This is a genomic window from Sphingopyxis sp. 22461 (assembly GCF_052044915.1).
In the GTDB taxonomy this organism is placed as follows: domain Bacteria; phylum Pseudomonadota; class Alphaproteobacteria; order Sphingomonadales; family Sphingomonadaceae; genus Sphingopyxis.
In genome coordinates this window covers 113,506-168,143 of record NZ_JBQENY010000008.1, presented here as the reverse complement: position 1 = coordinate 168,143, position 54,638 = coordinate 113,506, and the positions used below count along the sequence as shown (strand labels likewise).

Annotated in this window: 54 protein-coding genes (2 of these 54 only partly in view); 23 read left to right on the top strand and 31 right to left on the bottom strand. The window is 66.0% G+C overall.

Going from position 1 to position 54,638, the window contains the following annotated elements; all coding sequences use genetic code 11:
• Positions 1-289 carry the 3' portion of an isocitrate lyase/PEP mutase family protein gene (locus tag ACTJI5_RS14860; protein ID WP_440860859.1) on the top strand. It extends 470 nt beyond the left edge of the window, so only the last 289 of its 759 coding nucleotides appear in the window; its start codon lies off the left edge, out of view; it ends in the stop codon at positions 287-289.
• A gap of 7 nt (positions 290-296) precedes the next feature.
• Here the strand turns inward: ACTJI5_RS14860 and ACTJI5_RS14855 are convergent, their stop codons facing one another.
• From ACTJI5_RS14855 to ACTJI5_RS14840, 4 genes are all read right to left on the bottom strand, one after another.
• Positions 297-1,853: a tetratricopeptide repeat protein gene (locus tag ACTJI5_RS14855; RefSeq protein WP_440860858.1), complete on the bottom strand. Its 1,557-nt coding sequence runs from the start codon at positions 1,851-1,853 to the stop codon at positions 297-299.
• 71 nt (positions 1,854-1,924) lie between these two features.
• The gene (locus ACTJI5_RS14850; protein WP_440860857.1) at positions 1,925-4,093 is read right to left on the bottom strand and encodes a primosomal protein N'; all 2,169 of its coding nucleotides are present in this window, start codon (positions 4,091-4,093) and stop codon (positions 1,925-1,927) included.
• A gap of 148 nt (positions 4,094-4,241) precedes the next feature.
• A complete protein-coding gene (locus tag ACTJI5_RS14845; protein WP_440860930.1) occupies positions 4,242-5,327 on the bottom strand; it encodes a PepSY-associated TM helix domain-containing protein in 1,086 nt (361 codons plus the stop codon).
• Between the two features lie 2 nt (positions 5,328-5,329).
• A complete protein-coding gene (locus tag ACTJI5_RS14840) occupies positions 5,330-7,576 on the bottom strand; it encodes a TonB-dependent receptor (RefSeq protein ID WP_440860856.1) in 2,247 nt (748 codons plus the stop codon).
• Positions 7,577-7,719: 143 nt separating this feature from the next.
• On the opposite strand from ACTJI5_RS14840, the gene ACTJI5_RS14835 reads away from it, so the two are divergent.
• Positions 7,720-10,032 carry a patatin-like protein gene (locus ACTJI5_RS14835; protein WP_440860855.1) on the top strand — a complete coding sequence of 771 codons (2,313 nt, stop codon included), beginning with the start codon at positions 7,720-7,722 and terminating at the stop codon, positions 10,030-10,032.
• A gap of 103 nt (positions 10,033-10,135) precedes the next feature.
• On the opposite strand, the gene dnaJ is transcribed toward ACTJI5_RS14835, so the two are convergent.
• Both dnaJ and dnaK read right to left on the bottom strand, forming a co-directional pair.
• Complete coding sequence (dnaJ, locus tag ACTJI5_RS14830; RefSeq protein WP_440860854.1) at positions 10,136-11,263, bottom strand: molecular chaperone DnaJ; 1,128 nt, start codon at positions 11,261-11,263, stop codon at positions 10,136-10,138.
• A 116-nt stretch (positions 11,264-11,379) separates the two neighbouring features.
• Complete coding sequence (gene dnaK, locus ACTJI5_RS14825) at positions 11,380-13,287, bottom strand: molecular chaperone DnaK (RefSeq protein ID WP_058537720.1); 1,908 nt, start codon at positions 13,285-13,287, stop codon at positions 11,380-11,382.
• Between the two features lie 154 nt (positions 13,288-13,441).
• Here dnaK and ACTJI5_RS14820 point away from each other — a divergent pair, with 154 nt between their 5' ends.
• The 3 genes from ACTJI5_RS14820 to ACTJI5_RS14810 are packed head-to-tail and all read left to right on the top strand — an operon-like array spanning position 13,442 to position 15,879.
• A complete protein-coding gene (locus ACTJI5_RS14820) occupies positions 13,442-13,984 on the top strand; it encodes a copper chaperone PCu(A)C (protein ID WP_440860853.1) in 543 nt (180 codons plus the stop codon).
• Positions 13,985-13,990: 6 nt separating this feature from the next.
• Positions 13,991-14,467, top strand: coding sequence for a vgr related protein (locus ACTJI5_RS14815; protein ID WP_440860852.1), 477 nt, complete (start codon positions 13,991-13,993; stop codon positions 14,465-14,467).
• A 56-nt stretch (positions 14,468-14,523) separates the two neighbouring features.
• On the top strand, positions 14,524-15,879 hold the full coding sequence (locus ACTJI5_RS14810; RefSeq protein WP_440860851.1) for a DNA recombination protein RmuC: 1,356 nt from the start codon (positions 14,524-14,526) through the stop codon (positions 15,877-15,879).
• Between the two features lie 108 nt (positions 15,880-15,987).
• On the opposite strand, the gene ACTJI5_RS14805 is transcribed toward ACTJI5_RS14810, so the two are convergent.
• From ACTJI5_RS14805 to ACTJI5_RS14770, 8 genes are all read right to left on the bottom strand, one after another.
• A complete protein-coding gene (locus ACTJI5_RS14805; protein ID WP_440860850.1) occupies positions 15,988-16,698 on the bottom strand; it encodes an META domain-containing protein in 711 nt (236 codons plus the stop codon).
• Between the two features lie 52 nt (positions 16,699-16,750).
• Complete coding sequence (locus ACTJI5_RS14800) at positions 16,751-17,560, bottom strand: TrmH family RNA methyltransferase (protein WP_440860849.1); 810 nt, start codon at positions 17,558-17,560, stop codon at positions 16,751-16,753.
• 4 nt (positions 17,561-17,564) lie between these two features.
• Positions 17,565-17,843 (bottom strand): HPr family phosphocarrier protein, encoded by a 279-nt coding sequence (locus tag ACTJI5_RS14795; RefSeq protein WP_058537727.1) that lies wholly within the window; start codon positions 17,841-17,843, stop codon positions 17,565-17,567.
• On the bottom strand, positions 17,840-18,268 hold the full coding sequence (locus ACTJI5_RS14790; RefSeq protein WP_037513594.1) for a PTS sugar transporter subunit IIA: 429 nt from the start codon (positions 18,266-18,268) through the stop codon (positions 17,840-17,842). Before ACTJI5_RS14790 ends, ACTJI5_RS14795 begins: the two co-directional genes overlap by 4 nt.
• A gap of 275 nt (positions 18,269-18,543) precedes the next feature.
• Positions 18,544-19,482 (bottom strand): RNase adapter RapZ, encoded by a 939-nt coding sequence (gene rapZ, locus ACTJI5_RS14785; protein WP_058537728.1) that lies wholly within the window; start codon positions 19,480-19,482, stop codon positions 18,544-18,546.
• A 10-nt stretch (positions 19,483-19,492) separates the two neighbouring features.
• Positions 19,493-19,939: an HPr kinase/phosphorylase gene (locus ACTJI5_RS14780; protein WP_058537729.1), complete on the bottom strand. Its 447-nt coding sequence runs from the start codon at positions 19,937-19,939 to the stop codon at positions 19,493-19,495.
• Between the two features lie 23 nt (positions 19,940-19,962).
• Positions 19,963-21,585, bottom strand: coding sequence for an ATP-binding protein (locus ACTJI5_RS14775; RefSeq protein WP_440860848.1), 1,623 nt, complete (start codon positions 21,583-21,585; stop codon positions 19,963-19,965).
• Positions 21,575-22,285, bottom strand: coding sequence for a response regulator transcription factor (locus ACTJI5_RS14770; RefSeq protein ID WP_058537730.1), 711 nt, complete (start codon positions 22,283-22,285; stop codon positions 21,575-21,577). Before ACTJI5_RS14770 ends, ACTJI5_RS14775 begins: the two co-directional genes overlap by 11 nt.
• 280 nt (positions 22,286-22,565) lie before the next feature.
• On the opposite strand from ACTJI5_RS14770, the gene ACTJI5_RS14765 reads away from it, so the two are divergent.
• Positions 22,566-24,167, top strand: coding sequence for a phosphoenolpyruvate carboxykinase (locus ACTJI5_RS14765; protein ID WP_440860847.1), 1,602 nt, complete (start codon positions 22,566-22,568; stop codon positions 24,165-24,167).
• 49 nt (positions 24,168-24,216) lie between these two features.
• Complete coding sequence (locus ACTJI5_RS14760) at positions 24,217-24,666, top strand: hypothetical protein (protein ID WP_439513296.1); 450 nt, start codon at positions 24,217-24,219, stop codon at positions 24,664-24,666.
• On the opposite strand, the gene ACTJI5_RS14755 is transcribed toward ACTJI5_RS14760, so the two are convergent.
• From ACTJI5_RS14755 to ACTJI5_RS14745, 3 genes are all read right to left on the bottom strand, one after another.
• Complete coding sequence (locus tag ACTJI5_RS14755; RefSeq protein WP_440860846.1) at positions 24,663-25,604, bottom strand: DUF2268 domain-containing putative Zn-dependent protease; 942 nt, start codon at positions 25,602-25,604, stop codon at positions 24,663-24,665. The two genes, ACTJI5_RS14760 and ACTJI5_RS14755, sit on opposite strands and share 4 nt — an antisense overlap.
• Complete coding sequence (locus ACTJI5_RS14750; protein WP_440860845.1) at positions 25,601-27,445, bottom strand: DUF885 domain-containing protein; 1,845 nt, start codon at positions 27,443-27,445, stop codon at positions 25,601-25,603. The genes ACTJI5_RS14755 and ACTJI5_RS14750 overlap by 4 nt, the downstream gene beginning before the upstream one ends.
• A 124-nt stretch (positions 27,446-27,569) precedes the next feature.
• Positions 27,570-27,968 carry a DUF3597 domain-containing protein gene (locus ACTJI5_RS14745; protein ID WP_039577117.1) on the bottom strand — a complete coding sequence of 133 codons (399 nt, stop codon included), beginning with the start codon at positions 27,966-27,968 and terminating at the stop codon, positions 27,570-27,572.
• 179 nt (positions 27,969-28,147) lie between these two features.
• On the opposite strand from ACTJI5_RS14745, the gene ACTJI5_RS14740 reads away from it, so the two are divergent.
• Positions 28,148-28,741, top strand: a complete 594-nt coding sequence (locus ACTJI5_RS14740) for a DUF937 domain-containing protein (protein WP_440860844.1) — start codon at positions 28,148-28,150, stop codon at positions 28,739-28,741.
• Positions 28,742-28,832: 91 nt separating this feature from the next.
• Here the strand turns inward: ACTJI5_RS14740 and ACTJI5_RS14735 are convergent, their stop codons facing one another.
• The 3 genes from ACTJI5_RS14735 to rplU form a co-directional block, all read right to left on the bottom strand.
• Positions 28,833-29,429: a GNAT family N-acetyltransferase gene (locus ACTJI5_RS14735; RefSeq protein WP_440860843.1), complete on the bottom strand. Its 597-nt coding sequence runs from the start codon at positions 29,427-29,429 to the stop codon at positions 28,833-28,835.
• A gap of 240 nt (positions 29,430-29,669) precedes the next feature.
• A complete protein-coding gene (gene rpmA, locus ACTJI5_RS14730; RefSeq protein ID WP_037513604.1) occupies positions 29,670-29,939 on the bottom strand; it encodes a 50S ribosomal protein L27 in 270 nt (89 codons plus the stop codon).
• Between the two features lie 52 nt (positions 29,940-29,991).
• Positions 29,992-30,480, bottom strand: a complete 489-nt coding sequence (gene rplU, locus ACTJI5_RS14725; RefSeq protein ID WP_058537736.1) for a 50S ribosomal protein L21 — start codon at positions 30,478-30,480, stop codon at positions 29,992-29,994.
• Positions 30,481-30,708: 228 nt separating this feature from the next.
• Between rplU and ACTJI5_RS14720 the strand changes: the two genes are divergently transcribed.
• A complete protein-coding gene (locus tag ACTJI5_RS14720; protein WP_310257199.1) occupies positions 30,709-31,218 on the top strand; it encodes a hypothetical protein in 510 nt (169 codons plus the stop codon).
• A 151-nt stretch (positions 31,219-31,369) separates the two neighbouring features.
• On the opposite strand, the gene pspF is transcribed toward ACTJI5_RS14720, so the two are convergent.
• On the bottom strand, positions 31,370-32,401 hold the full coding sequence (pspF, locus tag ACTJI5_RS14715) for a phage shock protein operon transcriptional activator (RefSeq protein ID WP_440860842.1): 1,032 nt from the start codon (positions 32,399-32,401) through the stop codon (positions 31,370-31,372).
• Positions 32,402-32,579: 178 nt separating this feature from the next.
• Here pspF and ACTJI5_RS14710 point away from each other — a divergent pair, with 178 nt between their 5' ends.
• The 10 genes from ACTJI5_RS14710 (at position 32,580) to ACTJI5_RS14665 (ending at position 36,253) form a co-directional block, all read left to right on the top strand.
• Positions 32,580-32,750 (top strand): hypothetical protein, encoded by a 171-nt coding sequence (locus ACTJI5_RS14710; RefSeq protein ID WP_440860841.1) that lies wholly within the window; start codon positions 32,580-32,582, stop codon positions 32,748-32,750.
• A gap of 110 nt (positions 32,751-32,860) precedes the next feature.
• The gene (gene pspA, locus ACTJI5_RS14705; protein WP_056367987.1) at positions 32,861-33,526 is read left to right on the top strand and encodes a phage shock protein PspA; all 666 of its coding nucleotides are present in this window, start codon (positions 32,861-32,863) and stop codon (positions 33,524-33,526) included.
• Positions 33,527-33,538: 12 nt separating this feature from the next.
• The gene (pspB, locus tag ACTJI5_RS14700) at positions 33,539-33,814 is read left to right on the top strand and encodes an envelope stress response membrane protein PspB (protein ID WP_056367989.1); all 276 of its coding nucleotides are present in this window, start codon (positions 33,539-33,541) and stop codon (positions 33,812-33,814) included.
• A 1-nt stretch (position 33,815) separates the two neighbouring features.
• Positions 33,816-34,196 carry an envelope stress response membrane protein PspC gene (pspC, locus tag ACTJI5_RS14695; protein ID WP_056367992.1) on the top strand — a complete coding sequence of 127 codons (381 nt, stop codon included), beginning with the start codon at positions 33,816-33,818 and terminating at the stop codon, positions 34,194-34,196.
• Between the two features lie 39 nt (positions 34,197-34,235).
• Positions 34,236-34,535, top strand: coding sequence for a hypothetical protein (locus ACTJI5_RS14690; RefSeq protein ID WP_056367994.1), 300 nt, complete (start codon positions 34,236-34,238; stop codon positions 34,533-34,535).
• Positions 34,536-34,549: 14 nt separating this feature from the next.
• Entirely contained in the window at positions 34,550-34,867 is a 318-nt protein-coding gene (locus ACTJI5_RS14685) for a hypothetical protein (RefSeq protein WP_056367996.1), read from the top strand.
• A 12-nt stretch (positions 34,868-34,879) separates the two neighbouring features.
• Positions 34,880-35,143 (top strand): hypothetical protein, encoded by a 264-nt coding sequence (locus tag ACTJI5_RS14680; protein WP_037513613.1) that lies wholly within the window; start codon positions 34,880-34,882, stop codon positions 35,141-35,143.
• Positions 35,144-35,172: 29 nt separating this feature from the next.
• Entirely contained in the window at positions 35,173-35,436 is a 264-nt protein-coding gene (locus tag ACTJI5_RS14675; RefSeq protein ID WP_440860840.1) for a hypothetical protein, read from the top strand.
• A gap of 23 nt (positions 35,437-35,459) precedes the next feature.
• Entirely contained in the window at positions 35,460-35,708 is a 249-nt protein-coding gene (locus ACTJI5_RS14670; RefSeq protein WP_058537743.1) for a hypothetical protein, read from the top strand.
• A 134-nt stretch (positions 35,709-35,842) separates the two neighbouring features.
• A complete protein-coding gene (locus tag ACTJI5_RS14665) occupies positions 35,843-36,253 on the top strand; it encodes a SufE family protein (protein WP_440860839.1) in 411 nt (136 codons plus the stop codon).
• Between the two features lie 99 nt (positions 36,254-36,352).
• On the opposite strand, the gene ACTJI5_RS14660 is transcribed toward ACTJI5_RS14665, so the two are convergent.
• The 6 genes from ACTJI5_RS14660 to ACTJI5_RS14635 form a co-directional block, all read right to left on the bottom strand.
• Positions 36,353-39,553: a TonB-dependent receptor gene (locus tag ACTJI5_RS14660; RefSeq protein WP_440860838.1), complete on the bottom strand. Its 3,201-nt coding sequence runs from the start codon at positions 39,551-39,553 to the stop codon at positions 36,353-36,355.
• Positions 39,554-39,823: 270 nt separating this feature from the next.
• Positions 39,824-41,095 (bottom strand): ATP-dependent Clp protease ATP-binding subunit ClpX, encoded by a 1,272-nt coding sequence (gene clpX, locus ACTJI5_RS14655; RefSeq protein WP_310257214.1) that lies wholly within the window; start codon positions 41,093-41,095, stop codon positions 39,824-39,826.
• 169 nt (positions 41,096-41,264) lie between these two features.
• The gene (locus ACTJI5_RS14650; protein WP_058537746.1) at positions 41,265-41,915 is read right to left on the bottom strand and encodes an ATP-dependent Clp protease proteolytic subunit; all 651 of its coding nucleotides are present in this window, start codon (positions 41,913-41,915) and stop codon (positions 41,265-41,267) included.
• Between the two features lie 154 nt (positions 41,916-42,069).
• The gene (gene fdxA / locus ACTJI5_RS14645) at positions 42,070-42,408 is read right to left on the bottom strand and encodes a ferredoxin FdxA (protein ID WP_058537747.1); all 339 of its coding nucleotides are present in this window, start codon (positions 42,406-42,408) and stop codon (positions 42,070-42,072) included.
• Positions 42,409-42,523: 115 nt separating this feature from the next.
• On the bottom strand, positions 42,524-42,883 hold the full coding sequence (locus ACTJI5_RS14640; RefSeq protein WP_058537748.1) for an RNA-binding S4 domain-containing protein: 360 nt from the start codon (positions 42,881-42,883) through the stop codon (positions 42,524-42,526).
• Positions 42,883-45,666: a helicase-related protein gene (locus ACTJI5_RS14635; RefSeq protein WP_440860837.1), complete on the bottom strand. Its 2,784-nt coding sequence runs from the start codon at positions 45,664-45,666 to the stop codon at positions 42,883-42,885. Before ACTJI5_RS14635 ends, ACTJI5_RS14640 begins: the two co-directional genes overlap by 1 nt.
• 301 nt (positions 45,667-45,967) lie before the next feature.
• On the opposite strand from ACTJI5_RS14635, the gene ACTJI5_RS14630 reads away from it, so the two are divergent.
• Genes ACTJI5_RS14630 through ACTJI5_RS14615 form a run of 4 tightly spaced genes read left to right on the top strand, consistent with a single transcriptional unit; the run spans position 45,968 to position 51,346 of the window.
• A complete protein-coding gene (locus ACTJI5_RS14630; RefSeq protein ID WP_440860836.1) occupies positions 45,968-47,485 on the top strand; it encodes a M23 family metallopeptidase in 1,518 nt (505 codons plus the stop codon).
• A gap of 60 nt (positions 47,486-47,545) precedes the next feature.
• On the top strand, positions 47,546-48,544 hold the full coding sequence (gene hemB, locus ACTJI5_RS14625; RefSeq protein ID WP_440860835.1) for a porphobilinogen synthase: 999 nt from the start codon (positions 47,546-47,548) through the stop codon (positions 48,542-48,544).
• Positions 48,519-50,801 (top strand): spermidine synthase, encoded by a 2,283-nt coding sequence (locus ACTJI5_RS14620; RefSeq protein WP_440860929.1) that lies wholly within the window; start codon positions 48,519-48,521, stop codon positions 50,799-50,801. Before hemB ends, ACTJI5_RS14620 begins: the two co-directional genes overlap by 26 nt.
• Positions 50,798-51,346 carry a gamma carbonic anhydrase family protein gene (locus tag ACTJI5_RS14615; RefSeq protein WP_137891826.1) on the top strand — a complete coding sequence of 183 codons (549 nt, stop codon included), beginning with the start codon at positions 50,798-50,800 and terminating at the stop codon, positions 51,344-51,346. Before ACTJI5_RS14620 ends, ACTJI5_RS14615 begins: the two co-directional genes overlap by 4 nt.
• A gap of 146 nt (positions 51,347-51,492) precedes the next feature.
• Here the strand turns inward: ACTJI5_RS14615 and ACTJI5_RS14610 are convergent, their stop codons facing one another.
• From ACTJI5_RS14610 to ACTJI5_RS14595, 4 genes are all read right to left on the bottom strand, one after another.
• Positions 51,493-52,071, bottom strand: coding sequence for a urate hydroxylase PuuD (locus ACTJI5_RS14610; RefSeq protein ID WP_310257226.1), 579 nt, complete (start codon positions 52,069-52,071; stop codon positions 51,493-51,495).
• Between the two features lie 81 nt (positions 52,072-52,152).
• Positions 52,153-52,824 carry an inner membrane-spanning protein YciB gene (locus ACTJI5_RS14605; protein ID WP_082639535.1) on the bottom strand — a complete coding sequence of 224 codons (672 nt, stop codon included), beginning with the start codon at positions 52,822-52,824 and terminating at the stop codon, positions 52,153-52,155.
• Entirely contained in the window at positions 52,821-53,747 is a 927-nt protein-coding gene (gene ftsY / locus ACTJI5_RS14600; RefSeq protein ID WP_058537753.1) for a signal recognition particle-docking protein FtsY, read from the bottom strand. The genes ACTJI5_RS14605 and ftsY overlap by 4 nt, the downstream gene beginning before the upstream one ends.
• Positions 53,744-54,638, bottom strand: the 3' portion of a protein-coding gene (locus ACTJI5_RS14595; RefSeq protein ID WP_440860834.1) for a MiaB/RimO family radical SAM methylthiotransferase. 419 nt of this gene lie beyond the right edge of the window; only the last 895 of its 1,314 coding nucleotides appear in the window; the start codon falls outside the window, past its right edge; it ends in the stop codon at positions 53,744-53,746. The genes ftsY and ACTJI5_RS14595 overlap by 4 nt, the downstream gene beginning before the upstream one ends.

The following is a 54,638-nucleotide window of genomic DNA, read 5'->3' as shown; positions in this document are numbered from 1 at the left end:
CGACGCGCTCGTCGCGGCGACGCTCGAACGCGCGCGCGCCTATGCCGATGCGGGCGCGGGGTCGCTGTTCGTGCCGTTCCTGCTCGATCCCAAATGCATCGGTGCGATCTGCGACGCCTCGCCGCTGCCGGTGAACATCCTGCGCGGCAAGGGCGGCCCGACGCACAAGGAGCTTGCCGCGCTCGGCGTCGCGCGGATCAGCCACGGGCACCAGCCGTGGGCCGCGGCGATGGCATGGCTGGCGGCGCAGGCTGCCCAAGTGCTGGGCGGCGCCGAACCCGACTATTGAAGAAAGGCTAGTCGTCGTCGGCGTCGTCGGCGACGGCTTCCTTGCCGGTGCCTGCCGCGCCCGCGCGGCGGGCCTTCATCGCCTCCAGCCGCGCGAGCATCGCTTCGCCCCGGCCATTGTCGTGCGGATCGAAGGCCACCGTCCGCGCCAGCCGCAACGCGGGTTCGAACTCACCCTGATTCGCGAGCGCAATGGCATAGGCGACCCGCATCTCGATATTTTCCGGCGTGAGGACAAAGGCGCGCTCGAGCGCCTGGATCGCCATCTCGCTCGGCCGTTTGCCTTCGGCCAGAAAGCTGTCGAAATAGGCGTAGAGCGGCACCGCGTCGTCGGGATCGGTGCGGTTGGCGAGCTGGATCGGTTTGCGTGCCGCGCGCCATGCGGCGGCGTCATCCTCGCCCTTTTCGCGCAGTTGATACAGCTTCAGCCGGCCGAGCAGGACATTGGCGCGGACATGGTCGGGCCTGGCCGCCAGCACCTTGTCCAGCGCGGCCTGCATCGCCGCAAGGTCGCGCTTGTCGCTGTCGATGTCCCATTCGGCGGCCGCAAGCTCGAACTGGACGTCGGCATTGGCGGGCTGCTCGGCCGCCAGTTTGCGCAGCGTATCGCGCGCTTTGGTCAGCCGCGCCGCGTCGCCACGCGCATTCAGCCGTTCGAGCCGCGCCATGACCACGGCATCCTCGTCCGCCGACAGTGGCGCGATCCTGATGTTGGTCGAGACGAGAACGGCCTCGCGCGTGGTGCGGTAGCTGAGCCTGCTCTCGATATAGCGGTTCAGATCTTTGTCGAGCAGCGCAAGGTCGCCAAAGGCGTCGGTCGCCGCCTGTCTGGGGTCGGTGCCGGCATTGATCGCATTGGTATAGACGTTGATCTGGTCCCCCCGCGCGGCGCTGTGGAACAGCATGTGGGTGAGCACCCAGGCGCGGCCGTAATAGACATCCATCTGCCCGCTGTTCCGCATCGCGCGGGGTTGTTCGAACAACAGTCTTTCGGCGGGAATTTTCGGCATCGCCAGCAGGCCATAGGCGCGGCGATAGACCGGATGGCCGATCATCGCGCGGCCCTGCTTGTCGAAGTCGACCGTCGAATAATATTCCGCGAACCCTTCGATCAGCCAGGCAGGAAACGCCGCGCGGAGGTGGCGCTTCATGAAATGGTGGCTATATTCGTGGAACAGCACTTGCTGCGAGGCCGATGTGCCGGTGACGTTGCTGCCGCCGTTCTGGCGAAAGGACATGGCGAAGCTGCCGTCGCGGTCCTGCCGATAATAGCCCGCGATCGACGCGCTCCGCGATCCGGTTGCCAGTTCGGCGACGTCGGGCGCCGCGGCGACCAGATAGATCGGCAGCTTGCTTTCCTCACCGGGCGTTTCGACCTTGAAGAGCAGGCGCAGCGTGGTGTCGAAACGCTGCAAATTCTGCGCGAATTCGCGGAGCGATTTCTCGTTGCTCTCGCTGTAGATGATGAAACTGTCGGTGTCGGCGCGCAGCCATTTGGCCTCGGCCGCGCCCGCCATTCCGACCGCCGCGATCCCGGCCAGCAGGCCCAAGCCGATTCTCTTCATTCTGCGCCCCCGCGTCGAAACCCCTGGGGGATGCTGCCAGTGCGCCCGGCTACAGTAAAGCCCTGTTGCGGCTAGACAAAGCTATAGGGGTCGATATCGATCGCGAGGCGCGCTTTTGCCGGCCAGTCGACGCTGTTCACCCAGTCGCGGATCGTGCCCTGCAGGTCGAAGCTGCGCGGCGCGTGGAGCAGCAGGCGGAAGCGGTGGCGTCCGCGCAGCATCGCGAGCGGGGCGGGGGCGGGGCCATAGACGGCGAGGCCGTCGGCGACGGGTGCTTTCTGGCCCAGCCGCTGCGCGACGCCGCGCGCGACCTCGATGTCCTCCGACGAGATGACGAGCGCGGCGAAGCGGCCATAGGGCGGTGCGCCCGCGAATTTGCGCGCCGCGGCCTCGGCCGAATAGAAGCCGTCGCGGTCGTTGGCGACGAGCGCGGCCATCACCGGCGCGTCGGGAACGCGCGTCTGGATCAGCACCTCGCCGGGCTTGACCCCGCGCCCCGCGCGCCCCGCGACCTGCGCGATCTGCTGGAACGTGCGTTCGGAGGCGCGGAGGTCGCCGCCGTCGAGGCCGAGGTCGGCATCGACGACGCCGACGAGAGTGAGGTTGGGGAAATGATAGCCCTTGGTGACGAGCTGGGTGCCGATGATGATGTCGACCAGCCCGCCCTCGACATTGTCGACGAACTCGGCGGCCTTCGCGGGCGACCACAAAGTATCCGACGTGACGATGGCGGTTCTTGCTTCGGGAAAGCGCAGCGCGACCTCGTCGGCGACGCGTTCGACCCCGGGACCGCACGCGACAAGGCTGTCCTCATCCTCGCATTCGGGGCAGAGCCGCGGCGGCGGCATGACATGACCGCAATGGTGGCACGCGAGACGGTGGACGAGGCGGTGCTCGACCATCCACGCGGTGCAGTTCGGGCACTGGATGCGGTGGCCGCACGTCCGGCACAAGGTCAGCGGGGCGAAGCCGCGGCGGTTCAAAAAGAGCAGACTCTGCTCGCCCTTCTGGAGCCGGTCGGCGAGTGCGTCGACGAGCGGCGGGGCGAGCCAGCGGCCGCGGTCGGGCGGATCCTGCCGCATGTCGATCGCGGCGAGGTCGGGCAAGGTCGCGCCGCCGAAGCGCGCGGGAAGCTGAATATGGCGGTAACGTCCCGCCTCGACCATCGCGAGGCTCTCGAGCGCGGGGGTCGCGCTCGCGAGGATGACGGGAAGCCCCTCGAAATGCCCGCGCATCACCGCGACGTCGCGCGCGTGATAATGGACGCCATCCTCCTGCTTGAAGCTCGTTTCGTGCGCCTCATCGACGACGATGACGCCGAGATTGGCGTAGGGGAGGAAGAGCGCCGAGCGCGCGCCGATGACGATGCGGGCGTCGCCCGACGCGATCGCGTGCCAGGCGCGGCGGCGTTCGGCCGAGCGCAGCCCGCTGTGCCAGGCGACGGGTTCGCAGCCGAAGCGCGCGGTGAAGCGCGTGAGCATCGGTTCGGTGAGCGCGATTTCGGGGAGCAGTACCAGCGCCTGCTTGCCGGCATCGATCGCGGCGGCGATCGCTTCCATATAGACTTCGGTCTTGCCCGATCCGGTGACGCCGTCGAGCAGCAACGTGTCGAATTTCGCGGCATGCACCGCGTCTCTCAGCTGCGCGGCGGCGGCGGTCTGTTCTTCGGAGAGGTCGGGCGGGGCGAAGCCGCTGTCGGGTTCGGGGTAGGGCTGGTCGGCCGAGACGGTCACGGCTTCGAGCGCCCCCGTGTTCACGAGCCCGCGGATCACCGCGTCGCTGACCTCGGCGAGCGCGGCGAGTTCGCGCACCATGCCCTGCCGGTCGCCGATCGCCTCGAGCGCGACGATGCGCTGCGGGGTCATCCGTGCGGGCAGTTCGCCCGTCGCGCGATATTCGACGATCGGGCGGCGCGCATCGGCGAAGGCGACCCCGGGGAGCACCATGCGCAGCACCGCGCCGGGCGGCGCGAGATAATAGTCGCTCGTCCATTCGACGAGGCGGCGGAGCGGCGCGGGCACCGGCGGGACGGGCACGACTTCGTAGAGATTGCGCAGGCGATTGTCGCCGACCGCCTCGGGCGCGCCGAAGCTGGCATCCTCCCACACCACGCCGCCGAGCCGCCGCGGGCCGAGCGGCGCGATCACGACGCTGCCGAGCGGCGCCTCGTTTTCGCGCGGGACGCGATAGTCGAGCGGGCCGAGGGCGGCGGTGAGGAGGAGGACGCGGGCGCGGGTCATGGGCTGCGCAGGATATAGGGCGGCGGGTAAAATAGGAAAGCGCGGGGAGCGGTGCTCCTCATTCTTTCGTCATGCCGGACTTGATCCGGCATCCATTCCTGCGTCCTCGACATGGACCCCCGGATCAAGTCGGGGGTGACGACGAAGGTCAGGTGGGGGCGAACGCCGCCTTCTTCACCCGGCGCTTCGCCGGCTTCGGCCGCTTGAACCAGAAGGTCCACACCGCAAGGCTGCCGAGCATCGTCAGCGAAAGACCCGAGATCGTCAGTATGATGCGCCACGCCCAGCCGCCGACCTTCGACGCGTGGATCGGGAAGGCCATGTTGAACGCCTGCGCGCCGCCCGGCATCGCGAGCGCATCGCGGGCGCCGAGCAACTCGCCGTTCGCCGCGTCGAACCACAGGGTCGAGCGGCCGTTGGGCAGCCATTCGGCCTGCTGGCGCATCCGCAGCATGATCGGGTCGCCCTCTTTGCGCGGCAGGCTGAGGATGCGGAATTCGGCGTCGGGGAAGCGGCGCCGCGCCTCGGTCAGCATCGCGGTGTAATCGGGCTGTCCGGCGAGCGGGCCACCCTTGTATTTCGGCGGCTCGATCGCCTTCGCCGCCTCGGCGGGCGAACCGAAGGGGGCGATCATCACCATCGCGAAGGGGCGGAAGATCATCATTGTGCCCGTGACGATCGAGATCAGCAGCAGCGGCGCGGCGATGATGCCGAGATCGCGGTGATGCATCACGATCGACGGGCGGCTCATCCGCTTCGGCCACAGGCGGAGCTGGAAGGTCTTGCGCGTGCGCCACCACAGGATCACGCCGCTGATCACGAAGAAGAGCCCGCACAGCCCCGCGATCCCGATCACCCATTCGCCATTGTCGCCCGCGAAGAGATGGTGGTGGAAATCGAAGATCCAGAGCTCGGGCCGCTCCCACTGGCTCGCCCAGCGCGTCACGATATCGCCCGACTGGCTCGCATAGGCGCCGGCATCCTTGCCGAAGCGGAGCTGGTGGAGCCCGAAACGTTCGTCGGCATAGATGATGCCCTGCGCGCCCGGCATCGCCATCAGCTTTTCGGTGGTCGCGGCGACCGTCGTCAGGTCGCCGCGCAGCGGATCGCCGGTGCCGGGAAATCCGATCCACAGATGCTCATAGAGCAGGATCGTGCCCGACAGGCCGAGCAGCGCGAGCACAAGGCCGATCAGGCCCCCCGTCCAGCGGTGCAGCGTGTCGAGCAGCTTCATCATCAGAAACGATAGTCCCAGCCGAGGGTGAAAGTGCGCCCGCGACCCGCGAAATAGGACAGCTGGTCGCTCGGCAGACGCGTGTCGCTCGAATAGTCGATATATTGCTTGTTGAAGAGATTCTGCGCCGACAGGCTGATCCCGCCAAAGCCCGTCTGGTAACGGACATAGGCGTCGGTCAGCGTGTAGCCGCCAAAATCATTGTCGCGCAGCTTGAGCGGGCTGCCCCGCGCATCGTCGGCGGCGCGCGCCTTGCCGTCGAAGCGGCGCTTCAGATAGACCTGCGTCTGGATGCGCGCCGAGAAGGGGCCGCTGTTATAGCTTGCCGCGAGGTTGACGCGGTCGGGCGAGATGTTGACCCCGTCGAGGTCGCTGTCGACCTTGCCGTCGGGCACCGCATCGCTGTCGAAGCGGCCGATCAGATGCGCATAGCCGATATTGAGCTTGAGCCCGTCGATCGGCGTCTGGACGCCGAGGTTGACTTCGAGCCCCTGGATTTCGACGCGCAGGCGCTGGACGTCGAAGTTGCGGTCGGCGCCGGTAACGAGGAGCTGGCCCTTGTCGCTCGACGACCAGAAATAGGCGGCGCTGGCATCGACCGGGCCGCGCTTCACTTCGAAGCCGATCTCGCGATTGTTCGACACGACGGGCGAGATATCGAGGAAATTGTCGATATCGATGCCCGTGCGGTTCACCGCGCGGGTGATGCGGCCGATGTCGGGAACGGTGAAGCCCTCGGCATAGCTTGCATAGGCGCGGATGCCGTCCCACGGTTCGACGATCACGCCGCCGTTGATCAGCAGGTCTTCGAACTTCGGCTTGCCGCCGGCAACGGCGACGCCGCCATAGCTTGCGAGGCCGCACGGCACCGGCTGCGTGGCGGGCGGCGCGGGGCAGGCGACGAAGGTGGTCGACGCGAGCGTGCGATAATCGTCGATCTTGATCTTCACATTTTCCCAGCGGACCCCGCCTGCGAGGCGCACAACGCCGTCGAACAGTTTCAGGTTCGCCTGTCCGAAGGGGGCAAGGCTGCGGAAATCGCTCGGCGGCACCCAGCGGCGGCCAGTCGCGATCAGCGCCTGTTCGGTCTTGTCGACCAGCGCGTCGAACCCGATCGTCAGTGTCAGATCCTCGAAGCCGGGGACCGCGCGTTCGTAGCTGAACTTGGCGCCGAGCTTGCGGCTGCGGTTCTGCGACTGGTCGAACAGCGTGCCGACGGGGGCGATCGCCGGATCCTGGAAAGTCGCCTGCGTCACGATTTCGCCGCCGAAGGTGTCGCGGCTGCGGTTGAAGAAGATCTGGCTGACAAAATTGCCGCCGCCAAGGTCGGTGTCGGTCAGCGACAGCGCGACGCTTTCGGTGCGGCTTTGCGCCGACTTGCCCGGCGGGTTGCCGCGCACCGCGCTGGTCGGGATGCCGAGCGTGCGGTTGCCGGCGACCGCGACATAGTCGCCGTCGCCCTTCAGCTCGAAGCGGCTGGCGATCAGGTCGAGGCGTGCGCTCGGCGACAATTCATAACCCAAACGCGCGAAGAAATTCGTCGCCTTGCTGTCCTGCGTTTCGCCCTGCGTCAGGTTGAGCCCGATCGGGCGCCCCTTGGCGTCCGAAAACACGCCGCGGATTTCATAAGTCGCGCCGACGCTCGCGTCGAACCGGCCCGCCTTATACTGGACGAGGCCGCCGGCCTTGCCGCCCATCCCGGCCTTCGAAAAATCATTGTCGGCGGTGCCCTGCAGCAGGAAGCGGCCCGAAAGACCCTCGTCCTTCGGCGCGCCAACGGTGACCTGGTTGACGATGCCGCCGGTGCCGCCGATGCCCTGCAGCGCATTCGACCCGAAGATCAGCTCGACGCGGTCGACGAAGAAGCCGTCGATCGTGAAGCCGTCGCGGCTGCCGTCGCGCATCGGGGTCGATTGCGGAATGCCGTTGATCGCATAGAGCGGCGAGCGCCCGCGCAGCGATTCGCCCGAGCCCGAAAGCTTCTGCCGCGTCGGCGAGAAGCTGGGGGTCAGGTTCGCGACCGCGTCGGTGACCGACCCCGAAATCGCGAGCTGCTGGTCGAGCGCATCCTTGCCGATGATATCGATGGTGAGCGGCAGCGCGTTCGGCGGCAGGATCGTGCGCGCCGCGGTGACGACGATCGTCTCGCCCGCCGCGCTGTCCGCATCGACGGGGGCAATGTCCTGCGCGAAGGCGGGCGACGAAAGCGCGGTGGTGAGCAGCGCGGCGGCGGCAATTTTGCGAATCATTATCAACTCCTGTTGGCAGGGCCGCTAATGAGAGCGATTCGCATAGGCAAGGAAAAATCCGCCCGATCGATGCTGTTTTGCTACTTTGTCCCGCCGCGTGGAAAATTCGCCACAGTGCCGAAAAGCGCGCTATCAGCTTGCCAATGCGGGAAAAGGAACTGCGCTTCGCCCTAATTTGCTACGGCGGCATCAGCCTCGCCGTCTATATGCACGGCATCACGAAAGAGGTCTGGCGGCTCGCCGCGGCGTCGCGTGCCTTTCACGACGGCGCGTCGCTGAGCGGGGCGGGCAAAGTCTATGGCGAGCTGCTCGCGGAGATCGCGGCGCGCAGCAATGTGCGGCTGCGCGTGCTCGCCGACATCGTCGCGGGGGCGAGCGCGGGGGGCATCAACGGCATCTTCCTCGCGCGCGCGCTGGCGACGGGGCAGTCGCTCGACCCGCTCACCGACCTGTGGCTCGACGGCGCCGATGTCGACCGGCTGATCGACCCCGATGCACGCCCGCTGTCGGCGGCGACCAAATTCTGGGCGGTGCCGATCGCCGGCTGGATGATGAAGAAGCGCGGCAACGCCATCGACCGCACCGTCGGCGCCGGCGCGCAGGACGAGGTGCGCGTCAAGCTGTCGCGCTTCGTCCGTGCGCGCTGGTTCGAACCGCCCTTCGGCGGCGAGACCTTCACCAATCTGCTGCTCGATGCGTTCGACGCGATGGATGCGGGGCCGCGCGGACCGGTGCTGGTGCCGGGCGGGCAACCGGTCGACCTGTTCGTCTCGGTCACCGATTTTGCGGGGCACAGCGTTCCGCTCGCGCTCAACAGCCCGCCGCGCGTCACCGAGGACGAACATCGGTTGATGCTGCATTTTCGCAAGGACAGCCAGTTCGGCAAGCGGCTCGACGATGTGCCGGGGCTGGCCGCGGCGGCGCGCGCGACGGCGAGTTTTCCCGGTGCCTTTCCGCCCTTCACCTTGCGCGAACTCGACCGGGTGCTCGAAAAGCGCAAGATCGCGTGGCCGGGGCGCGAGGCTTTTATCCATGCGCAGCTTCCGGCGGGCGGCGAAGGCGATCCCGCCGACCGCGTGCTGATCGACGGCTCTGTGCTCGCGAATGCGCCCTTCCGGCCCGCGATCGCGGCGCTCAAACAGCGCCCGGCGCGGCGCGAGATCGATCGCCGTTTCGTCTATATCGACCCCAAGCCCGATTATCGCTCGATCAGCTTCGGCAAGCCGGGCGAACAGGTGGCGGGCGAGGCCGCCCGGCTTCCCGGCTTTATGGCCACCATATTGGGGGCGCTGTCCGAAATTCCGCGCGAACAGCCGATCCGCGAGAATGTCGAGGCGATCGAGGGGATGTCGCGCCGCATCCGCCGGATGCAGCATATCGTCGACGCAATGAAGGTCGAGGTCGAGGAGCAGGTCGCGGCGCTGTTCGGCACCACCTTCTTTCTCGACACGCCGACGGTTGCGCGGCTCGAAAAATGGCGTGCCAAGGCGCAGGATCAGGCGTCGGCGCGCGCGGGCTTTGCTTATGCGCCCTATGGCCACCTCAAGCTGTCGGCGGTGGTCGAGGAGATGGCGAGCCTGATCGACCGGCTGTTGCCGCCCGAGGGCGCCGTCCATCAGGTCAACCGGCGCCTCGCGCTGTGGGAAGAGGCGCGCGCGCGCGGGCTCGACCGGATTTCGGGCAAAAAAGGTGCAGGCGCGAGCAGCGACGCGGTCGTCTTTTTCCGCACCCACGACCTCGGCTTTCGCATCCGCCGCCTGCGTTTCCTCGCGCGCGAACTCGACACCGCGGTCGAGGCGACGCGCGATGGCCGCGACCCGGTGTGCGAGGACATGCGCGAGGCGATCTTCACCGCGCTCGGTCTCTATCTCGACCGGCAGGGTGACAGCTGGCTCGCCGATCTCGACCTGCCCGCCGACGCCGGACCCGGCGACTGGATCGACGCGATCGCGGCGCGGCGCGACCTGCGCACGGTCGATGGCGAGGCCGATGCGCTCATCGCCGCGGGGCTCGCCGCGATGCCCAAGAACGACCGGCGGACGCTCCTGCTCGCCTATCTCGGCTATCCCTTTTACGACATCGCGACGCTGCCGCTGCTGCAGGGCGAGGGGTTCGACGAATTCGACCCGATCAAGATCGACCGCATCTCGCCGTCGGACGCGACCGCGATCCGCACCGGCGGCGCGGCGGCGATGCTCAAGGGGGTCGAGTTCAACAGTTTCGGCGCCTTCTTCAGCCGCGCGTACCGCGAGAATGATTATCTCTGGGGGCGGCTCCACGGCGCCGACCGGTTGATCGATATCGTGGCGAGCAGCGTCGGCGGCGAGGGGGCGCTGACGGGCGAGGATCTGAAGGCGATCAAGCGCCGGGCGTTCCACGCTATCCTCGACGAGGAGGAGGGAAGGCTGCCGAAGGTGAAGGCGCTGATCGACGAGCTACGAGGAGAGATCGGATAATTGATCCGTCGCCCCGCGAAGGCGGGGGCCGCTGGAGGCCATTATCCGCAGCTGCTGCTTAAACCGATGGCGGCCCCCGCCTTCGCGGGGGCGACGGGCATTCCTAGTCCGTCAGATCGTCCCACATTTCCTTGATCCGCCCGAAAAAGCCCTGACTCGCCGGGCATTCCTCGCCCGTCTCGGTTTCGCGAAACTCGCAGAGCAGTTCCTTCTGCCGCGCGGTGAGCTTCGTCGGGGTCTCGACGTCGATCTGGACGACAAGGTCGCCGTGGCCGCGGCCGTTGAGCACCGGCATGCCGGCGCCGCGCTGGCGAAGCTGCTTGCCCGACTGGATGCCCGCGGGGATGGCGATGTCGTGCATGCGGCCGTCGAGGCCGGGAATGCCGATCTCGCCGCCGAGTGCCGCGGTCGTGAAGCTGATCGGCGCACGCGTGAACAGCGTCGTGCCCTCGCGCTCGAACACCTTGTGCCGCGCCATGTGCAGGAAAATATAGAGGTCGCCCGGCGCCGCGCCGCGCGCGCCGCTCTCGCCCTCGCCCGACAGGCGGATGCGCGTGCCCTCGTCGACCCCCGCGGGGATGTTGACGGTCAGCGTCTTGCGCCGGTCGACACGGCCTTCGCCGTGACAACTGTTGCACGGATCGGCGATGACCTCGCCCGCACCCTGACAGGTCGGGCAGGTACGCTCGACCATGAAGAAACCCTGCTGCGCGCGCACCTTGCCGTGGCCGGCGCAGGTGGTGCAGCGGTTGGTCTGTGTGCCCGGCTTGGCGCCCGATCCGTCGCACGTCTCGCAGCGTGCCGCGACATCGACCTGGATCTCGCGCGTGACGCCGGCGAAGGCATCCTCGAGCCTGATCTCCATGTCGTAGCGCAGGTCGGCACCGCGCGCGGGGCCGCGCTGCTGGCGTCCGCCGCCGAACGCCGAGCCGAAGATCGATTCGAAAATATCGCCGATGTCGCCGAAATCGGCGCCATTGCCGCCGCCGAAACCGCCGTTGCCGTTGACGCCGGCCTTGCCGAAGCGGTCATAGGCGGCGCGCTTCTGCGGGTCCTTCAGGCAGTCATAGGCTTCGCTGATCGCCTTGAAGCGCGCTTCGCTGTTGTCGCACCCCGGATTCTTGTCGGGGTGATATTTCATCGCGAGCTTGCGGTAGCTCGCCTTCAGCGCGGCATCGTCGGCGGTGCGCTCGACTTCCAGCAGTTCGTAATAATCGATGTCGAGTGACATAGAGGCCCCCTCTTCAGCCCGTCACCCCGGCGAAAGCCGGGGTCGCTATCGGGCTGGCGGTGCCTTGCCGAGAGCGATGCCAGCCTTCGCCAGCATGACGGTTGAAGATCATTTTCTTACTTCTTGTCGTCTTCGACTTCGGAGAATTCGGCGTCGACGACGTCTTCGTCGGCTTTCGCCTCACCAGCTTCATCGGCGCCGGGGGATGCGGCCGACTGCTGCTCCTTCTCGTAGATCGCCTGGCCGAGCTTCATCGCGACCTGCGCGAGCGCCTGGCTCTTTTCGGTCATCGCGGCGGCGTCGCCGCCTTCGACCGCGGTCTTGGCTTCGGCGATCGCGGCTTCGATCTCGGACTTGAGGCCCGCGTCGACCTTGTCGCCATGTTCGATGATCTGGCGTTCGGTCGAGTGGATCAGGCTTTCGGCGTTGTTCTTCGCCTCGGCCGCCTCACGGCGCGTCTTATCCTCTTCGGCAAACTGCTCGGCGTCCTTGACCATCTGGTCGATGTCCGAATCCGAAAGGCCGCCCGACGCCTGGATCTTGATCTGCTGTTCCTTGCCGGTGCCCTTATCCTTGGCGTGGACCGACACGATGCCGTTAGCGTCGATGTCGAAGGTCACTTCGATCTGCGGCACACCGCGCGGCGCGGGCGGGATGCCGACGAGGTCGAACTGGCCGAGGATCTTGTTGTCCTGCGCCATTTCGCGCTCGCCCTGGAACACGCGGATCGTCACCGCCGACTGATTGTCGTCAGCCGTGGAATAGACCTGCGACTTCTTGGTCGGGATCGTCGTGTTGCGGTCGATCATCTTGGTCATGATGCCGCCCAGCGTCTCGATGCCCAGCGACAGCGGGGTGACGTCGAGCAGCAGCACGTCCTTGACGTCGCCCTGCAGCACGCCCGCCTGGATCGCGGCGCCGATCGCGACGACTTCGTCAGGGTTCACGCCGGTGTGCGGCTCCTTGCCGAAGAAATCCTTCACGACTTCGCGCACGCGCGGCATGCGCGTCATGCCGCCGACGAGCACGACTTCGTCGATCTCGCTCGCCGAAATGCCGGCGTCCTTGATCGCCTTCTTGCAGGGTTCGAGCGTGCGCTTGACCAGCTCTTCGACCAGCTTTTCGAGGTCGGCGCGCGTGATCGTCTTGACGAGGTGCTTCGGCCCGTTGGCGTCGGCGGTGATGAAGGGCAGGTTGACCTCGGTCGTCGCGGCCGACGAGAGTTCGATCTTCGCCTTTTCGGCGGCTTCCTTCAGGCGCTGCAGCGCGAGCTTGTCACCGCGAAGGTCGATGCCTTCGTCCTTCTTGAAGCCGTCGGCCAGATATTCGACGATCTTGCTGTCGAAATCCTCACCGCCGAGGAAGGTGTCGCCGTTGGTCGACTTCACTTCGAACACGCCGTCGCCCACCTCGAGGATCGAGATGTCGAAGGTGCCGCCGCCAAGGTCATAGACCGCGATCGTCTTGTTCTCGGTCTTGTCGAGGCCGTAAGCGAGCGCGGCCGCGGTCGGCTCGTTGATGATGCGCAGCACTTCGAGGCCCGCGATCTTGCCGGCGTCCTTGGTCGCCTGGCGCTGCGCGTCGTTGAAGTAAGCGGGAACGGTGATCACCGCCTGCTCGACCTTTTCGCCCAGATAGGCTTCGGCGGTTTCCTTCATCTTCTGAAGGATGAAGGCCGAAATCTGCGACGGCGAATAATCTTCGTTACCGGCCTTGACCCATGCGTCGCCGTTGCTGCCCTTGACGATCGTGTAGGGGACCAGCTCGGTGTCCTTCTTGGTGATCGGATCGTCGAAGCGGCGGCCGATCAGGCGCTTCACGGCGAAAACGGTGTTTTCGGGATTGGTGACGGCCTGGCGCTTCGCCGGCTGGCCGATCAGGCGCTCGCCATCCTTCGCAAAGGCGACGATCGACGGGGTCGTGCGCGTGCCTTCGACATTTTCGATAACCTTGGGTTTTCCGCCTTCCATCACCGCGACACAGCTGTTCGTGGTGCCGAGGTCGATCCCGATCACTTTGGCCATTGGTATTACGTCCTTGTTGCTTCTGTGGCGCCCTGAAAAGGCACGCCGTCCATGGTTTTGATGGGGGCGATATAGGTGCGCTAATCCTTGGCACAAGAGCTTTCAGGGCTTATCGAGGGCGTGAAATGACGCGCTTTTACGGAGTCCTCCCAAAATGAAACCTTTTGCGATCCTTGCACTTGCCGCCACTGCGCTGACCCTGACGGCCTGCGGGGAAAATCTGGGCAAGGGACAGCCGCTCAATGTCGTGAGCGGCCATATCGTGATGGGCGCGACCCCCGACCGTCCCGCCGTCGGCTATTTTCGCGTCCAGGGCGGGCCGCAGCCGGTCCAGCTCGTCGCGGTGACCGCCGACCTCGCGCAGCGCGTCGAAATGCACGAAAGCGTCAAGGAAAATGGCGTCGTGACGATGAAGCCGCTGCTCCGCGCCGACGTCCCCGCGAAGGGCGAGCTGGTGTTCAAGCAGGGCGGCAAGCATCTGATGATCTGGGGCATCAACGGCGCCGCGGTGCGCGCGGGCAAGCTGCCGATGGCGTTCGTGTTCACCAACAACAATAATGAGCGCATCCTGTTCGACCTGGTGATCAAGCCGGCCGAGGGCGCGGCTGCCGAGGGCGAAATGGACCATGGCGCGATGGACCATGGTTCGATGGAGAAGGATGCGGAAAAGGCAGCCCCGGACGCTGCGAAGAAATAAGCGCGGGTGCCGCGTCCGTCGCGACCTCTGACGAGCGGCGAGGTCGCGCTCGCGCGCAGCGTGTTCGGCGACGCGATCGCTTATGATCGCGTGCGCGTGAACCATCATAAGTGGATATTCTTCCAGCCGCGCCACATCGTCATGGCGCCGATGGGCAGCCTGCACTTCAACCCGCATGGCGAGCTGTATTGCGAGGATTTCAGCGCCGCGTCGCAGCGGTTGCAGGGGCTGTTCATCCACGAGATGACGCATGTGTGGCAGGCGCAGACGCGCGGGCGCTGGTATCTGGTGCTGATGCGCCACCCGTTCGCGACCTACAGCTACAGCCTCAAACCCGGCTGGCTCCTCACCCGCTATGGGCTGGAGCAACAGGCCGAAATCGTCCGCCATTACTGGCTGCTCACGCAGGGCATGGTCGTCGGCGGCGCGCCGGGGATCGATGCCTATCGCGCGATCCTGCCCTCATCATGGGACGCGATGTGACGAGGGCGACAATTACTGGCTAGCCAGATGGGCGGCGTTCGTCCTATGTTCCTCCCATGGATGGAACCTCGCTTGTCGTCGCCCTTGTTGCCCTGGCCGTCGGCGGCCTGATCGGCTGGCTTTTCGCCGGCCGCCAGTCGGGCGCGCTCCAGGCCGAGCGCGACGGGTTGTCCGAGCGGTTCAAGAGCGCGGTGACCGACCTTGCCGCCGAGGCCGAGGCGCGCAAGACCGCCGACATCCGGCTTGCCGCGCTGCTCAGCGAGCAGAAAGCGCGCGACGAGGCGCATGACGCGCAGATTGCGGGGCTGAAGGATGCGCAGGCGGCACTCACCGCGCAGTTCCGCGAGGTCGGGCAGGTGATGCTCGATGGCGCGCAAAAGGCATTTTTAGAACGCGCCGACGCGCGCTTTCGCCAGAGCGAAGAGACGGCGGGGCAGAATCTGAAAGCGCTTCTGAATCCGGTCCATGAGCGCTTGCAGAAATATGAGGAAGCGGTCGGCAAGGTCGAGGCCGAGCGGCGCGATGCTTTCGGCCTGCTCCACGGCCAGATCGCGGCGATGCGCGAGGGCACCGAACGCGTGTCGAGCGAGGCGGCGAAGCTCGTCAACGCGCTGCGCAACGCGCCGAAGGCGCGCGGGCGCTGGGGTGAGCAGCAGCTCAAGAATGTACTCGAAAGCTGCGGCCTCTCCGAACATGCCGATTTCCAGACAGAGGTGAGCGTTAATGACGGCGACGGCGGGCGGCTGCGTCCCGATGTCGTGGTGAAAGTTCCGGGCGGGCAGAGCCTCGTGATCGACGCCAAGGTTTCGCTCAACGCCTATCAGGATGCGTTCGGCGCGGTCGACGAACGCGAGAAGGCGGCGCACCTCGCGGCGCACGCCGCGGCGATGAAGGCGCATGTGAACACGCTCGGCGCCAAAGCCTATTGGAACCAGTTTCCCGATACCCCCGATTTTGTCGTGATGTTCGTTCCCGGCGAACATTTCCTCGCCGCCGCGCTCGATCAGGACCATGAGCTTTGGGATTATGCGTTCGAGCGCAAGGTGCTGCTCGCTACCCCGACCAACCTCATCGCAATCGCGCGCACCGTCGCGGCGGTGTGGCGGCAGGAAAAGCTCGCCAATCAGGCGCGCGAGATCGCGGCGCTCGGCAAGGAGCTTTACGCACGCATGTCGGTGATGGGCTCGCACATCGCCAAGGTCGGGCGCAATCTCGATCAGGCGACGGGGGCGTATAATGCGTTTGTCGGCAGCTTTGAATCGCAGGTGCTGACGCAGGCGAAACGTTTCGAAGCGCTCGATATCGAAACCGGCGACAAGGAAATTCCGGCGCTCCCTGTTGCGGAGCAGTCGGCGCGTCCGCTCGCAAAGCTCGCGTCGGCGCCAGCGGCGGTGAACGACGCGGGCGAATAGATCGATTCTTAAATCCCGTTCGCATCGAGCGAAGTCGAGATGCCGTGGGGTTGAGGACTGCCGATGGGTGTCTCGACTTCGCTCGACACGAACGGAGATGAGAGGTGTTTAAATCGTCCGCCGCAACACCGCCGTCCGTCCGTCGCTGCCCGTCAGGATCAGCGTCCCGTCATCGGCAAAGGTCAGGCTGACCGGCGAAGCCATCAGTTTGAAGAAGGCCGCCTCCTGTGTCATGCCGGCGCCTGGACACGCCATTTCGGTGGCCATCAGCGGCCCGGCCTTGAGTGTGCCGCCATCGACCGAATAAGTCCCCGAAAAGCGGTTGCAACCCGCGCTGCCGCTCATCCGGTTGCCGTCGAATTGCAGCGACGTCGGCCGGTCCGCCGCGACGGGCACGCCGCCGATCGACACGAAGGTCCAGTTCGATCCCGCGAGCGTGTCGGGCGGCAGGATTTTGCCGCCGCACCCCTGCAAGCTCTTGCCGTCGGCGACGACGCGGACGGTGTCGGAATAGCGGCGATCGCTCATCCCGTCGCTGCACGGCGCCGGCTTGATCACGACCGACAGGCGGTCGGTGGTATAGGTCCGGCCGTTTGCCGAGGGTTTGGCGCCGGGGTTCGGAACCATGATCTTCGTCTCGCCATAGTCGCCGTCGTAATTGAGCCGCGACGGCGTGATCTCGAGCGTCCAGCCGGGCTCGGTGCCGAGCGCCATATAGGCGGCCGCGGGCGTGTCGCCGGGCGTTTGCGGCGTCTCCGCGGTGGGGACGCAGGCGGCGAGCGCGAGAAGCGAGGCGGCGGGGAGGGCGATCCTGATCATGCGGTATCTCCTGAACGCATTATGCTGATCGATCGATGAACCGCGCGGTCGGCTATTGGTTCCGCCGCTGGTTCAGCACCTCATACGCCATCACCGCCGTCGCGACCGCGGCATTCAGGCTGTCGGCCTTGCCCATCATCGGCATCTTCACGCGCACATCGGCGGCGTCGGCATATTCGGGGGGCATGCCCTGCGATTCATTGCCGGTGAGGATGAAGGTCGGCGTGGCGTAGCGCACCGCCTGATAATCCTGCGTATCGCCGCCAAGCCAGGTCGCGACGAGCTGGCCGGAGCCTTGCCGCAGCCACGGCAGAAATTCCTCCCAACGCGCGACCACCAGCTTCTGCGTAAAAATCGCCCCCATGCTCGCGCGCACCGCCTCGACCGCATAGGGATCGGTCGATTCGTCGAGCAGGATCAGCCCGCCCGCGCCGACCGCATCGCCCGTGCGCAGCATCGTGCCGAGGTTGCCCGGATCGCGCAGCCGTTCGGCGACGAGCCAGATCGGCGCGGCGTCGCGGTCGAGATCGGCGAGCGTCGTTTGCGGTTCGGCATAGATGCCGACGACGGTCTGCGGATTATCCTTGCCCGACAGTTTCGAGAGGATCGCCCCCGTCGTGTCGATGACCTCACCGCCCGCCGCCAGCGTGTCGGCAACCAGCGCCGCCGCGAGCGGATGCGCGTCGCCCTCGGGTCCGAGGAACAGCCACTGCGGAAGCACGCCCGCCTCGCGCGCCTCGGTCGCGATGCGCAGCCCTTCGGCGAGGAACAGCCCCTCGGCGCGGCGATGGCGTTTCTCGCGCAGCAACCGCATCCGCTTCACCAGCGGGTTCGACAGGCTCTCGATGGTGGAACGGCGCATGCCGTCAATCCTCGCCGAAGCTGTCCTTGACCAGCCCGACGAGTTTCAGCAGCGCCGCGTCGGCGCCGTCGCCGCGCGTGTGGATGGTGATCGAATCGCCCTTCGCGGCGCCGAGCATCATCAATCCCATGATCGAGGTGCCGTTGACGCGCGACCCGCCCTTTTCGACCTCGACTGACACGCTTTCGGGCAGGCGGCTGACGAAGGTCACGAACTTGGCGCTGGCGCGCGCGTGCAGCCCGCGCTGGTTGGTGATTTCGACCGTCTGGGAATTTTCGTTCAAGGGCCCACTCCCAGCATTTCCGACGCGACCGATATATATTTCTGGCCGGCTTCCTTCGCGGCGATCACCGCGGCGCGCAGCTCCATCGTCTTGCGCGCGCTTTCGAGGCGGATCAGCATCGGCAGGTTGACGCCGGCGATCACTTCGGTGCGCCCCGATTCGAGCAGGCTGATCGCGAGGTTTGACGGGGTGCCGCCGAACAGGTCGGTCAGCATCACGACGCCGCGGCCTTCGTCGACCTTGCGAATCGCGTCGGCGATTTCCTTGCGGCGCATTTCCATATTGTCGTTGGGGCCGATGCACACGGTCGCGATGGCGCGCTGCGGCCCGACGACATGCTCCATCGCGCGCACCATTTCCTCGGCGAGGCGGCCGTGGGTGACGAGCACCATTCCCAGAAGCGGCAGAGCCTTATCGTTCGGCATGGGGGGTCAGAACCTGTTCTTTGCACGTTCGAGGCGTCGAAATGGCGAAGAGCTCGCTTTCGCGTGGTCGCCGCGGATGGCGGTTTCATCTGCAAGGCCGCGCGGAAGCGAGATCGAAGCCATTTCGGCGTCCCTGCGGGATTTGACCGATTTTGTCCATGGCTGCGTCAGCGAGCCTTGGGATATACTCATATGCCTGCGTCTCGCTTCCTAGCCTTGAACAAAATCGCCTCAAACCTCGAACGTGCAAAGAGCAGGTTCTGACCCCCCGACCCTTATGTTTTGCCGCCGGGCGCGGAAGCCGCGGGCGGGGGCCTGCCCTCAAGCCCATCTTGCGGGGCAGAGTCAAGATTGCGGTGGGTCAGCGTTGGCTCATATCCGGATTCGCGTAGCGTTTGGGCAACACGGCTGGCGACATGGACCGACCGGTGGCGGCCGCCGGTGCAACCAAAAGCAATCGTGACATAGCTTTTGCCCTCGGCGCGGTAGCGCGGCAGCAACGTCAGGATCAATTTCTCGATCTGCGCAACGCTGTCCTCATAGGCGGGGTCGGCGATGACATAGGCGGCGACGTCGGGATCGAGTCCGGTGCCGGGCTTGAGCTTCGGGTCCCAGTGCGGGTTGCGCAGATAGCGCATGTCGAACACCAGGTCGGCGTTGCGCGGCAGGCCGCGCGCGAAGCCGAAGCTCATCACGTTGAGCACCGGCTCGCCTTCGTCGGCGTCGCCGAAGCGCTGGCGGATTTCCTGCTGCAAATCATTGCTGCTGTAGTTCGTCGTGTCGACGACATGCTCGGCCCAGCGGCGGAGCGGCTCCATCATCTCGCGCTCGCGCGCGATGCCGTCGGCGGCGGGGCGGTCCTCGGCCATCGGGTGGCGGCGGCGCGTTTCGGAAAAGCGGCGCTCGAGCTCGGCGCCGGCGCAGTCGAGAAACAGTGTCTGGATGTCGCGGCCGCCCGCTTCGCGCAAATCCTTGATCCGGCGCACGAGCAGAGCGGGACGGAAGCCTCGGCTACGACTGTCGATGCCGATTGCGAGCGGGCGTCCGGCTTCGCTGCGCTGCATCGGCGCGTCGATCAGCGTTTCGAGCAGCGCGAGCGGCAGATTGTCGACAACCTCCCAGCCGAGGTCTTCGAGCACCTTGAGCACGGTCGACTTGCCCGCGCCCGACAGGCCGGTGACCAGCAACAGGCGCGATTCGGCGGCCGGACTCATCGTCGATGCATCATGCGCCGGGCGCCAGCCGTTCGAGCGCGAGCAGGATCTTGATCGGCGCCGACGCCTCGAACGCTGACAAGAGCAGCGCGGGCAGCGGGCGGCCCGCGACCATCTCGACCTGGTTGATCGACGGCATGCGATCGTAACGGTCGGTCAGGCGTACCGCGAGCGCGAGCGGCACGGGTGCCGTCCATGCGCGTTCGATGATCCCGATGCCGCGGACCTCCAGCTTGCCCGCCAGGCTTTCGGGCGGGCGGCACCAGAGGCGGTCGCGTTCGAACCAGATATCGCAGCGATCGTCGGCGACCAGCTTGGCGCCGCGATCGATCAGCCGCAGCGCCAAGTCTGACTTGCCCTGTCCCGAATTGCCGAGGATCAGCACGCCGCCATTGCCCGCCGCGACGCAGCTGGCATGGATATTGACGATATCGGTTCTGGTCCGGCTCGGAAGCATGGCGCATGGCTTACCGGCGACGATCACGCCGCGTCCTGCCCGCCCTCGCGCGCGGGGAGGGTGATGAGCAGGCTGGCGCCGGGTTTGCCGTCGTCGCGATCCTTCGCGCTGATCGTCCCGCTATGCCCCTCGACGATCGTCCGCGCGATCGCGAGCCCCAGCCCGCTGTGGCGGCCGAAGGCTTCACTGGCGGGCCGCTCGCTGTGAAAACGGCGGAAAATGGCGTCGCGCTGCGCGGGGTCGATGCCGGGGCCGTCGTCGTCGACCTTGATGTGAACCTCGTCGCCGAGGCGCGTCGCCGAAACGCACACGAGGCCGGCTTCGGGCGAGAAGCTGATCGCATTGTCGATGACATTGTCGATCGCGCGTTCGAGCCGGTGGCCGTCGCCCATCACCACCGTCGTGCCTTTGCGCGGCCGCGCGAAGGCGACGCGCGGCTGCGGCGCATTCGCGTCGACGCGCGCCGCGCGCGCCGCGAGCATCGATTCGATCATGATGCCGACGTCGATCGGTTCGAACAGCGTGCGCGACAATTGCGCGTCGACGCGGCTCGCCTCGCTGATGTCGCTCACCAGCCGGTCGAGCCGGCGGACGTCCTCGTCGGCTATGCTGAGCAGTTGCGCGCGCTGCTCGTCGCTTTTGACGCGCCCCAGCCCCTCGATCGCCGAGCGGACCGAGGCGATCGGATTCTTGAGTTCGTGCGTCACGTCGGCGGCGAAATGTTCGCCCGCGTCGATGCGTTCACGAAGGGCTTGCGTCATGTCGGACAGCGCACGCGCGAGCGTTCCGATCTCGTCGCGGCGGCTCGGCAGGCGCGGGACGACGACTTCGCGCGCCCGGCCGAGCCGGACGCGCACCGCAGCGCGCGCGAGGCGGCGGAGCGGGCGGACGATCGTGCGTGCGAGGAACAGCGAGAGGAGGACCGAGGCGAGCAGAACCATGAAGACGACGACCGCGATGCGGAACCGCTCGGCGCGCACGGTGCGCGTGATGTCGCGCGCGTTGAGCGTCATCAGCACCGTCTGCGGCGTCTCGAGGTCGACGACGCGTGCGGCGCTGAGCAGCGGCGTGCGTTCGGGGGCAAAGCGGAAGCGGCTCGCGGCGACCCCGCCGGTCTGTGCCTCGACGACTTCGGGCCAGGACTGCGCCCGGTCGACGCGGGGTTCCTCGAAATCGGGATAGGTCGGCGCGCCGACGACCCAGTCGATCCCGCGGTCCATCGCGCGCGCGGCATCGCGCTTCCATGGCTGGAGGTCGGGATCGCGCAGCGTATAGGTCGGCGGACCGTTCTGGAAACTGTCGGAGATGCGCCGGCCGTCGGGGGCGTAGAAGCGCAGCCGCGATTCGGTCGCGGTCGCGAATTCTTCGATCAGCCGCGTCCGCTCCTCGGGGCGTGCCGCCTCGAGCGCGCTGTCGAGCATCGCGAGTTGGTCCTTCATCACCTCGATGCGCGTATCGACCAGGCGGCTGCGGTAGGTGTCGAGATAATAGAAGCCGCCCGCGAGCAGCGCGATCGCGAGGATGTTCACCGCGAGGATGCGCGTCGTCAGCGACCAGCGCGCCGACCAGACGAGCGGCGATTCTTCCTGCTCGGCGACGCTCCCCTCGGGTTTCTGCCCGTCGCGTTTTTGGGCGTCAGCTTTCATCGGCAAAGCGATACCCCGCGCCATAGAGGGTGGCGATCGCGTCGAATTCGGGGTCGACCTCGCGGAACTTGCGGCGCAGGCGCTTGATGTGGCTGTCGATTGTGCGGTCGTCGATATAGACGTCGTCCTGATAGGCCGCGTCCATCAACTGGTTGCGGCTGCGCACGATGCCGGGGCGGCTGGCAAGCGTTTCGAGGATCAGGAATTCGGTGACCGTCAGCGTGACGTCCTTGCCGTCCCACGCGACCTTGTGGCGCGCCGGGTCCATGCTCAGCCGGCCGCGGGTGATCGGTTCGGCGACGGGCTCGTCGCCCTCTTCGGACGCGCTTTTGTTGAGCTCGACACGGCGCAAGATAGCGCGAATGCGCGCGATCACCAAGCGCTGGGAAAAGGGCTTGGCGATATAATCGTCGGCGCCCATCGCGAGCCCCAGCGCCTCGTCGATCTCGTCGTCCTTGCTGGTGAGGAAGATGACCGGAAGCTGGCTCTTTTCGCGCAAGCGGCGCAGCAGTTCGAGCCCGTCCATGCGCGGCATCTTGATGTCGAACACTGCCAGGTCGGGCGGATTGTCGATGAGCGGTTTCAGCGCCGCTTCGCCGTCCGAATAGACGCGCGTCACGAAACCCTCGGCCTGCAGCGCGATGGAAAGGGATTGCAGAATGTTGCGGTCGTCGTCGACCAGCGCGATAGTTGCCGTCATGCTCTTTCCGTTGGGCGGGCCCGGTAAAGCGATTAGCCTATCCGGGGCGCAGCGACAACAGCGCGCGCATGGTCACCGGTTCCCTCGTCGCGCGTTCGTCGCAAGCGCCGCGCGGCCCCGCTTTAATCTTTTGACCTCCCCCGCCAAGCGAGCTAACGCGGCCGGGATTTCGGAATCGGCGGTCACGTCGGCACCCATGCAAATGCGGGCCAACCCATTAGTGCGCTAAGCATTGCATAGGTATGCAACGACGCCGCCGGACAAGGAAAGGCGAAGGCAGATGACCAAGATATTGATCGGCGCGAACACCGTCGAGACCAAGGCGGAGGTCGCCGAAAACTGGGGCACGCCGCAGCTGATCGAGGACGCGGTCCGCCACGGCGAAGGCGTGCTCGCCAAGGACGGCCCGCTGGTCGTCGAAACCGGCAAGCACACCGGGCGCAGCGCCAAGGACAAGTTCATCGTCCAGGACGCCGAAACCGCCGACACGATCTGGTGGGGCAAGACCAATGTCCCGATGACCCCCGATCATTTCGCGGCATTGAAGGCCGACTTCTTCGCGCATCTCGCGCAGCGCCCGCGCCTCTATCGCCAGCAACTGTTTGGCGGCTCGCAGCCCGAGCATCGCGTCGCGGTCCAGGTCGTCACCGAATTCGCCTGGCACAGCCAGTTCATCCGCACGTTGCTCTGCCGCCCGACCGCGGCCGAGCTCGCGGCGTTCGCGGCTGAATATACGATCATCGACCTGCCGAGCTTCCGCGCCGATCCGGCGCGCCACGGCACGCGCACCGAAACCGTCGTCGCGGTCAATTTTGCCGAGAAGCTGATCCTGATCGGCGGCACGCAGTACGCCGGCGAGATGAAGAAATCGGTGTTCGGCATCCTCAACTATCTGCTCCCCGTCGATGGCGTGATGCCGATGCATTGCTCGGCGAATATCGGCCCCAAGGGCGACACTGCGGTCTTCTTCGGCCTGTCGGGCACCGGCAAGACGACGCTGTCGGCCGACGCCTCGCGCACGCTGATCGGCGACGACGAACATGGCTGGTCGGACACCGCGGTCTTCAACTTCGAGGGCGGCTGTTACGCGAAGATGATCCGCCTCTCGCCCGAGGCCGAGCCCGAGATTTTCGCGACAACCAAGCGCTTCGGCACCGTGCTCGAAAATGTCGTGATCGATCCCGTGACGCGCGAGCTTGATTTCGACGACGCGAGCCTCGCCGAGAACAGCCGCGGTTCGTACCCGATCGACTTCATTCCGAACACGTCGGACCATAATATGGGTCCGGTGCCCAAGACGGTGATCATGCTGACGGCCGATGCCTATGGCGTTTTGCCCCCGATCGCGAAGCTGACCCCCGACCAGGCGATGTATCATTTCCTGTCGGGCTATACCGCGCGCGTCGCGGGGACCGAAATCGGCGTGACCGAGCCCGAGGCGACCTTCTCGACCTGCTTCGGCGCGCCGTTCATGCCGCGCCACCCGTCGGTCTACGGCAACCTGCTCAAAGAACGCATCGCCAAGGGCGGCGTCCAGTGCTGGCTCGTCAACACCGGCTGGACCGGCGGCATGGCGACGATGGACGGGATCAAGCGCATGCCGATCAAGGCGACGCGCGCGCTGCTCAACGCCGCGCTCGACGGCAGCCTCAACGACGCCGAATTCCGCAAGGACCCGAATTTCGGCTTCATGGTCCCCGTCGCGGTGCCGGGCGTTGACAGCGGCTTGCTCGATCCGCGCGAAGCGTGGGCCGACAAGGCGGCCTATGACCGCACCGCGCAAACGCTCGTCGGCCAATTCATCGACAATTTCGCGCAATTTGCGGACCATGTCGACGAAGGCGTCCGCCAGGCCGCACCGCAGGCCGCCGTCGCGGCATAATTGACCCGGATCTCTTCCGGGTGGCACATCACCCGGAAGGACCGGACTCATGACCACCGAATATAAACCGCGCCTGTTCGCGCGCGACGATGAAATCCGCGCGCTCGGCGAAGGGCTGCTGGCGTGCGCGTTGCCGCGCGAGGCGTGGACGCACGAGGCGCATCTCGGCGCGTGCCTCTGGCTGCTGACCGAGCGCCGCGACGTCGATGTTGACGCCGAGATCGGCACCATCATCCGCCGCTTCAACGAAAGCGTCGGCGGCGTGAACGACGACCATGGCGGCTATCATGACAGCATTACCCGCGCCTATGTCGCGGGCGTGCGGCTGTTCCTGTCGACGACGGCGGAGACCGAGCTCGCGGCGCGCGTCAACGCGCTGCTGCTTTCCGACATCGGCCGTCGCGACTGGCCGCTACGCTTCTACAGCCGCGAGCTGCTCTTTTCGGTCCCGGCGCGGCGCGCCTTCGTCGAACCCGATCTCGCGCCGCTGCCTGCCTAAAGCTTCATTCCGGGCGTCCAGCCGCTCTCCGCGAGGAAGGCGGCGGGGTCGCGCATCTCGATGATCGCCTTGATCGCCGCGGCCTTGTCCGGGGTCCGGCCGTAATAGCTTTTCGCGATGCGATAGCCGACCCAATAACCAAGGTCGCCGGGCCACCCGTCCGCGCCTTGTTTGTTGTAGAGCCAGCGCGACCCGATCGCCTTGGCGTCCTTCTCGGCGAGGAAAGCCGTCTCCAGCTCCTTCTCGCGTCCCTTGGCCCATATGTGGAGCAGCGGATAGCCGACCGAACCCGACATCTGTTCGGCGACAAATTCGGCGGCGCCCTCGACGAGCGCGGCGCGCAGCACCGATTCTTCGCGATCCTCGACTTGCGCAAGCGGCTGCTGCGCGTGGACATATTCATGCGCGATGACGTGGACGAAGCGGTCCTCGTCGTCGGCTTCGATGAATTTGGCGGCGCACAAGGCTTCGAGGCCGATGTACAGCCCCTTCGCATTCGCCGTTCCCGCCGTCGTGGCGCGGCCGATGGCGATGGTGATCGGGGGGAATTTCGCAGCGGGATAAAGCTGGGCGAGGCGGTCCGTCGCGGCGACAAGCCGCGTGCGGACATCGGGAAGATGGGTCGCGCAACCACGCGCGTCGTCAAAGACCTGGCGTTTGTCGCGCAGCGCGGCGGCGAGCTTTTCGGGGGTGATCCGGCGCATCACCATGAATTCCGCCAGCCCCGGCGTGGGGGCGGCCAGATAGCGCGTCGCCACCACATCGGGCTGGCTTGCGAGTGCGGGGTCATCATAAAGCGCGTAAAAGCGATCGACGTCGCTCGTCACGATGGCGACGCGCGCGCCGCCGTGCGGCGGGGCCGATTCGGATGCCTGCCCCGGGATCGCCGCGAGCAGCGCCACGCCGAACAGGCTTTGCATCATGCGCCGCACCGTCATGCCTTCTTCTCCGCCACATAGGCCGCGACATTCTGCGCGAGCACGTCGAGCGGGACGTTGCCGCCCTCGACGACGACATTGTCGAAATCGCGGAGGTCATATTTTGCGCCGAGCGCCTTTTGCGCGAGTCCGCGCTGGCGGACGATCTCGCTGTGCCCGACCTTGTAGCCGCACGCCTGTCCGGCCCAGCTGCAATAACGGTCGACCTCGCTCGCGACCTCGAGCGGGTTCGAGCCATTTTCCTTGACGAAAAAGTCGACGCCCTGCTCGCGCGTCCAGCGCTTCGCGTGAAGGCCGGTATCGACGACGAGGCGGCAGGCGCGGAATGCGAGCGACTGGAGGTAGCCCAAACGCCCGACCTCGAAATCGTCGTAGAGGCCGAGTTCGTCGGCGAGCTGCTCGGCGTACAAGGCCCACCCTTCCGAATAGGCGTTGAACGCCAGCATCGTACGGATCAGCGGCATCTGGTTCGCATATTCGCCCTGCCACACATGCCCGGGGATCGCCTCGTGCATCGTCAGGTCGGGGAGCGAATATTTGCTGTGGAGCTCGGTCGTGCGCAGGTTGATCCAGAATTTGCCCGGAACGCTGCCGTCGATCGACCCCGCGCCGCCATAGGCCGCGGGCGCGCCGGGTTCCTCGGCGAGCGGTAGGCGCTTCACCTCGACATTGCCTTTCACCAAAGTGCGGAAGGCGCGCGGCAACTCTGCGCGGATCTTGCCGAGCCACGTCTGGATATAGGCGTGGATTTCGGCGCGGCCCGCGTCATTGTCAGGGAATTTGAAGCGCGGATCCTTGGCGAGCGCGTTCATCCGGTCGCCGACCGAGCCTTGCGTGTAGCCGAGCTTCTTGAGGATCGGGTCCATGCGGCCGTGGAGTTCGGCGAGTTCTTCGCGGCCCATCGCGTGGATCTCGTCGGGGGTCATGCGGGTGGTGGTCGAGGCGCGCAGCCCCCACGCATACCATTCGTCGCCGCCCGGCCGCGCCCACATGCCGGCGTCCATTGTCGCCTTCGGCCGCTGCGCCTTCATCTCGGCGAGCTGGCGTTCGAGCGCCGCGGCGACGGGACCCTGGACGATCTTCGCCGAGCGCGCGCTCCAGTCGCCCGCGATCTTCGCCGCGCCGGTGCGGCGGACGAGGCTTTCGACCATCGAGCCGCCCGCCTTCGCATCGGCAAGGCTCGCCTCCATCTGCTTCACCGCCTTGTCGATCAGGAAGGCGGGGGCGATCATTCCCTGTCCGCCCGCGGCCTTCAGCCGGTCGGTTTCGCCATCGAGCGCGCCGGGAAAGGCGTTGAGACGCGACAGATAGGCTTCGGCATCGGCGGCGGTCTTCACCGGATGGTCGCTGTCGAGGAATTTTGGGACGTCGAGATAGGCGCCGACATTCTGGATCACGACATAGGGCGTGTTGCGCCAGCCGCCGACCGCGACGTCGCCATAGGGCAGGGCAAAGCCGTCGAGCGCGACGCCATAGGCGCTTTCGACGACGGCAAGGCTGGTGCGCGTATTGTGATCGAGTCCCGCCTTGTCGAACGCGCGCACGCGCGCGAGGTCGGCCTTGAGCGTGTCGGCGACGGTTTTCTGTCCTGCCGCCGACCGGTCGCCGAGACGCCCCCGCATCGCGGCGCGCGCGCCGGTGTCGATGCCGAGCGCGGTCGCGCCTTCGGGCGACAGCGCGAGAAGATTGTCGGCGACCGAATCGAGCAGTTTCTGCGCGCCGGTCTTCGGCGGCGACTGCAGCGCGGCCGCGGGGCCGGCGAGAGCAAGCCCCGCGGTGCCCGCGCCGAGTGTGGCGAGCGTCTGGCGGCGGCTGACGGGGGTGGAAAGCGGATTGGACACGGGCGGCTCCCTGGCGACTTGTTCCTTGTGAAACCTGTCTAGGCGCGGGCGCGCGCCGGTCAACGAAAAGGGGCCGGGAAAGCCTCCGCCCTCCCGACCCCCGTCGAAAATTATCGGCCGTCTATCAGTCGGTAAGGTCGGCGGGCACCTTGCCGCCGTTCGCCGCGAGTTCGCGCATCACCGCCTTGTGCAGCCAGATGTTCATTTCGGCGCTGCCGTCGAGTTCGCCGGTATAGCCGAGTTCCTGCGCCAGTTCCTTGCGGTTGGCGAGGCTCGAATCGATCCCGAGCAGCTTCATCAGGTCGACGATCGATGTGCGCCAGTTGAGATCCTGCCCGGCATTGGCGGCCTCGGCGGTGAGGATCGCATCGACATCGACCGGCGCGGCGGCCGCTGCTGCCATGGCTTGCGTCGCGGCGTCGAGCGCGGTGCCGACGGGGCTGGGGGCGGCCGGGGCGGCGGGTTCTGCGGCGACGGCCTTCTTGCCGAAGATGGCGTCCTTGATCTTGCCGAAAATGCTCATTGTGTAGCTCCCACTAGAATAGCGGCCCAACCCGGAAGAGGCGAGTCGAACAGTTGCAGGCTAGGACTATGCATTTGAGAATGACAGTCAAAAGACCGACTCGTTCTTCGCTCGCGCGCTGCTATACTCATTCCAATCGGCGCGGTGTCCGATCCGCGCCGAAGCGGGAGTATGACGATATGAATCTCACCGACATTTTGGCGCAGGCCGGCGGCATTGAATCGATAGCGAAAGAGCTGGGTATTCCGCCCGCGATGGCAAAACAGGGCGCCGACGCGCTGCTTCCCGCAATTCTCGGCGGTTTCAAGAAACAGGCGCAATCGGGTGGCGGGGTCGAAGGACTCGGCGGGCTGCTCGGTCAGCTCGGCGGAGGCGGCCTGCTCGATTCGGTGCTCGGATCGCAGCCCACGGAAGTGAGCCAGGGCAATGACGTGCTCGGGCAGATTTTCGGGTCGAAGGATGTCAGCCGCACCGTCGCCGGACAGGCGGCGGCGCAGACGGGGATCGATTCGGGGATTCTCAAGCAGATGCTGCCGATGCTCGCGATGATGGCCGCGGGCTATATGGCGAAGCAGGGCGGGCAGGGAGGCGAGAGCGGCGGCCTCGGCGGTATGCTCGGCAATGTGCTCGGCGGCGCGATGGGCGGCGGTGCGGCCCCGTCGGCCGGCGGCCTTGGCGGAAGCCTGGGCGGCCTCGGCAAGATGCTCGACATGGACGGCGACGGCAATCCGCTCGACGACATCATGGGCATGGTCAACAAGATGCGGGGGTAATGAAATCGTCACCCCCGCGAAGGCGGGGGCCGCAATCGGAATAGCGTAAGGCTGCCAGCGGCCCCCGCCTTCGCGGGGGCGACGCTAACTGTTAAGCCGCGATCAGGCGCAATTCCTCACGGAAATCCTCGTCCACCCCGATGCGGCTTCGCATCGGGGTGACGACAGCATCGGCATCGGCGTCGCCTTCTTCGAACAGCGCGCACGCCGCTTCGCCGCCACGCGCGAGGCTATAGCGCTGCGCGACCTTGCCGGTGGGCTTAAAACCAAGCTTGCGCAGCACCGCGCCCGACGCCGGATTGTCGAGGAAGTGGCCCGCCGACAGCTTCGGCAGGTTCATCGCGCGCGCGATATGGATGAGCTGGCGCCCGGCCTCGGTCGCAAAGCCGAGGCCCCAATAGGGCCGCGCGATCCAGTAACCCATTTCGAGCGGACCCTCGGGGCTCGGCGCTATGCCGCAGCCGCCGACGAGGCGCGGCGCGCCGCCGGTGCGGGCAAAGATCAGGAAGCGCGGCTGGTCGGGATCGATCGGCTGGCTCAAATATGCCTGTGCCTGCTCTTCGCCATAGGGCCAAGGGGCGCGAGCGAGATTGCGGACCACCGCTTCCTCGCCGATCGCTTGGGCGAGCGCGGGGGCGTCTTCCAGCCAGCCGGGCCGCAGCAACAGTCTTTCGGTACGCGCGAACATCTTTTCTAACTCCCAATGCCTGTCGCCTTGGCGCCAGATGGTGACGCTTTGACGACATTCGATATGGAGGGAGATGGATGGCCCCGTTTTCGCGCCCGATCGTCACAAGTGACGGATTTTGGACAAGAAAAAAGGGAGATCGGGGGCGACCCGTCTCCCTCTTTTCGAACTTTGTTTCCGCTTGCGGCGGAAAGGACCGTTCCGGGTCATCCCTTGATGGACGACCCTGGAAGATCGTCCTTATTCGGCGGCTTCCGCCATGGCGTCGACCGACACATATTTGCGGCCAAGCTTGCCATCGTGGAATCGGACCTGGCCGTCGGCGGTTGCGAACAGCGTGTGGTCCTTGCCCATGCCAACGTTGACACCCGGGTAAACCTTGGTGCCGCGCTGACGCACGATAATGTTGCCGCCGATCACTTCCTGACCGCCGAACTTCTTCACGCCAAGGCGGCGGCCGGCTGAGTCGCGACCGTTGCGCGAAGAACCGCCTGCTTTCTTATGTGCCATGACTGATGCTCCTTAATTCGTTCGTTCGAGAGGCCGAGCCGCGTTGCCGCGCTCAGGCTTCCTTCTTGGGGGCTGCCTTCTTGGCAGCGGGCTTCTTTGCGGGCGCTTCGGCAGCGGCTTCGGTCTTCGGAGCAGCGGCCTTCTTCGGCGCGGCTTCCTTGGCGGGCGCAGCAGCCTTGGCTTCGGCGGCCGGAGCGGCCTCTGCCTTCGGAGCGGCTTCCTTCTTCGGCGCGGCCTTCTTGGCATCGCCGACGGCGAGGATGCGCAGCAGCGTCAGCGACTGGCGGTGACCGTTGCGGCGACGATAATTGTGCCGGCGGCGCTTCTTGAAGACGATGACCTTTTCGCCGCGCGTCTGGGCGATGATCTCGGCCGAAACGACGAGGCCGTCGGCGCTCTTCACTTCGCCGCCGTCACCGGCCAGCAGGATGTCGCCCAGCGACACGGTGTCGCCAGCTTCGCCGTCGATCTTTTCAACGGCGATCTTGTCTCCAGCGGCGACGCGATACTGCTTGCCGCCCGTGCGCACGATTGCGAACATGGTCTTCCATCCAATCAGAAACTAAAACACCCACGCTGCCAGTCACCCGCCAAAGCAGGCGATTTTTCCGGCATGCGGGAAAGTCAGCGCCACTAGCGAGCCAAGCCGTCGCTGTCAACCGCCAAATCCCGTGCTTTTCATCCAAAAGCGCGGGGCTGCACCGATTATCGCGCGCGCCGCCGATTCGGTGCTTGCTGCGCCGTCGGTGCGCCCATATCAGGGGCGGCGATGAAGCGCGCCTTTCTTTTCGCTCCGCTGCTCCTGCCGCTGCCCGCCTGCGCCGCGACGCAGGCCAACGACGGGCCCTCGCTGGCAAAGCGCGCGATCGAGGGGCGATTCGATGTCGCGCCCCCCGCGGTCGTCGTCGCCCCCCCGGGGCCGCTGCCCACCGACCTCGCCGGACGGCTTCAGCGTTGGGAATCGGATGGTGCCGCGGGCCAGCAGGCCTTTGCCGCCGAACGGGCCGCGACGGCGTCGGCGGTTTCGGCCGCCGCGGGCGCGCCCGTCGGCAGCGAACGCTGGGTCGTCGCGCAGCAGGCGATCTCGCGGCTGACCGCGGCGCGCGCGCCGCTCACCGCGGCGCTGGCGGATATCGATCGCCTCTATCTCGAGCGCAGCGTCGACGAGCAGATCGACGGGCTTCCCGACATCTATGCGCTGCGCGACCGGCTCGCCGATCTCGCCTCGACGCAGGATGCGGTGCTGGAAGCGTTGAACGCGCAGTTGCCGGGGCAATAATGCGAAAATCCTCCCTGCCGCGAAGCGGTGGGGAGGGGGACCGCGCCCGCAGGGCGTGGTGGAGGGGCGGCGACCTCACGCAAAAGCCCCTCCGTCAGCGCTTCGCGCTGCCACCTCCCCATCGCTGCGCGACAGGGAGGATTACTCGCTCTTACTGATTCAACCCGTGCTTTTTCAGCGCGTGGCGGATCTGGTCGTAGCTCAGCCCCAGCGCTTCGGCCGCGACCTTCTGGTTGAAGCGGCAGCGTGCCATCGTGTCCGACAAAATCTGCTTTTCATAAGCATCGACCGCCGCGCGCAGGTCGCTGACCGGGCCCGAGGGCGGGGCGGTGGCCGCGTGCGCGGCGTCATTCGCCGGCGCTGGCGCGGACGCCTCGGGCCGTGCGGGGACCTTGCGCGATACCGGCTGCCACGGGCTCGCAAAAGGGTCGAAGCTCAGTGCGTCGACCGGCTTTTCGGCGTCGGCCCAGCGATAGATCGCGCGCTCGATCACGTTCCGGAGTTCGCGGACATTGCCCGGCCAGTCGTGGCCTTCCATCGCCGCGAGCGCGCGCGGGCCGAAGCCCGGCCATTCGTCCCAGCCGAGCACCGCCGCCATGCGCTGCCCGAAATATTCGGCGAGCACTTCGATATCGCCTTCGCGCGCGCGCAAGGGGGGCAGGGTGATAACCTCGAACGACAGCCGGTCGAGCAGGTCGGCCCTGAACCGGTTATCCTCGGCGAGCGCGGGCAGATGCTCGTTCGTCGCCGCGACGATACGCACGTCGACGCGGATCGGGCGCGACGATCCGACGCGCGTCACCTCGCCATATTCGACCGCGCGCAGCAGGCGTTCCTGCGCGCCCATCGACATCGTCGCGAGTTCGTCGAGGAACAAGGTGCCGCCGTCGGCCTCCTCGAACCGCCCCGCGCGGGTGCGCGTCGCGCCGGTGAAGGCGCCCGCCTCATGCCCGAACAATTCGGACTCGATCAGCGTCTCGGGCATCGCGGCGCAGTTCATGATCACATAGGGGCGATCCCAGCGCGTCGACAGCCGGTGGAGGCGTTCGGCGATCAATTCCTTGCCCGTGCCGCGTTCGCCGATCACGAGTACCGGGCGGTCGAGCGAGGCGGCGAGGCTCGCGCGTTCGACCGCGTCCTGAAACGCCGCCGATTGGCCGATAAATTGGGTCTCGCGCTCCATTCCCAATCATTGGCAAATTTTCCCGCTGATTGGCAAGTCAAATCGATTGGGGGCGCCGTTTCAGCGTGAAGTTCGGTGGTTTTCCGTGGGCGCACGCAATTGGCACGCCCTATGCATTGTTTCAGACGAACCGGCGCAGATCGCACCGGTGCAGCGAAAACACAGGGAAGGTTGATCCATGAAAACGATGTTTGCCCAGGCCGCCACTTTCGCGCTCAGCGCGGTCGGAGCGCTTGCCATCCTCGTCGGCGTGATCGACCAGCCCCAGGTTGCCGCCAGCGTCACCGGCTCCCCCGCCGGCCCGCTGGTTGCCGCTGTCATGTCCCCGGCGGTCAGCGCTTTGGCCTGACCGGCACTGGTGCCGGGGCACTCTCCCCCCTTGCCCCGCCCCGGCACCAGCTTTTTTCCAACGACACCCAAAAAAATACCGGGTCTCAAGATTTCGACAGGAGTTTCAAAATGGGTATTTTTTCACGAACCCGCGACATCATCGCCGCCAACGTCACCGACCTGCTCGACCGGGCCGAGGACCCCGAAAAGATGATCCGCCAGATCATCTTCGAGATGAACGAAACGCTCGTCGAAGTTCGCGCCTCCGCCGCCCGCACCATCGCGGACCAGAAAGAAATGCGCCGCCACATCGCCAAGCTCGAAAGCCTGCAGGACAGCTGGAAGGAAAAGGCCGAACTCGCGCTGTCGAAGGACCGCGAAGACCTCGCCACCGCCGCGCTCGTCGAAAAGCAGAAGGCCGGCGACATGGCCGAGAAGCTCAAGGCCGAGATCGCCGTCCTCGATGACGCGCTGACCGGTTACGAGGCCGACATCGCCAAGCTGCAAAAGAAGCTTTCGGAAGCCCGCGCGCGCCAGTCGAGCGTCGTCAACCGCCTCGAGAGCGCCGAGAATCGCTACAAGCTGCGCGAGATGACCAACGGCGACCGCGTCGAAGACGCCTTCTCGCGCTTCGAGATCCTCGAACGCCGCGTCGACGAAGCCGAAGGCCGCGCCGATGCGCTGAGCCTCGGTTACAAGAAGTCGCTCGACGAAGAGATCGCCGAACTGCAGGCCGCCGACAAGGTTGCCGACGAACTCGCCGCGCTGAAAGCCGCGCAGGCCAGCAAGCAGTAAGGAGCAAGGCCGATGGAAGAGATCATCATCGTCCCGATCGTTATCGGAACCCTCTTCCTCGGTCTGCCTTGGCTGATCCTCCACTACATCACGAAGTGGAAGCAGGCCAAGACGCTGACCGGAGAAGACGAACAGCTGCTCGACGAACTCTATGATACCGCACGGCGGCTCGAAAACCGCCTGCACACCGTCGAACGCATCATCAGCGCCGACCATCCCGACTTCCGCCCCGCGGTACGCAGCGATGAAGAACTGGCGCAACTCGAAAACAATAGCCGGAGGAACTGAGATGTCTGCCAGCCGCACAAAATTCTACCTCGACAAGCAGAACGGCAAATGGAGCGGTGTGTGCGCCGGGATCGCGGATTATAGCGGGATCGACGTCCTCTGGGTTCGCGTCGGCGCGGTCCTCCTGACCCTGATGGGCGGCTTCCCCTGGACGCTGATCGCCTACTGGATGGTCGCCTGGATGGGCACGCCCAAGCCGTTCGCGCTCTATGGTTCGAGCGAGGAAGCGAAATTCTGGCAGGGTGTGCGCAGCAACCCGACCGCATCGACCCGCGACATCAAGTCGCGCTTCCGCGACATCGACCGCCGGCTTGCCGACATCGAGCAATATTATACGAGCCACAACCGCCGCCTCGCGGACGAGATCGACGCTCTCCGCTGATCGGGCCTCACGCGGAAACGGCAACAGGGAGGAAGATACATGAATTTCGGTGGCACCACTTTTGTCCTCGCTATCATCGCTTTGTCGATCGGCGGCTGGATGTTCACCACCTGGATCCGCGCCAAGCACGGCTATCCCGTTGAGAATGAATGGGGCGGCACGGTTCATCGAACCGACCCCGACGCTGATCGAAAAATCGCCCTGCTGACCGATGACAACGCCAAGCTGGCGGGGCAGGTCAGCCGGCTGGAAGAGCGGATTTCGGTGCTCGAACGCATCGCGACCGAAAACCATGGTCAGGCGGCAGAGCTCGCCAGCCAGATCGACCGCCTGCGCTGAGAGGATAGAAGACAATGAATCTGGATGTCCTGAACGCCATCGCCCCCGTCATCGCCACCATCGGGCTGGCCGGGGTCGGAGGGTGGGTCTTCACCACCTGGCTCCGCGTCAAGAACGGTTATCCGCTCGAAAACAGCTGGGGCAAGGCGGTTTATCCCAAGACCAGCGACGAGGCGATGGAACGCGTCAAGCTGATCAGCCAGGAAAATGCCCAGCTGCGCGCCGAGCTCGGTTCGGTGAAGGATCGCCTCGCGGTGATCGAGCGCATCGTCACCGATGAGAGCCACCGGCTGAGCCACGAGATCGAAGCGCTGCGGCGCCCCTCGAACTGAGGAGATTGAACCATGGAAGTCATCTTCATTCTCGCCATCGTCGTCGGGCTGCCGGTTACGCTGGCCATCGGCTACGCCGCTTATGAGCGGACCCTGAAATTCAAGGAAAAGCAGTTCCAGGCGATCACCCACGAGACCGCTGAAAAGGCCGCGCAATATGCGGCGCAAACCGAACGACTGGAGGCGCGCGTCCGCGTTCTCGAGCGCATCGTTACCGACAAGGGAATTGATGTCGCCGACGAGATCGAAAAGCTGCGCGACGCTCCGCTGAACTAAAACAAAGATATACGGAAAGGATCTTCCCCATGGGCCCGTTTGAAATGGTTGTCGGCATCGTCCTGATCGTGACCATCGGCAGCATTATCCGCGCCAAGCACGGCATCCGCCGCGATCACAAGGGCAGCGACTATTTCGTCGCCACCGACAATGGCGAGACCAAGGCGCTGCAGGCCGAAATCCGCGCGCTGAAGGACCGGATCCAGGTGCTCGAACGCATCGCCACCGACCACAACCGCGCGGTCACGCTCGATCAGGAAATCGAGAAATTGCGCGACAACAGCAAAATCTGAATGCCGGAAAAGGAGCAACGCTCATGGCTTTCATCACCCCCGACTTCACCGCCGCAGCGATCGCGCTGACCGCACTGACCATCGTCAGCCTGGTCGCGCTGCGCGGCTGGCGCGACTGGATCCAGCTCAAGCGCGAGGAACTCGCCGCGGGCCACCACGCGTCGCTGGCGCAGGATCCAGGCGTCCCGCACGCGGGGTCGCGGATCGAGATCGCCGACCTCAAGGAACGGCTGCGCAAGCTCGAAGCCATCGCGGCGGGGGTCGACCTCTAATCCATCCGCGACACCCGCGCGGCATCGGCCCGCTCCCCTGTCCGTCGCCATCCGTCCGGCGGCTGACAGGGAAGCGGGCCGATGTCGTTTCAGGGCTCTTTCAACTTGGCGCCATCTATGCGAGTGGCGCGGCCATGCGCAGCCTGACCGATATCTTCGACGAATATGATTTTCTCGACGGCGACGATCGCTATCGCCTGCTGATCGACCTCGGCCGGACGCTCGAGCCGATGCCCGACGCGCTCAAGACCGACGCGACAATGGTGCGCGGTTGTTCGGCCAGCGTCTGGGTCTATCCGGTGCCACGCGAAGACGGGCAGCTCCACTTCCTCGCCGACAGCAACGCCGCGATCACCAAGGGGATCGTCGCGCTCGTGCTCGCCGCGGTGCAGGACAAGCCCGCGGCCGAAGTGGCCGACATGGACGTCGCGGCGGCGCTCGCGCCCTTCGACCTCACGCGCCAGCTGTCGTCGAACCGGACGCAGGGCGTGCCCAACATGATCGCGCTTGTGCAGGATACGGCGCACCGCATCGCCGCGGGCTGATCTGGCGACCGGATGCCAGCCGCCCCATTCGCATCGCTCAAAGAAAAAGGGCGCGGGAGTTGCCCTCCCGCGCCCTTTTCATTGGTCTGCCTGTGTGGCTTAGAAGTTGACCTTCACACCGACGCGGACGCCATACAGCGACACGCGGTTCGTGAGCACTTCGTTCGGTGCGAGAACGTTGCTGTAGCGATACTGCGCACAGGTCTGTGACAAGGAGGCCGGTTGACCGTTGGCCTGCAGGCAGGCAACCCGCACGATCGCGGCGTTATACGGGAAGTCGACCTGGCGCAGCGAACCCCAGTCGCTGTCGATCAGATTCAGCACATTCTCGACGTCCGCGAACAGCTTGAACTTCGCATTGCCGACAAAAGCCGGGATTTCCTGGCTGAAGTGGAGATCGACCTTGAAGAAATCGGGCGAGGTCTGGCTGTTCTTCTTCACGATGCGGCCGCGATATTTTTCGAGGCCGAGCTGCGAAATGAGGTTGTTGAACGCCGCCTCGCTGGCTGGCGAATCGAAGCTGACCTTCGAATCTCCCCCGGCGGTCGGAACATACAGCAGCATGTTGCCAAGGTTCCCGACCGTGCCGAAGGTGGTGCCACGATTGCCGCTGTTGTCCAGCATCGTCGCGCTGTACGGCCGGCCCGAACGATATTCGCCGAACAGGCTGATGCGCGTTTCATTGTCGCCAAAGAAGTTACGCTTGAAATCGGCGCTGAACTTCCACTGATGGGTATATTCATAGATCGACCGGCCATAGGCCGCACGGTTCGGGTCGACGAAGGCGTTGTTGCCATAGTTCGACGACGAGGTCGAAGAGGTCATGGCCCCTTCATCCTTGACGTTCGAATAGGTGTAGCTGCCGTCGATCGACAGGCCGAAATCCCAAGCCTTGGCGAAACGGGCGGTCGCAAAGAAGGAGCGACCCTTTTCGCTGTTGGTCAGTTGAAGATCGCGGTTGGTCGTGGCCGGGCCAAGCACATTATAACGCGGGCGACCGTCGGGCAGCGTGCCGTTCGGCACCGAACGCAGGTCGGTCCACGTGTAACCATAGATGTTCTTGTCGTACAGGAACTGGCCACCAACGAACCAGCCGTCGCCGATTTCATAGTCGGCCTGCAGCGATGCCTTCCACTTGCGCGCGACCTTCAGGTCGGGATCGATATTATCGGTCGGCGCGAGGCTCTGCGAACCGCCAATGAGGAAGGTGTCGACACTGGCCGGAATGGTGCCGCCGGTAAGACCGTTCAGCGCATTACAGGTGGCCGAGGCCGCGCAGTTCGAGCGGTTGATATCGACCGAGTTGGTGAGCAGGCCGGTGTTCGAGAAGCTGTTCGACAGATAGACGTCGGGCGTGCCGCCCGAGAAGATGCCGACGCCGCCACGGACGATCAGCTTGTCGGTGGCCTGCCAGTTGAAACCGAAGCGCGGCTGAAGAACGTCGCGGCCGTTGAAGGTTTCACGGTTGTGGAAACCATAGCGTGCCAGGAAGTTGGGGTTCAGCGGCGGCTTCACATCGTTGCCGAACAGGTCGTAACGAACGCCGAGCGACAGCGTGAGATCGGGGGTGACCTGCCAGTCGTCCTGGATGCCAACGGTATAGTTCTGCGTGCTGAAACGGGCTGCGGCATCGTCCGGATCGAGGCTGGGCACCGCGTTGCCGTAGCGCAGGCGATTCGCATTGCCGGCGGCGAAATCGGCGAGGCTGTCGAAATAGAAATCGCCGAGCGAACGCTGCACAAACAGGTTGTAAACCGACACATCGGTGTAACCCGCGAGCAGGCGGAACGAATGATTGCCGGCGTCGAGGCGCGCGGTCAGGTCGAACGACAGGTTTTCGGTGTTCAGGTCGTTTGAATGGCGGCTGACGTCGGGACCGAAGAACAGGCGCGTGCCATTGCAGCCGGTTGCCGTGCTGGCGCTGGTTGCAACCGGATCGGTGCAGACTTCCATCTGCGCGAAGTCGCGGCCGCCGAAGGGCGTCTGGTCGCGATTATAGTCGCGGTATGAAGCGCGGAAGGTCGTCGAGAAACTGTCCGACCAGGTCGAGTTCAGTTCGAACGCGCCCGAATTGACTTCTTCGGCCAACTCATAGCCGTTCGACTGGAAACCCAGCGCGAAGGGCGTGGTCAGGAAGGTGTTCTGCTGGAACTGCTGCGTGCCGACGTTGCGGATATAGGTCAGCGAGGCGCGCTGCGTGTCGCTGATGTTCCAGTCGAGCTTGCCGATGATCTTTTCATCTTCCTCGGTGGCGTTTGGCGACAGGCCAAGCGTGTCATAGCCATAGCGCGACTGCGCGATGCTGCTGACCTGGTCGATCACCGCCTGCGTCAGGCCGGGGACCTGATTGGCGAAGCCCGGACCAAAGCCGCTGTCGAACGGATCAGTTTCCTTGGTCTTTTCATAGGCAAGCATGAAGAACAGCTTGTCCTTGATCAGCGGGCCGCTGAGGTTGGCGCCATATTGCTTGCTGTCGAAATCAAGGTTGACGTCGCGGCCGCGGGTGCGGTTGCCGGTCAGGCTGTCGTCGGTATAAGTGAAGAAAGCGCCGCCGTGAAACTTGTTGCCGCCCGAGCGGAGAATGACGTTGACCGCGCCGCCCTGGAAATCGCCCTCGGCGATGTCGAAGGGGGCGACCTTGACCGAGAATTGCTCGATCGCGTCGAAGGGAACCGGGCCGCGCGAGGTCGGCAGACCGCCGTTGTTGAGGCCGAAGTCGTCGCTCATCTGGACGCCGTCGACCGAGAAGCGGTTGAGACGGCCGTTGTTGCCGGCGACTTCGATCGTGCGGGCGTTCGTCAGGTCAAGCGTGACCAGCGGATCGCGGCGTGCGAGGTCGCGGATGTCGCGGTTGATCGAGGCGGCACCTTCGATCGCTTCGCGGTTGAGCGCGGTGATCGGGCCGTTCGACTGTTCGACCGCGCCCTTCACCGACGATGCGGTGACGACGATCGCCGTGTCTTCGAGCGTGATCGGCAGGCGGAAAGGCTGGCCGGCCTGCAGGAACAGGTCGGTGACCTGCGCACTGTCGAACCCGTCAGAGGTCACTTCAACCGTGTAGGGGCCGCCAACGCGAAGGCCATTGGCGCCAAAATTACCGCTGCTGTCGGTGGTCGTACGCGACACGGTGCCCGACGGGACGTGGGTCAAGGTGACGGCGGCGCCGGCGACCGGGCCGCTGGCCGTTTCGACGGTCCCGCGGAGCGACGAGCTGGTTTCCTGGGCTGCGGCGGGAGCGGCGAGCGCGACGCTCAGGCTGAGCGCAGCGGCGCTGGCAGCCAGATAATGACGGAAATGCATTTGGATTGTCCCCTTTGGTGTGCATTTGGCAGGCGCACAAAAGGAGCGCGCCTGACCTGCGAGCGCCCCTGAAGCCCGCATGTGGCACGATTGTGACAGCAATTGTGACAGTGCAAGCGGGGAAGGTCGCGCCGCTCAGACGCGGTGCGAAAAACCGCTAATTTTCCGTCAGGTGCCCAAACTTATCCACAGGCGCGAAAGCGTTTTTTCGGGAAACTGTTGCTGCAATGCAACATAAAAGGGCGCCCCGCGGGGCGCCCCAATTGCGACTCAGGCGGCGTCGCCCGCGGCTTCTTTCGCCTTGTCGGCATAGACGCGCACCGGATCCTTGCGGCCCTCGACGACATCCTTGTCGACGACGATCTCGACCACGTCGGTGAGGTCGGGCAGGTCGAACATCGTGTCGAGCAGGATCGCCTCGACGATCGAGCGCAGCCCGCGCGCGCCGGTCTTGCGTTCGATCGCCTTCTTGGCGACCGCGACCAGCGCATCGTCGGTAAAGGTCAGCACGACCTCCTCGAGGTCGAAGAGCTTGCGATACTGCTTCACCAGCGCGTTCTTGGGCTCGCCCAAAATCTTGACCAGCGCGTCGATGTCGAGATCCTCGAGCGTCGCGATGACCGGCAGGCGGCCGACGAACTCGGGGATCAGGCCGAATTTCAGCAGATCCTCGGGCTCGATATTCTTCAGCACTTCGCCCATCCGGCGCTCGTCGGGGCCGGCGACATGCGCGCCGAAACCGATCGACTTGCCCTGCAGGCGGTCGCCGATGATCTTTTCGAGCCCGCTGAACGCGCCGCCCGCGATGAACAGGATGTTCGTCGTGTCGACCTGCAGGAATTCCTGCTGCGGATGCTTGCGCCCGCCCTGCGGCGGAACGCTCGCGGTCGTGCCTTCCATCAGCTTGAGCAGCGCCTGCTGCACGCCTTCGCCCGACACGTCGCGGGTGATCGACGGGTTTTCGGCCTTGCGGCTGATCTTGTCGATCTCGTCGATATAAACGATGCCGCGCTGCGCCTTTTCGACATTATAGTCGGACGACTGCAGCAGCTTGAGGATGATATTCTCGACATCCTCGCCGACATAGCCGGCCTCGGTCAGCGTCGTCGCATCGGCCATGGTGAAGGGCACGTCGAGGAAGCGTGCGAGCGTCTGCGCGAGCAAAGTCTTGCCGCTGCCGGTCGGGCCGACGAGCAGGATGTTCGACTTCGCGAGTTCGACATCATCGCCGCGGCCGCTGTTCGCGAGGCGCTTGTAATGATTGTGCACCGCGACCGACAGCACGCGCTTGGCGGTGTTCTGGCCGATGACATAGGCGTCGAGATGCTGGCAGATCTCCAGCGGCGTCGGCACCGCGCCATCCTTGCGCGCGGCGATCCCGCCCTTGATCTCTTCGCGGATGATGTCGTTGCACAGTTCAACGCATTCGTCGCAGATGAACACGGTCGGTCCTGCGATGAGCTTGCGAACTTCGTGCTGCGACTTGCCGCAGAAGGAGCAGTAAAGGGTGCTCTTGCTGTCCGAGCCGCTCAATTTCGTCATAAATCTTCCTCTGGCAGCGCCAAAAGGGCACCGCCGCCTTTATCCTAGCCCGCGGTCACCCAATTACAATATGGCAATTGGGTGACATCGGTTCAATGTCCCGCGTAGCGCCAGAGGGCGAAGCGGGCGTCAAGAAACGCGGTTACTGGTTCGTTTCGGGACGTGGCACTCAGGGCGTCGGGCCTTCGCTCACATCCTTCGGCGCGTCGTCGCCCGGCAAGCCCGGACGGCGGTCGAACACCTGGTCGACGAGTCCGAATGCCTTGGCCTCGTCGGCCTCCAGGAACGTGTCGCGGTCCATCGCTTTTTCGATCTCTTTCAGCGGCTTGCCGGTATATTTCACATACAGGTCGTTCATCCGCTTGCGGATGCGCAGAATCTCGCGCGCCTGGATTTCGATATCCGATGCCATGCCGCGCGCACCGCCCGAGGGCTGATGGATCATCACGCGCGCGTTGGTCAGCGCGACGCGCATGCCGGGCTCACCCGCAGCGAGCAGAAAGCTGCCCATCGACGCGGCCTGACCGACGCACACCGTGCCGACGCGCGGGCGGATATATTGCATCGTGTCGTGGATCGCCATGCCCGCCGTGACGACTCCGCCCGGCGAGTTGATGTACATATAGATGTCCTTCTTCGGATTTTCCGATTCGAGGAACAAAAGCTGGGCGGTAATCAGCGAGGCCATATTGTCCTCGACCTCGCCGGTGACGAAGATGATCCGTTCGCGCAGCAGGCGCGAGAAAATGTCGAAGCTGCGTTCGCCGCGGCTCGTCTGCTCGACGACGACGGGAACAAGGGCTGCGAGCGGGTCGATCATTGGGAATTCGTCCTTATGTTATCGGGATGCCGCGCCGGAGAATCCGGCGGGCTGCCCCTCCATGATCCTACATCGTCGCCAAGCGGAGGTCTTTCAAGGGGGCAAAAAGAAGGGGCGGGAAAGTCCCGCCCCTTCCGGATTATCTGGTTTCGCCTCAGTCGCCCTCGCCGGGTTCGGGCGAAAAGAGCGTCTCGAACTTGTTCTCGACGCCTTTGAACTCGTCGGCGTCGGCGGGGCTGTCCTTCTTGACCGTGATGTTCGGCCATTCGGCGCTGAACTTGCTGTTCACTTCGAGCCACTTTTCCAGGCCGCTCTCGGTGTCGGGCAGGATCGCCTCGGCCGGGCATTCGGGTTCGCACACGCCGCAGTCGATGCATTCGTTCGGATTGATGACGAGCATATTCTCGCCCTCATAGAAACAGTCGACGGGACACACCTCGACACAGTCCATATATTTGCACCGGACGCAGGCATCGGTGACGACATAGGTCATGGGCTTTCGGCTCCCTCAGATGACGGCAATCGGGCCGTCAGGCTCTCAATATGGGCTCGCCTCTATGCCGCGTGAAGGCGGTGCGTCAACGCTAAGCGACAGTTGCGAATCACTCTCACTGAATAGGACGATCGGGATGCCGCGGGTGCAAAGCATTTCCATCGGCGTCGATAGCCGATTGTGCGGGCGGCAACGCCCCGGGATCGAGCCGCTGGTAACACGCCTGCGCCTCGGGCGCGGGGCCGCGGCGGAGCGGCAACGAAAGCAGGCGGATCACCTCGATCCGCTCGCCAACCGGCAGAACGAGCGTCGACCCGGCATGCACTGCGCATGATGAACGCGTGATGCGCCGCCCGTCGAGCCTGATATGCCCCGCTTCGACCATCGCCTGCGCCATGCTGCGCGAGCGGGCGAAGCGCAGGAACCACAGCAGCTTGTCCAGCCGGATGCTTCCCGCGGCGCCCGGACTTGCCATCAGTCTTTGCGTGCGTCCGCTAGCAGCGCAGCGAGGCCGGCAAAAGGGCTGTTCGGCGACGGGCCGCGACGTGGCTGCCGGTCGGGGCGGTCGGGACGCGGCGGGCGCGGCGCGTCGACACGCACTTTGTCGGGCTTGCCGCGCTTGCCCTTCGCCTGATGCGCGGGCGGGCGCCTTGCTTCGCCGTTCGCGGCGCGCGTCGGCGCGTCGGCATTCTTGCGATGCGGATGCGGTTTGCGGCGCGGGCGCTTTTCGGCCGCCTTGCGCAGCCCCGACCAACGCCAGCGCTGCAGCGCGGGTTCGCCGATGCTGCGGAAACCGAAGCTGCCGAGCAAGGCGCGGCGCGTCTCTTCGTCGAGCCCGAGCGAGGTCGCGAGCGCCGGGTCGATGATAAAGCCGGGCGGCGGCGCGGCGCTGACGCCCTCATGCTCGTCGTTCGCATGATCGTCATGATGCTCGTCGCGGCCGGCCAGTGGCGCGGTCGGCGGTGCCGCCGCCTGCATCCGCGCGGCATGCGCCTGACGCGCGAGCTTTTCGGCCATGTCGATGCGCAGCCAGCCCGACGCGCAGCGGCGGAACCCCGCGATCACCAGCCCGGCGTGGCTGCCCGCCTTTTGCAGCACCGCGCCGTGCGGCGGCAGCACGGGAACCGGCGCGCCCTGCTGCGCCGCCGTCAGCGCCGCGCGCCAGCGCACCGCCTCGGGCTTGAGCAGCAGCGGGTGGAAGAGATCGAGCGAGCCGATCGTGAAACCGAGCTTGCGCAGCTGCGGACGTTCTTCGGGCGTCAGCGCGCCCAGCTGGTCCTCGACCGCCGCGCGGCCGATCGTCCCGCTGTTGTCGGTGAGCGCGGCGAGCAGCGCGCGGACGCGCGGCGGGGTGAAGAGGTCGCCCGCCGCCTCGCCCATCGCGGCGAGCGGGCCCGCGTGGCGCGCGAGTTGGGCGGCAACAAAGCGCTGGAGTCGTTCGGAAATCGCCTGTACCTGATGCAGCTCGAGCCGCCGCAGCGACGGGTCGATCTGGATCGCCGGCTGGACAAGCGTCGGCCCGCGCGCGAGCGTCGCGATCGCGTGGCCGTGCCAGGCGAGGCGCGGCGCGGTCCCCGGTTCGGCGATCAGCGACAAGGCGCTGTCGTCGCCCTCGGCGAGCGCGGTCGCGCGGCGCGCGAGTTCGGCGCGCAGATGCTTTTCGGCCGCGGCGAGCAGCATCCGGTGGTCGCTCGCTTTCGCCACCGGATCGACCTTGAACTGAAAGCCTTTCAGCGTGCCGATCGCCTCGCCGTCGACCGCGACGGTGCCGTCGGCGCCGACCGCGACGGGCAGCGCGGCGCCCCGCTGTCCCGCGTCGCGGAGCAGCAGCGCGAGCCGCCGGTCGACGAAACGCTGCGCGAGCGCGGCGTGCAGCGCATCGGACAGGCGCGATTCGAGCGCCTGCGTTTGCTCGGTCCAACCCGCCGCGCCCGCGATCCAGTCGCCGCGCTGCGCGATAAAGCAGAGCGTGCGCACCGCGGCGATGCGGCTTGCGAGCTGGTCGATGTCGCCCTCGACATCGTTCAGCCGCGCGAGGCGGCGCGCGAACCAGTCGGCATCGATCATCCCGTCACCGCTCGTGCGCCACTGCCACAGCTTGAACACCGTACGGCTATGATGTTCGGCACCCAATTGCTCGAAATCGGGGAGGCCGCAGACGTCCCACAGACGCTGCACCGCATCGAAATCGCCGCCGCGCGCGCGTACCTCCATGTCGCCTGCCAGATGCTTGAGCACCGCGATGTCGACCGCCTCGGGCGCGGCGCGCAGCATCGGCTGGTTTGGCGGCTGCGCGAGGTCGGACAAAAGCTGGTCGAGCGAGCCGAAACCCGGGGTCGGGTTGCGCCAGAACAGGCTGGCGAGCGGCGGGAAGTGATGCCCCTCGATCGCGTGGATTTCCTCGGGCGTGAAGCCGCCCTGCGGCAGCCCGACGGTGCCGAAGCCGCCATCCTGCTGGTGGCGCCCGGCGCGCCCCGCGATCTGCGCCATTTCCGAAACTGTCAGGCGGCGGAGGCGGCGACCGTCGAATTTCTGCAGGCTCGCAAAGGCGACATGCTGGACGTCGAGGTTGAGCCCCATGCCGATCGCGTCGGTCGCGACGAGATAGTCGACTTCGCCCGCCTCGAACATCGCGACCTGCGCATTGCGCGTCTTGGGGCTGAGCGCGCCCATCACGACCGCGGCGCCGCCCGAAAAGCGGCGCAGCATTTCGGCGATCGCGTAGACTTCCTCGGCCGAAAAGGCGACGATCGCCGAGCGTTTGGGAAGGCGCGAGAGCTTCGACGACCCGGCGTAGCTCAAGGTCGAGAAACGCGGCCGGGTGATGATCTCGGCCTCGGGCACCAGTCCCTTGACCAGCCCGCGAAGGCTCGCCGACCCCAGGATCATCGTTTCCTCGCGTCCGCGCGCGCGCAGCAGCCGGTCGGTGAAGACATGGCCGCGCTCGGGGTCGGCGCCGAGCTGCGCCTCGTCGATCCCGACAAAGGCAACGTCGCGTTCGACCGGCAGCGCTTCCATCGTGCCGAGCAGATAGCGCGCGTCGGGCGGCAGGATTCGCTCCTCGCCGGTGACGAGTCCGACCTGCGCCGCGCCCTTGATCGCGACGACGCGGTCGTAAACCTCGCGCGCAAGCAGGCGCAGCGGAAAGCCGATCATGCCGCTCGAATGGGCGGTCAGGCGCTCGACCGCCAAATGGGTTTTGCCGGTGTTGGTGGGGCCAAGGACAGCCTTGACCGGCTGGGAGGAGGATGACGTCATTTTCTTGGGAGCCAAGCTGGCATGCGCAAGGTCCGCGCGCAACAGCCGATCGCGCAATGGCAGGACGGAGGCCGATTTTTTCCACACTGTTGCATAATATCCCGGCCCCGCCACGCCTTGCCGCAACGCGCCGTGGCAAATCCGCCATTAAATTGACTTTAACGACCTTTCTTTACAGACAGTGCCTCGAAAACATCATTCGGCAGCCGGGGATATGCGAGGCTGGCCGAGCGGGGGTTGCAATTTGTTCCAGCGTCACGAACCCATCGCGGGGATGTCCGGCAACGCGGCCGCCCTCACGATGTCGCAAGCGATCCCGCTGCGGCGCGCCGTTGCCGACGCCGAACCGCATCTCGGATGGCGCGACCGGCTGGCGCAGCTCGACCTCGTTCCCGACCTCGGTGACAATATCGGTTCGGCCGAATGGTGGCGCGGTCTTGCGACATTAACCCTGCTGTGCGGAACCGCGATCGCGACCTTCCCCGGCATCCAGCCGCTTCAAGTCGGCGGAACCCCAGCGCTCGATGCCGCCGATTTTAACGAAGCGCGTGCGCAGATGATCGTGCCGCTGGCGTTCGGCGGCGACACCGGACGGCATATGGCGGCGACCGACGCGGTGCGCCCGCTGACCCAGACGCCCGAACGGCCGCAGATCGAACTCACCGCCACCTTGGGCAGCGGCGACAGCTTTGCCCGCCTGCTCGAACGCTCGGGCGTCGGCAGCAGCGAGGCGCAGGCGCTGGCGCGCCAGGTATCGGGCGCGGTTCCGCTCGCCGACATCGCGCCGGGCACGCGGATCGACCTGATCCTCGGCCGCCGCGCCGCGCGCACGATGCCGCGCCCGGTCGAGGCGCTCGCGATGCGCGCGCGCTTTGACCTCCGCATCGAGATGGAGCGGCAGGGCGGACAGCTCGTGATGCGGCGCATCCCGATCGCGGTCGACGCAACCCCGCTGCGCATCCGCGGCCGGGTCGGCGACAGCCTCTACCGTTCGGCGCGCGCCGCCGGTGCGCCGCCCGCCGCGATCCAGTCCTATCTGCGCGTCGTCGGGAAACAGATTTCGGTCGGCAGCGACATTCGCGCCGGCGACGAGTTCGACATCATCGTCGATTACCGCCGCGCCGAAACGGGCGAGACCGAAACGGGTAAATTGCTCTACGCCGGGCTGATCCGCGGCGGAAAAGCGAAACTCTCGATGCTCGAATGGAATGTCGACGGCCGGACCCAATGGTTCGAGGCGTCGGGCGTCGGCGAGCAGCGCGGCGGCATGACGCGGCCTACGAATGGCCGCGTAACCTCGACCTTCGGCATGCGCCGCCACCCGATTCTCGGCTACAAGCGCATGCACAGCGGCATGGATTTCGGCGGCGGCTATGGCGCGCCGATCTACGCCGTCACCGACGGCGTCGTGACGATCGCGGGGCGCCACGGCGGTTTCGGCAATTATGTGAAGCTCAATCACGGCAATGGCCTCGGCACCGGCTATGGCCATATGAGCCGCATCGCGGTGCGCCCCGGCCAGCGCGTCAATCGCGGGCAGGTGATCGGCTACATCGGCTCGACGGGGCTCTCGACCGGCCCGCACCTCCATTACGAACTGTATCGCAACGGCCGCGCAGTGAACCCGTCGTCGGTGACCTTCGTCACCCGCGCGCTGCTCGAGGGCAAGGCGCTCGCCGATTTCCGCGCCCGCATCCGGTCGCTGACATCGATCGCGCCGGGCGCCGCGCTGACCCCGATCGCGGCGAAACAGGTCGAGGGGCCGAAGCTCGGTTCGCTCGCGGACGTCGCCTCGAAACGCGCGGGCGACGGAATCTGACCCCGCACTGAAGCGGCAATATCCATTTGCCCCGCGGCCAAGCGCCGCTATGCACCCCGCATGACCCAAGCCGCTTTCCCCGACCTGCGCCTGCGCCGCACCCGCCGCACCGGCTGGAGCCGCGCGATGGTGCGCGAAACCCAGCTTTCGCCCGCAAACCTGATCTGGCCGCTCTTCGTCGCCGACGGATCGGGCACCGAGGAATCGATTTCCAGCCTGCCCGGCGTATCGCGCTGGTCTGTCGACCTGCTCGTCGAGCGCGCGAAGGACGCGGTCGCCGCGGGCATCCCGTGCCTCGCGCTCTTTCCCTATACGCAGCCCGACCGGCGCAGCGCGGATGGCGGCGAGGCGCTCAATCCCGACAATCTGATGTGCCGTGCCACCGCCGCGATCAAGCAAGCGCTCGGCGACGAGATCGGCATCCTCACCGACGTCGCGCTCGACCCTTATACCAGCCACGGGCAGGACGGGCTGATCGACGATGCGGGCTATGTGCTCAACGACGAGACGGTCGAGGTGCTCGTCGGACAGGCGCTCAACCAGGCGCGCGCTGGCGCCGACATCATCGCGCCCAGCGACATGATGGACGGCCGCATCGGCGCGATCCGGCAGGCGCTGGAGGCCGAGGGTTTCGGCCATGTCCAGATCATGAGCTATGCCGCCAAATATGCCTCGGCTTTCTATGGCCCGTTCCGCGACGCGGTCGGCTCGCGCGGGCTGCTCAAGGGCGACAAGAAAACCTATCAGATGGACCCCGCGAACGCCGAGGAAGCGCTGCGCGAAGTTGCGCAGGACCTCGCCGAGGGTGCCGACAGCGTGATGGTCAAGCCCGGGCTGCCCTATCTCGATATCGTGGCAGCGGTGAAGGCGAACTTCGCCGTGCCCGTCTATGCGTATCAGGTGTCGGGCGAATATGCGATGATCGAGGCCGCCGCCGCCGCGGGCGCGGGCGACCGCGACGCGCTCGTTCTCGAAACGCTGCTCGCCTTCCGCCGCGCCGGCGCGTCGGGGGTGCTCAGCTATCATGCGCTCCATGCTGCACGGCTGCTCGGCGCCTGACAGAGTGATCAGGTCCACTTCGCCGCGCCGCTGGCTGTTCGTGCTGACGATCCTCGTCGGCAGCTTCCTGCTTTTCCTCGTCCAGCCGATGGTCGCGCGCATGGTGCTGCCCAAATTGGGCGGTGCGCCCGCGGTGTGGAACAGCGCGATGCTCGTCTACCAGGCGCTGCTGCTCGGCGGCTACGCCTATGCGCATTGGCTCGGCCGCTTCACCGTGCGGCGTCAGGCGGTCATCCACCTCGCGCTCTTCCTCGTCGCGGCGCTGTGGCTCCCGATCGGCATCGCGCAGATCGCGGTGCGCGGACCGGGGCAGGAGGCGCTGTGGGTGCCCCTGCTCCTGCTCGCGTCGATCGGCCCCGTCTTCTTCGTCGTCTCGGCGCAGGCGCCGTTGATGCAGCGCTGGTTCGCCGCCGATACGCGCGCGGGCGATCCTTATTATCTCTATGCCGCCTCGAACCTCGGCAGCTTCGCCGGCCTCATCAGCTATCCGGCACTCGTCGAGCCGACGATGCCGCTCGCGGTGCAGAGCTGGGGCTGGACCGCGGGTTACGCACTGCTCGTGCTGCTCGTTGCGGGGGCCGCGGCGGCGCGCTGGCACGGCGGCGCCGAAGCGCATGCCGCCGTCACCGACGAACCGCGTCCGAGCCTGCGCCGCCAGCTCCACTGGCTGCTGATCGCCGCGGTGCCGTCGGGGTTGATGCTGTCGACGACGACGCACCTCACCACCGACATCGTCGCGATGCCGTTGCTGTGGGTGCTGCCGCTCGGGCTTTATCTCTTGAGCTTCGTGATCGCCTTTTCAACGATGGAGAGGCCGACACAGATCATCACGCTGATCGCGCCCGTCTTGCTGCTCGCGGTCGGCGGGCTCGGGCTGCTGAGCTCGGGCGGCGGCTCGATGATGGTCGCGCTCGCAAGCCTTGCGATGCTGTTCGTCGTCGCGACGGCGCTCCACGGCTATCTCTATCATCTCCGCCCGGCGGCGCAGCATCTGACGCTCTTTTACCTCATCATGTCGGCGGGCGGCGTGCTCGGCGGGCTGTTCGCCGCACTGTTCGCGCCGCTGATCTTCGACTGGGTCTATGAGCATCCGCTGCTGATCCTCGCCGCCGCGATGCTGCTGCCGCTCCCCGCACTGTTGCCGTGGGACAAATGGCTGGGGCTCGAAGCGAAGACCGCGCGGATCGTGGCCGCCGTATTCGTCGCGCTCGCCGCTTTCGGCGCCTGGCATATGGTCGGCGACTGGACCGGCCGGCTCGACAGCGCGACGACCTCGTGGGGCATCGCGATCTTCGTCGTCGGCACGCTCGTCATCGGCTGGCGCTGGGCCTATGTGCCCGTGCTCGCGCTGCTGATGATCGGCGTCGGCGGCTGGGACACGATCCAGGAAAGCTTCACCGGTGCGCGCGTGCGCAGCTATTTCGGCGTCTACACCATCACCGATTATCCGGCATCGAACCAGCGCCGTCTCGCGCATGGCACCACGCTCCACGGACTTCAGCGTACTGACGCCGCGCACCGGCGCGATCCGACGACCTATTATGGCCATCAATCCGGCGTCGGACTGACGCTCGATAAGGCCGCCGCGCTCGCCGGGCCGAATGCGTCGATCGGCATCGTCGGGCTGGGGGCAGGCACGCTCGCCTGCTATCGAAAGCCCGATCAGCACTGGACGATCTTCGAGATCGATCCGGTGATGGTCGACATCGCGCGCGATCCTTCGAAATTCACCTTCCTCTCCGATTGTGCCGGCGACACGCCGATCGTCATCGGCGATGCGCGGCTCCAGCTTGCCAACCAGCCCGCGGGGCGCTTCGACGTCATCGTCATCGACGCTTTTTCGTCCGATGCGATTCCGCTGCATCTGCTGACCGAAGAGGCGATCGGCATCTATGCGCGTGCGCTGAAGCCCGACGGGATCCTGCTCATCCACATCTCGAACCGCTTCTTCGATCTGGAGCCGGTGCTGGCGGCGGAGGCGAAGGCGCGCGGCTGGACGAGCGCGATCCGCATGGACCCGGGTCCGGTCGGCGACGAATATGGCGACCTCACCGGATCGAACTGGGTCGCGCTGACCGCGACGCCGCAGCGGATGCGGCAATTGACCGGCGGGATCAGGCCGCGCAAGGATTCGCGCGACCTCGACGCCTGGGTGCCGCTCGAAGCGCGTCCGAACTTTGAACGCTGGACCGACGATTATGCCTCGACGCTGCCGGTCCTGATCTGGAAGAATCTCATTGGAGGCCGCGACGAATGAACGACATCAGCATCATCAGCGTCAATGGCAAGACGCCGCAGATCGACCCCAGCGCCTTCATCGCGCCGGGATGCCGCATCATCGGCGACGTGACGATCGGGCCCGATGTCAGCATCTGGTATAATTGCGTGCTGCGCGCCGATGTCAGCCGCATCGTCGTCGGTGCGCGCTCGAACATCCAGGATGGCAGCATCGTCCATTGCGACGGCCCGATGCCGCACCGCCCCGAAGGCTTTCCGACGATCATCGGCGAGGATGTGCTGATCGGCCATCTCGCGATGGTGCACGGCTGTACGCTCGCCGACCGCGCGTTCGTGGGTTTGAAGGCGACGGTGATGAACGGGTGCCGCATCGGCAGCGACGCGATGCTCGCCGCCGGTGCGCTGCTGACCGAGAACAAGGAAATCCCCGATCGCGAACTGTGGGCCGGATCGCCCGCGCGCCGCGTGCGCGAAATCGACGATGCGCAGGCCGCAGGGATGCAGCTGGGCGTCGCGCATTATGTGATGAACGGCCGCATGCACAAGGCGGCGATCGAGGGGTAAATAGATCCTCCCTGTGGCGAAGCCATGGGGAGGGGGACCGTCCGCGAAGCGGATGGTGGAGGGGCCGCAACGGCGCGTCATAGCCCCTCCGTCAGCCCTTCGGGCTGCCACCTCCCCATCGCTACGCGACAGGGAGGATCGTCAAGTCAGCCGAGGTTCGCGTTCACCATCGCATAGAGCATCGGGATCGACAGCAGGGTGTTGGTCCGCGAAAAGATCATCGCGGTCCGCGCGGCCTTCGCCTTGGTCGCATCGTCGGCTTCGACGATCCCCAGCGCCTTCTTCTGGTTCGGCCAGATCAGGAACCACACGTTGAACGCCATGATCAGCCCCAGCCACATGCCGACGCCGATCAGCTTGTACGGGTCCTGAAGGCCCAATGCGGGCACCAGATATTTGGCGTGGCCGGCGATCGCGACGCCCAGCAGCACGGTGACCAGCGCCGCCCAGCGGAACCAGAACAGCGCGGCAGGCGCGATATGCTTACCGACCGCGGGTTTCAGTTCGGCCGGGATCTTCGGCATCGTCGGCATCTGGACGAAGTTGAAATAATAAAGCAGGCCGATCCACAGCACGCCGAAGAAGGTGTGCAGCCAGCGCATGATCGCGTTGCCCGCGGCGACCCCGTCCTCGAAATTCTGGCCGTTGAGGCACAGCATCAATATGATCGCGAGCACCAGGCCCGCGCCGAGCACGGCGTGCAGGTTTCCGAAAAATTTATCCATGGCAGTTCCCCCTGTTTATCGCGGCGCCGCGTGCGACCCGGTGCCGGTGACGCAGCTATGCCAGCGCGGTGGGGAAATGCATCAACTTTTGTCGGTTGCGGCCTCTTCGGGAACGGCGAGGCCGTTCTTCAGCATCACCGGAACCTGGCTGAAAGTGAAGAGGAAGGAGAGGGCGGTGACCCCCCAGACCTTGATCGTCAGCCACAGGTCAAAACTCATCTGTTTCGCCTGGATCATCTCGTACATCACATGGTTCGCGATGCCGAGCGTGGCAAAGAAAATCCCCCAGTTGCGCGACAGCAGCAGCCAGCCGCGGTCGGTGAGCCCTTCGAGCGCCGATTGCAGCAGATATTTGAGCATCGGCTTTTTGAACCAGTAGCCGCCGAGCAGCAGCGCGGCGAAGGCGCCATAGATGATCGTCGGCTTCATCACGATGAAGCGCTCGTCGTGGAACCAGATGGTCAGCGCCCCGAAACCGAGGACGAGGATGCTCGACATCCACAGCATCGGCGAAATCTTGCCGAGCTTCCATTTCGACACGACCATCGCGATGACGATCGCGACCATGAACGCCACGGTGCCCTTGATCGCCGCGGTCGTCGCGGCGAACGCGCCTTCGCCGCCCGACGAGAATTTATAGGCGAGGAAAAAGACGAGCAAAGGCCCAAAATCGATCACGAAGTTGAGCCAGCCATGCTTCGCCGGCGGCGGCGCCGGGACCGACTCGGGGCCAGTGGGAAGCACGTCGCTCATCGGATATTTCCTGCAATAATTCCCGCGATCTCGTCGGCATCGAACGGACGAAGGTCGTCGATGGTTTCGCCGATGCCGATCGCGTGGATCGGAAGCCCGTGGCGCTCGGCGGCGGAGACGAGCACGCCGCCGCGCGCGGTGCCGTCGAGCTTGGTCATCACGAGCCCGGTGACACCGGCAACCTCACGGAACACGTCGATCTGCGACAGCGCATTCTGCCCCGTCGTCGCGTCGAGGACGAGCACGACGTCGTGCGGCGCCGCGGGGTTGAGGCGGCCGAGCACGCGCTTGATCTTGGCGAGCTCGTCCATCAGTTCGCGCTTGTTCTGGAGCCGCCCGGCGGTGTCGACGATCAGCACGTCGATCCCCGTCGCGGTCGCCTGTTTTACCGCGTCGAACACGATGCCCGCGCTGTCGCCACCTTCGGGGCCCGCCATGATCGGCACGCCAAGCCGCTCGGCCCAGACCTTGAGCTGCCCGATCGCGGCGGCGCGGAACGTGTCGCCGGCGACGAGCATCACGCCATAATCCTGTTCCTGGAACAGGTGCGCGAGCTTGGCGATCGTGGTGGTCTTGCCCGATCCGTTGACCCCGATGACGAGGATCACCTGCGGACGCGGGAAGGCATCGATGTCGAGCGGTTCGGCGACCGGGCGCAGCACCGCGGCGATTTCCTCGGCGACGACCTTGCGCAGTTCCTCGGTGCCATTCGCGGCGATGTCGCGGCGCTCGGCGAGGCGGCTGCGGATCCGGTCGGCCATCGCGGGGCCGAGGTCGGCGGTGATCAGCGCTTCCTCGATGCGGTCGAGATCATCCTCGTCGAGCCGCGCCTTGCCGGTCAGCCCTGCGAGATTTTCGCCGAGCCGTTCCGACGTGCGGCGAAATCCGCCGAGCAGCCGTTCGCTCCAGCTTTGGCCGGTCATGCCGCGATATCCTTTGCTTCGATTTGGGTGGCGATCATGCGGTCGCCGTCACGCGCGCCGAGGCGCACGTCGATGATGGTGCCGGGCGCCGCGGGTGCGGTCAGCGCCACGGCGGCGAAATTTTCGGCATGGCCGCTGACGCCGTCGCGCTCGACGAGCATCGATGCGGTTCGGCCGATCTGCGTTTCGAGCCAGTCCTGCCGCCGCCGCGCATTGGCGTCGCGCAGGATTGCGGCGCGCTCGCGGGCGATGGTGCGCCCGACCTGCGGCATCCGCGCGGCGGGCGTCCCGGCGCGCGGGCTGTACGGAAAGATGTGGCCAAAGACGATGTCGCAATCGTTGATCAGCGCCAGCGAGTTCGCGAACATCGCCTCATCCTCGGTCGGAAAGCCCGCAATCAGGTCGGCGCCGATCGCGATCTCGGCGCGCGCGGCCTTCAAACGCTCGATCAATGTAACGGCATCGGCGCGGCGGTGGCGGCGCTTCATGCGCGTCAGCACCATATCGTCGCCCGCCTGCAGCGACAGGTGGACATGCGGCATCACGCGCTTTTCCTGCGTCAGCAAGGCGAAGAGCGCGTCGTCGATGCGGTCGGGGTCGAGCGACGAAAGGCGGAGGCGCTCGACCGGCAGCACCAGCAACGCCTCGACCAGCGCGGCCAAGGTCGTGCCGCTGTCGTCGCCATAGCTGGCAAGGTCGACCCCGGTCAGGATGATCTCGCGCTGCCCGCGATCCAGCGCGGTTCGCGCCGATGCCGCCACCGCATCGACGCTCGCCGACCGCGCCGTGCCGCGCGCCAGCACCGTCGCGCAAAAGGTGCAGCTGTGCGAGCAACCGGTCTGGACACCGAGAAAAGCGCGCGCATGATCGGCGCCCGAGAGGGCGGGGGCG

What these genes read in the sequence shown, in the direction of transcription:
- ACTJI5_RS14710 (WP_440860841.1), top strand. Translation starts at nt 32,580, where the DNA reads ATGAAAACGATGTTTGCCCAGGCCGCCACTTTCGCGCTCAGCGCGGTC.
- ACTJI5_RS14635 (WP_440860837.1), bottom strand. Translation starts at nt 45,666, where the DNA reads ATGACGTCATCCTCCTCCCAGCCGGTCAAGGCTGTCCTTGGCCCCACC.
- ACTJI5_RS14660 (WP_440860838.1), bottom strand. Translation starts at nt 39,553, where the DNA reads ATGCATTTCCGTCATTATCTGGCTGCCAGCGCCGCTGCGCTCAGCCTG.
- ACTJI5_RS14855 (WP_440860858.1), bottom strand. Translation starts at nt 1,853, where the DNA reads ATGAAGAGAATCGGCTTGGGCCTGCTGGCCGGGATCGCGGCGGTCGGA.
- rpmA (WP_037513604.1), bottom strand. Translation starts at nt 29,939, where the DNA reads ATGGCACATAAGAAAGCAGGCGGTTCTTCGCGCAACGGTCGCGACTCA.
- rapZ (WP_058537728.1), bottom strand. Translation starts at nt 19,482, where the DNA reads ATGAGTCCGGCCGCCGAATCGCGCCTGTTGCTGGTCACCGGCCTGTCG.
- ACTJI5_RS14810 (WP_440860851.1), top strand. Translation starts at nt 14,524, where the DNA reads ATGGATGGAACCTCGCTTGTCGTCGCCCTTGTTGCCCTGGCCGTCGGC.
- ftsY (WP_058537753.1), bottom strand. Translation starts at nt 53,747, where the DNA reads ATGACCGGCCAAAGCTGGAGCGAACGGCTGCTCGGCGGATTTCGCCGC.
- ACTJI5_RS14685 (WP_056367996.1), top strand. Translation starts at nt 34,550, where the DNA reads ATGAATCTGGATGTCCTGAACGCCATCGCCCCCGTCATCGCCACCATC.
- ACTJI5_RS14835 (WP_440860855.1), top strand. Translation starts at nt 7,720, where the DNA reads ATGCGGGAAAAGGAACTGCGCTTCGCCCTAATTTGCTACGGCGGCATC.
- ACTJI5_RS14755 (WP_440860846.1), bottom strand. Translation starts at nt 25,604, where the DNA reads ATGACGGTGCGGCGCATGATGCAAAGCCTGTTCGGCGTGGCGCTGCTC.
- pspF (WP_440860842.1), bottom strand. Translation starts at nt 32,401, where the DNA reads ATGGAGCGCGAGACCCAATTTATCGGCCAATCGGCGGCGTTTCAGGAC.
- ACTJI5_RS14680 (WP_037513613.1), top strand. Translation starts at nt 34,880, where the DNA reads ATGGAAGTCATCTTCATTCTCGCCATCGTCGTCGGGCTGCCGGTTACG.
- ACTJI5_RS14640 (WP_058537748.1), bottom strand. Translation starts at nt 42,883, where the DNA reads ATGGCAAGTCCGGGCGCCGCGGGAAGCATCCGGCTGGACAAGCTGCTG.
- ACTJI5_RS14820 (WP_440860853.1), top strand. Translation starts at nt 13,442, where the DNA reads ATGAAACCTTTTGCGATCCTTGCACTTGCCGCCACTGCGCTGACCCTG.
- ACTJI5_RS14665 (WP_440860839.1), top strand. Translation starts at nt 35,843, where the DNA reads ATGCGCAGCCTGACCGATATCTTCGACGAATATGATTTTCTCGACGGC.
- rplU (WP_058537736.1), bottom strand. Translation starts at nt 30,480, where the DNA reads ATGTTCGCAATCGTGCGCACGGGCGGCAAGCAGTATCGCGTCGCCGCT.
- ACTJI5_RS14770 (WP_058537730.1), bottom strand. Translation starts at nt 22,285, where the DNA reads ATGACGGCAACTATCGCGCTGGTCGACGACGACCGCAACATTCTGCAA.
- ACTJI5_RS14805 (WP_440860850.1), bottom strand. Translation starts at nt 16,698, where the DNA reads ATGATCAGGATCGCCCTCCCCGCCGCCTCGCTTCTCGCGCTCGCCGCC.
- ACTJI5_RS14765 (WP_440860847.1), top strand. Translation starts at nt 22,566, where the DNA reads ATGACCAAGATATTGATCGGCGCGAACACCGTCGAGACCAAGGCGGAG.
- ACTJI5_RS14745 (WP_039577117.1), bottom strand. Translation starts at nt 27,968, where the DNA reads ATGAGCATTTTCGGCAAGATCAAGGACGCCATCTTCGGCAAGAAGGCC.
- ACTJI5_RS14690 (WP_056367994.1), top strand. Translation starts at nt 34,236, where the DNA reads ATGAATTTCGGTGGCACCACTTTTGTCCTCGCTATCATCGCTTTGTCG.
- ACTJI5_RS14740 (WP_440860844.1), top strand. Translation starts at nt 28,148, where the DNA reads ATGAATCTCACCGACATTTTGGCGCAGGCCGGCGGCATTGAATCGATA.
- ACTJI5_RS14670 (WP_058537743.1), top strand. Translation starts at nt 35,460, where the DNA reads ATGGCTTTCATCACCCCCGACTTCACCGCCGCAGCGATCGCGCTGACC.
- fdxA (WP_058537747.1), bottom strand. Translation starts at nt 42,408, where the DNA reads ATGACCTATGTCGTCACCGATGCCTGCGTCCGGTGCAAATATATGGAC.
- ACTJI5_RS14800 (WP_440860849.1), bottom strand. Translation starts at nt 17,560, where the DNA reads ATGCGCCGTTCCACCATCGAGAGCCTGTCGAACCCGCTGGTGAAGCGG.
- ACTJI5_RS14675 (WP_440860840.1), top strand. Translation starts at nt 35,173, where the DNA reads ATGGGCCCGTTTGAAATGGTTGTCGGCATCGTCCTGATCGTGACCATC.
- ACTJI5_RS14650 (WP_058537746.1), bottom strand. Translation starts at nt 41,915, where the DNA reads ATGATCGACCCGCTCGCAGCCCTTGTTCCCGTCGTCGTCGAGCAGACG.
- dnaJ (WP_440860854.1), bottom strand. Translation starts at nt 11,263, where the DNA reads ATGTCACTCGACATCGATTATTACGAACTGCTGGAAGTCGAGCGCACC.
- ACTJI5_RS14790 (WP_037513594.1), bottom strand. Translation starts at nt 18,268, where the DNA reads ATGCCGAACGATAAGGCTCTGCCGCTTCTGGGAATGGTGCTCGTCACC.
- ACTJI5_RS14615 (WP_137891826.1), top strand. Translation starts at nt 50,798, where the DNA reads ATGAACGACATCAGCATCATCAGCGTCAATGGCAAGACGCCGCAGATC.
- ACTJI5_RS14780 (WP_058537729.1), bottom strand. Translation starts at nt 19,939, where the DNA reads ATGCTTCCGAGCCGGACCAGAACCGATATCGTCAATATCCATGCCAGC.
- ACTJI5_RS14610 (WP_310257226.1), bottom strand. Translation starts at nt 52,071, where the DNA reads ATGGATAAATTTTTCGGAAACCTGCACGCCGTGCTCGGCGCGGGCCTG.
- pspA (WP_056367987.1), top strand. Translation starts at nt 32,861, where the DNA reads ATGGGTATTTTTTCACGAACCCGCGACATCATCGCCGCCAACGTCACC.
- ACTJI5_RS14605 (WP_082639535.1), bottom strand. Translation starts at nt 52,824, where the DNA reads ATGAGCGACGTGCTTCCCACTGGCCCCGAGTCGGTCCCGGCGCCGCCG.
- hemB (WP_440860835.1), top strand. Translation starts at nt 47,546, where the DNA reads ATGACCCAAGCCGCTTTCCCCGACCTGCGCCTGCGCCGCACCCGCCGC.
- ACTJI5_RS14775 (WP_440860848.1), bottom strand. Translation starts at nt 21,585, where the DNA reads ATGAAAGCTGACGCCCAAAAACGCGACGGGCAGAAACCCGAGGGGAGC.
- ACTJI5_RS14840 (WP_440860856.1), bottom strand. Translation starts at nt 7,576, where the DNA reads ATGATTCGCAAAATTGCCGCCGCCGCGCTGCTCACCACCGCGCTTTCG.
- ACTJI5_RS14845 (WP_440860930.1), bottom strand. Translation starts at nt 5,327, where the DNA reads ATGAAGCTGCTCGACACGCTGCACCGCTGGACGGGGGGCCTGATCGGC.
- ACTJI5_RS14760 (WP_439513296.1), top strand. Translation starts at nt 24,217, where the DNA reads ATGACCACCGAATATAAACCGCGCCTGTTCGCGCGCGACGATGAAATC.
- pspB (WP_056367989.1), top strand. Translation starts at nt 33,539, where the DNA reads ATGGAAGAGATCATCATCGTCCCGATCGTTATCGGAACCCTCTTCCTC.
- clpX (WP_310257214.1), bottom strand. Translation starts at nt 41,095, where the DNA reads ATGACGAAATTGAGCGGCTCGGACAGCAAGAGCACCCTTTACTGCTCC.
- dnaK (WP_058537720.1), bottom strand. Translation starts at nt 13,287, where the DNA reads ATGGCCAAAGTGATCGGGATCGACCTCGGCACCACGAACAGCTGTGTC.
- ACTJI5_RS14620 (WP_440860929.1), top strand. Translation starts at nt 48,519, where the DNA reads ATGCTGCACGGCTGCTCGGCGCCTGACAGAGTGATCAGGTCCACTTCG.
- pspC (WP_056367992.1), top strand. Translation starts at nt 33,816, where the DNA reads ATGTCTGCCAGCCGCACAAAATTCTACCTCGACAAGCAGAACGGCAAA.
- ACTJI5_RS14850 (WP_440860857.1), bottom strand. Translation starts at nt 4,093, where the DNA reads ATGACCCGCGCCCGCGTCCTCCTCCTCACCGCCGCCCTCGGCCCGCTC.
- ACTJI5_RS14735 (WP_440860843.1), bottom strand. Translation starts at nt 29,429, where the DNA reads ATGTTCGCGCGTACCGAAAGACTGTTGCTGCGGCCCGGCTGGCTGGAA.
- ACTJI5_RS14720 (WP_310257199.1), top strand. Translation starts at nt 30,709, where the DNA reads ATGAAGCGCGCCTTTCTTTTCGCTCCGCTGCTCCTGCCGCTGCCCGCC.
- ACTJI5_RS14630 (WP_440860836.1), top strand. Translation starts at nt 45,968, where the DNA reads ATGTCGCAAGCGATCCCGCTGCGGCGCGCCGTTGCCGACGCCGAACCG.